Below are 57,671 nucleotides of genomic sequence, written 5' to 3' on the forward strand. Positions count from 1 at the left end.
GATTGAAGAACTGGTAATTGTTTTTCTTCGCTACATTGGCAAAATCATTAAATGTTTTACCCTGAATCTGCTGAATAAATCGTGTTGCTTTAGTGTAAACCTCGCTTTCAGTTTTGTCTGAAGGTTTTATTGCTTTTACGAGGTTGGCAACTTTATAAGTCATCGCACCGGATTTCTTGTCCTCGATATTGATGATATGATAACCAAACTGTGTTTCCACAACTCCAGTGGCTCCTTTTCCATTATTCGCAAGGAAACTTAAATATTCCGGAACGAATGGCGTTGCAGGAGTTGTCCAGCCTACGCTTCCACCCTGTCCCGCAGATCCCGGATCAGAAGAATATTTCAGGAATTCTGCAAATTTAGCAGGTGTTGCTTTCAAAACAGCACCGATGGAATCTGCTAATTTTTTCGCTTCTTCTTTTGTTCTAGTCTCATTTGCACCAGCCTGATTTCCTTTATAAGAAACAAGAATATGTCTGGACAGTGTAGAGTCTGAAGGTTTTTTATCTAAAAGTTTAGATACAACATAAAAGTTCTGCTCTTTGTAAGGACCAAAAGTTGTTCCTACTGCCGCACCTGCAACTTTATCTTTAATGGCAGCCGGCAGCTGTTCCGCTGAAAAGTAAGTTGGGTTATAAGGTAGGTCGGAATTAAGTGAAACAAACATTGAATCGTTTGTAGTGTTCTGGAAATTTTCTTTTCCGTCACTCATATCCGTTCCTTTCGAGAACAGTTTATTGATTTCGGCCTGGGTTACAGCTTCGTCCTGAGGGCTTGCTGCCGCTGGGAAATAAACCAATCCAATATTTCTGCTGGCATCTCTTTTAAACAGAATCGGATGTTTCTTGATATAATCTTCTAAATCTTTTGTTGTAACTTTCACAGGATTTTTCTGAGCGTATGTTGCATAATCAACTTTCACAAAATCGATGTCAGCAACCTGGTCTCTCTGCTTCATCATTTCCTCAGCCTCTTTTTTGCTTACGGTAATCCCTGTTGAAACGTTGGCGAAAAGCTGTCGGGCCATCATTCTGTATTCGATGGCTTTTTTTGTTTTCAACCAGTTGTTGTACATTTCTACGTTTCCGCTGTTACGAAGTTCTTCGATCTGTTTTTTAATTTCCTGCACTTTGAAATTTCCCTTTGCATCAAAATTTTCTGGATTCTGCGCAAACATAGGATCAAACTGCAATTGGTTATAGAACATGTCATCGGTTAAGGTAAGTCCCATTTTTTCGAATTGCTGCTTAATCAGTTTCGACTGTACTACCATTTGCCAAGCCTGTTCCTCCAGACCTTTTGTAGGCTGCCCTTGCTGCTGTGCCTGCTGCTGAAGTATGAAAAGCTGATCATCGAAATCTTCTTTTGTAATTTCATCACCATTTACTTTTCCGTAAACACCCGGTTTTGCACCGAATAATTGCTCCAAACTGTCAGGATTTACAACGAAAGCTAACATCGCAACTGCGATAATCCCCATTAAAAGCCAAGGTCTGTTTCTAATCTCTCCTAAAACTGCCATCTTTTTTGTATAATTTTATCAGTTTGCGAAAATACACATTTTTAAGAGATTAAGAAAAATTTTAAACATTTTAAACTTATTTTTTCATAAAGATGGAAATTCTGTCTAAATATAGCGTTGGCATAATGCTTGTGAAATTAAGGCTACCTATTTATTTAAGGCTGTTTTAAAGGAAAATCTTTAACAACAGTTCAATAACCCTACAATAAAATGACAATTTGTCACGCATAAATATTATGGCAGAATTTGATGATCTTAATTTTGATGAAATTATAAACGACGGCTTCAGTATCGTAGCAGAAGAAATTAATCTTTCCGATCTCATGAACGAACCTACAAATAACGAACAAACGGTTTTCCCGATTTTGCCGGTAAGAAATATGGTGATGTTTCCAAAAGTGGTAATTCCTATTACCGCCGGACGCGAAATGTCGATAAAATTGTTGGAAGAGGCACAGAAAAACAACGAATTTATCGGAATCATCAGCCAGAACAATTCCAGCATCGAAAATCCTACGGAAAATGATCTTTACAAAACCGGCACCCTTGCGAAAATCATTAAAATCATAAAACTTCCGGAAGGCAACATTACCGCCATCACCAGAGGTTTTCAAAGGTTTACGGTTAAAAATTTCACGCAAAGCCAGCCCTATTTCAAAGCAGAAATTATCAAACTGAAAGATGTTACTTCTAAGAAAACAGAAGAATACGCTGCGTTATTAGAAAACATTAAAGATTTGGCCCTGAAAATTGTTGAACTGGATCCAAACATTCCATCGGCTGCAAATTTCGCGATCAAAAACATGAATGATAACGAAGATTTACTCAATTTCATTTGCACGAACGCCAATTTCACGTCGGCGCAGAAACAGAAACTGCTGGAGGAAAAAAGTTTAATGATCCGTGCCCAGAAATGTTATGAACTGATGCATGATGAATTCAGAAAACTTGAACTTCGGAACCAAATCCATCTTAAAACAAACCGCGAACTCGATAAAAGCCAGCGCGAATACTTCCTGAACCAACAGATCCGTGCGATCCAGGAAGAATTGGGTGGCGGCCCCGAGTCGGATGTGGAAGAGCTTCTTCTGAAATCAAAAAAAATAAAATGGAATGACGAGGTTGAAAGTCATTTCCAGAAAGAAATCAACCGACTGCAGCGCCAAAATCCAAATTCACCGGATTATAACGTGCAGAGAAATTATCTCGATTTCTTCACAGATCTGCCTTGGGAAAACTATTCTAAAGACATTTTCGACATCACCAAAGCGCAAAAAGTTTTAGATAAAGCACATTTCGGGTTAGAAGATATCAAGAAAAGAATTCTGGAACACATGGCAGTTCTGAAACTAAAAAACAACATGAAATCTCCGATTTTGTGTCTGGTAGGCCCTCCGGGCGTGGGTAAAACATCGCTTGGCAAGTCGGTAGCCGATTCTCTTGGCAGAAAATATGTTCGCGTTTCCTTAGGCGGACTTCATGATGAATCTGAAATCCGTGGCCACCGAAAAACCTATATCGGAGCAATGGCAGGAAGAATTCTTCAGTCAATCAAAAAGGCAGGAACCTCTAATCCGGTTATTGTTTTAGATGAAATAGACAAAATCGGTCAGGGAATTCATGGCGATCCAAGTTCAGCGTTGCTGGAAGTTCTTGATCCGGAACAGAACAGTGCTTTTTACGATAACTTTTTGGAGATGGGTTATGATCTTTCGAAAGTAATGTTTATCGCAACCGCAAACTCTTTGTCTACCGTTCAGCGTCCGCTTTTGGACCGGATGGAAATCATCGAAATCGCCGGCTACACTTTGGAAGAAAAAGTAGAGATTGCAAAACGACACTTAATTAAAAAACAGCAGGACGAAAACGGACTGACCGCTAAATCATTCAAACTCGGAAATCCCGAACTCAAACACATCATCGATGCCCACACTTCTGAAAGCGGAGTTCGTAGTCTCGAGAAAAAAATTGCGGCCATTGCCAGATGGGTAGCGTTGCAGACCGCGATGGAGAAGGAATATGATCCCAAGATTTCAATTGAAAAAGTGGATGAAATTCTGGGAGTTCCAAGACCTAAAAGCCTTTCTGAAATTACTGGAGTTCCTGGTGTTGTAACAGGTTTAGCCTGGACGCAGGTTGGTGGCGACATTCTTTTTATCGAAAGTATTCTAAGCGAAGGGAAAGGAAACCTCAGCATGACCGGGAATCTCGGAACGGTGATGAAAGAATCTGCAACGATCGCTTTAGAATATATTAAGGCAAAACATGATGAAATGGGCATTTCTTCAGAAGATATTCAGAAGAACAACATTCACGTTCACGTTCCGGAAGGCGCAACGCCTAAAGATGGGCCTTCCGCCGGAATTGCAATGCTTACGTCCATTGTGTCGAGCTTCAAGAATAAAAAAGTGAAACCTCATCTCGCCATGACCGGCGAAATAACCTTGCGCGGAAAAGTGCTTCCTGTAGGCGGAATTAAAGAAAAACTTCTGGCCGCAGCTCGCGCAGGAATCACCCACATTATTCTTTGTGAAGCTAACAGAAAAGATGTGGAAGAAATCAAGAAGGATTATTTGAAGACATTAAAAATCAGTTATGTGAGCCGAATGAGCGAAGTAATCGACCTGGCAATTGAAAAATAATTTTCAGAATACATCGTTTCGATTTTTATAAAAACTTAAACCTCCGGAATTTTTCGGAGGTTTTATTTTTCTGTAAATTTGCAGCGTCTTAACCAATGGAGCATAACTCCTTACTTAAAACCTTCTGAAAATGTTACCAAAGATAAATCCCGAACACACACAGTCCTGGCAGGATCTCGAAATGCATTTTGCACAAAATGATTTTGATTTACGTTCACTCTTTAAAGAGAATCCCAACCGTTTCGCAGAATTTTCAGTAAAAAGAGACGGTTATCTTTTTGATTTTTCTAAAAACTTAATCGATCAAGAAACTTTTAATTTACTGATTAGATTAGCTGAAGAAACTCATTTGAAAGAAGCGATTTCAGCCATGTTTTCGGGCGAAAAAATAAATGAAACCGAAGGACGAGCTGTGCTTCATACCGCATTGCGGGACTTTTCAGAAGAGGAAATTTTAGTGGATGGCGAAAACATAAAGCCAGGAATTAAAAAAGTTCTCGACCAGATGAAATCCTTTTCCGCGAAAGTAATTTCCGGGGAACACAAAGGCTTTTCAGGCAAAGAAATTACAGATGTAGTAAATATAGGTATCGGAGGTTCAGATTTGGGTCCCGTAATGGTTTGCTCGGCATTGAAACATTTTAAAACGCGTTTAAATGTTCATTTTGTTTCCAATGTTGACGGAAATCACATTGCAGAAACCCTTAAAAATCTAAATCCCGAAACTACACTTTTTATTGTTGCGTCGAAAACATTCACCACCCAGGAAACCATGACTAATGCTGAATCAGCAAAAGACTGGTTCCTGAAAAAAGGTGCTAACGAAGATGTGGCAAAACATTTCGTGGCACTTTCTACAAACACCAAATCGGTAAAAGAATTCGGCATCGCAGAAGAAAATATTTTTGAATTCTGGGACTGGGTTGGTGGCCGTTATTCACTTTGGAGCGCTATCGGATTAAGTATTTGTCTTGCTGTAGGTTATGATAATTTCGAACAGTTACTGAAAGGCGCAAACGAAACCGACACACATTTTAAAACCGCAGATTTTAAGGCAAACATTCCTGTCCTCATGGCACTTTTAGGAATCTGGTATCGTAATTTTTACGGCGCCGGAACTTATGCCATTCTTCCGTATTCCCAGTATTTGGATCGTTTCCCGGCCTATCTTCAACAGGGAGATATGGAAAGTAACGGAAAATCGGTCGACAGAAACGGCGAATATGTAGAATACGAAACAGGCCCAATTATTTGGGGAGAACCGGGAACCAACGGTCAGCACGCGTTCTATCAGCTGATTCACCAAGGCACGGAATTGATTCCTGCTGATTTCCTGGCTTATGCGAAATCATGCAATGAAGTTTCCGACCATCAGGATAAATTATTGGCCAACTTTTTTGCACAAACAGAAGCTTTGGCTTTCGGAAAAAACGCAGAGGAGGTACACGCAGAATTAAAAGCATCAGGAAAATCTGACGAGGAGATTGAAAAACTATTAAATTACAAGGTGTTTGCCGGAGATTCGCCTACCAATTCATTCATTTTTAATGAACTTACCCCGTTCTCTCTCGGGCAGTTAATTGCACTTTACGAACATAAAATATTCGTTCAAGGGGTGATTTGGAACATCTTCAGTTTCGACCAGTTTGGTGTGGAACTCGGTAAAGTGCTGGCTGGAAAAATTTTGTCAGAACTCAAAAGTCAGGAGCCGGTAAACTCCCATGATTCCTCTACCAACGGTTTGATGAATTACTATAAAGCGAAGAAATAAATCATAATCTAAAGTAAAAGTAAAATGGCAAAAATTCTCGATGGACTGAAGGTTTCGAAAGAAATCAAGCAGGAAATTAGATCTGATGTTGAAAAAATTGTTGCAGGAAAAAGACGTGCACCACACTTGGTCGCAATTTTGGTAGGCAGCAATGGCGCAAGTATGACCTACGTAAACAACAAAATCAAAGACTGCAGGGAGGTAGGCTTTAAATCCTCTTTGGTTAAATTCCCGAGCACGGTTTCGGAAGCAGAACTTTTAGAAAAAATCGAGGAACTTAATAAGTCGAAAGATGTTGACGGATTTATTGTACAGTTGCCTTTGCCGAAACAGATTGACCAGGAAAAAATCATCATGGCTATTGATCCGAGAAAAGATGTTGATGGCTTCCATCCGGAAAATTTCGGAAAAATGGCTTTGGAAATGGACACTTTCCTGCCTGCAACGCCTTTCGGAATCCTTACCTTGCTGGAACGTTACGGAATTGAAACCGAAGGGAAGCACTGTGTAATTATCGGAAGAAGCCGCATTGTGGGCAAACCAATGAGTATTTTGATGGGAAGAAAACATTTCCCTGGGAATTCTACAGTGACTTTAACCCATTCCTACACCCCTCACATCGAGAAATTCACCCACCACGCGGATATTGTAATTACCGCCCTGGGAGATCCCAATTTCCTGAAAGCCGATATGATTAAAAAAGGAGCCGTAATTATTGATGTGGGAATTACAAGAATTACAAACGACTCTGAAAAAGGTTACGAACTGGTAGGTGACGTAGATTTCGAAAGTTGTAAAACAAAAGCAAGCTGGATTACGCCTGTACCTGGTGGTGTGGGACCTATGACCAGAGCGATGCTGATGAAAAATACCCTTTTAGCTTACAAAACTTCAGTATATAATGACTAAAGAAGAAGAAAATATTTTATTGAACCAAGGTAAAATGCTCCCGGTGATGGAGCATTTTTATACTTTGCAGGGCGAAGGTGCACACACCGGAAAAGCCGCATATTTCATCCGTCTTGGTGGCTGCGATGTAGGTTGCCATTGGTGCGATGTAAAAGAAAGTTGGGACCCCAACCTTCATCCCGTGATGGATGCTTTACAGATTGCCGAAATTGCTGCAAGCCATTGCAAAACGATTGTACTAACAGGTGGCGAACCGCTGATGTGGAATCTGGAGGTTTTAACCACCCGCCTGAAAGAACTGGGCTGCGAAATTCATATCGAAACTTCCGGCGCCTATGAAATGAGCGGAATACTTGACTGGATCACCCTTTCTCCTAAAAAAACCGGTCTGCCAAAAGAAGAAATCTACGCGAAAGCCAGCGAACTGAAAATGATTGTTTTTAACCACAGTGATTTTCAATTTGCTGAAGAACAGGCTGCAAAAGTTTCAGAAAACTGCAAACTTTATCTGCAGAGTGAGTGGAGCAAGAGAAATGAAATGTACCCAAAAATAACAGACTATATTCTTTTAAATCCAAAATGGCAGGCATCCGTGCAGACGCATAAATATTTGAATATTCCGTAAATTAAGTTAAATTTACTTTTTATATAATTCGGTTTCATGCAAAAAATTCGATATTCTCGATATTTTAAAATTACATTTATACTCCTAGACGTGTTGGTTATTACCGGTGTATTTTTGTTCTTTTTCATCAGGAATAACGATGCACGCTACGAAAAAGACATTTGGGAGCAGAATCTGCTGTCCATTATTCTTCTTACGCTATTTTGGATTTTGCTCAGCGGGAGAACCAAACTCTATTCTGTCGCCCGAAATCTTACCTACACCATTTATCTAGAACGGCTGGTTACGCATATTTTCCTTTTTATATTTGGGGTAATTTTATTGGCAAAAGTAAGCAATAATGATTTTCTGAAACAGGATCGGTTTCTCATCGCCATCAACCTCTTTTTCCTTCTCTTCTTCATTAAATCCATAGTTTTTTTCACGCTGAAGTATATTCGGACATTGGGAATCAATTACAGAAATATTATGTTTCTGAGCAATGATTCCTCATCAGAAATTCTGAAGAATATTTTAACAGATAGAAAGGATTACGGTTTTAAAATCTTCGATTATCCTGAAGAAGAGCAGTTTGATTTGGATAAACTCATTTCTTTTTGGAAAGAAAAAGGCATCCACACGATGTATATGCCTTCAAATGGTTTCGAAAAAAATGACGAACAGGAAATCTACAGACTGGCAGCACTGCACAAAGTAAAAATATCGCTCATTCCCAGCATTGTAAAGAACAATTTCTTCCAGTATGACCTTGGATACATTGAAATGCAGCCGGTGCTGGAGCGCTCTAAATTCCCCCTGGATTATCTTACCAATATCCTGCTCAAGAGGGTCTTCGATATTATATTTTCGGTTATTATCCTCATTTTTATCTGTAGCTGGCTCTTTCCTGTTATTGCAATCTTGATCAAAAGGGACAGCAAAGGACCTGTATTTTTTCTCCAAAAAAGATATGGCTTCCATGACCATGTTTTTCGGTGTATAAAATTCCGAACGATGTATATGAATGCAGATTCGCTCCCAACAGATAAAAGAGTAACCCGGATTGGCAGGTTTCTGCGCAAAACAAGTTTAGATGAGATGCCGCAGTTCATCAACGTGCTGAAAGGAGAAATGTCGGTAGTAGGGCCAAGACCCCACATGTTGTTGGTAGATGATTTTTACAAACTTAAAATCGGTCGCTATTCGGTACGGAGTTTGGTTAAGCCTGGTGTTACCGGTCTTGCGCAAGTGAATGGTTTGCGTGGTGACAGTGGAAATATGGATATAAAAATGCAGAAAAGAATTCTGGCCGACGCTTTTTATGTTAAAAACTGGAGTTTCAGCTTAGATCTTGTAATCATTTTAAAAACAGTTTTTCTGGTTATTTGCGGCGATAAAAATGCCAATTAAAAAATATAGAAAAAAATAAAACACTAATTTAGCCGAATGTTAAAGAAATTTTTGAGCCAGATCGGAGCCTACTTTCTCCTGCTGTCCAAAACAATAAAAAGACCACAGAAAACCTCGGTTTTCGGGAAATTGTTCATGAGGGAAATTCACGATCTAGGGGTTAATTCCTTTGGTTTGGTTCTTTTCACCTCTATTTTTGTGGGAGCTGTAGTCGCAATACAGATGTACAATAACTTTAGCGCTTCCACCTTCCCTATTCCCAATTCATTCATTGGATATGCAACAAAAGTAGTTTTGATCTTAGAATTTGCACCCACCATTATTTCTGTAATTCTTGCAGGAAAAGTAGGTTCTTACATTGCCTCAAGCATTGGTACCATGAGAGTTACAGAGCAAATTGACGCGTTAGACATTATGGGCGTAAATTCACCAAACTTTCTTATTTTACCTAAGATTCTGGCGAGCGTTATTTTCAATCCTTTGCTGATCGCAATCAGTATCGTATTTGGAGTTTGGGGAGGATATTTGGCAGGAATTGCCACCGGAAACTGGAGTAAAGCCGATTATATTACCGGAATACAAATGTACATGCCACAGCATTTTATTTGGTATGCACTCTTCAAAACTGCGGTATTTGCATTTTTAATTGCAACGATACCGGCATTTTTTGGGTATAATGTAAAAGGTGGTTCACTTGAGGTAGGCCGCGCAAGTACACAGGCTGTTGTATGGACCATTGTTTCCATCATTATTACCAATTTAATTTTAACCCAAATGTTCCTCAGCTGATGATTGAAGTAAAAGATTTAAAGAAGAAATTCGAGGAGGTTGAAGTTTTAAAAGGCATCACCACAACATTCGATACCGGGAAAGTAAACCTCATCATTGGGCAGAGTGGCTCTGGAAAAACTGTATTTCTCAAGAGTTTACTCAATGTTTTTCAGCCTACATCGGGAGAAATTCTATTTGATGGCAGAGACATCAATAAAATGTCCCGCGACGAAAAACAAATTCTCCGTTCAGAAATCGGAACGGTATTTCAGGGAAGCGCGCTGTTTGATTCGATGACGGTAGAAGAAAATATAACATTTCCGCTGGATATGTTCACCAATCTGTCATTCCGAGAAAAGAAAAGAAGAGTTTTTGAAGTAATAGGAAGAGTTCACCTCGAAAAGGCTAACAGAAAATATCCGTCTGAAATTTCAGGAGGTATGCAGAAAAGGGTTGCTATTGCACGTGCAATTGTAAACAACCCTAAATATCTGTTTTGCGATGAGCCGAATTCGGGACTCGATCCTTATACCTCCAATATTATCGATGATCTTCTGATGGAGATTACCAAGGAATACAATACCACAACCATCATCAACAGCCACGATATGAACTCGGTGATGACGATTGGCGAGAAAATTGTATACCTACGTTTGGGAATTAAAGAGTGGGAAGGAAACAAAGACATCCTGATTAATGCAGGCAATAAAAACCTGATCGACTTCGTTTATTCCTCAGAATTATTCAAGGAGCTGCGCGAGTACTTCCTTGAAACCAACAAAACATCAATCGATAATATTGTAACAAAATCTAATGAAAACGAATAAAATTCTTAGTATCGCTCTATTGGGAGCTACTGTATTCGCCTCTGCGCAGGTAAAATTATCGGGGCGCGCTAATTTACTTTTTAAGACTGATAAACCAACGTGGGAAAACATCAGCAACACTACAACCGGCGCTTATAATGAATCCGGTAAAAACAATGCAGGCTTTAACTTTGGTCTTTCAGCTAAAGTGAATTTGCCACTCTCACTTTTTTTAATGCCGGAAATCTATTACACAACTTTAAAATCTGAATTTACCGAACCTATATCTAAAACTACGCTTGAGGTTAAAAGCAACCGTGTTGATGTACCTGTACTTTTAGGGTATAATGTACTTGGGGATACGTTCGGTGTATTTGCTGGTCCTGTAGCATCTTACAATCTTTCTACAGACAATCAGTTTAATGATTTTAAAGAAAATGCAAAGAATGAATTTACGGTAGGTTACCAATTCGGAGCTCAGGTTCAGTTGCAGAAATTTATTATTAACGGAAGATACGAGGGTGCGTTTACAGATGACCAGAGAGATTTCATTAATAATAACACCAATCAGACCATCCGCTACGACAGCCGACCAAGCATGTTAATCCTCGGACTAGGATATCAGTTCTAAGCTTAAAATTTCAAAATTAAAAATCCTCAGAATCAATAATTCTGAGGATTTTCATTTGGTGGTATATTCTGTTTAGCCTGTTGTCTTGCCAGTTCTGCAGCCTGTTTCTCAAGATCTTCTTTTTCTCTCCGCAGCTGCTGAAGTTCTTTTCTTTTTTGTTCTTCCTTAAGCGCAGAACCTTTGCTTACATATCCAACAATCCCACCGATGATGAGACCGATTCCGATTCCTGCAAGAATTCCCATCAAACTGATCGGCTCAAACAGCTTCACGAATGAAAATTCGGGGAGCATATAATACAGCAGAAATGCCAGACCGAGGAGTAAAAACCCAATAAAGTGTAAATTTTTCATAGTCATAAAATTAACAAACCTTCCCAAAATTAATAATTTTTAGGGAAGGTTTCATTATAAATATTGGTAAGATTTTAAATTTTTCCTCCGGATGCTTTATAATATTCCAAAGCTTTTGGCATATGTTTTTGCAAATCTGCACGTCTGCTTTCCGGACTTGGGTGTGTTGAAAGAAATTCCGGCGGGCGGTTTCCGGTTGAAGAGGCTTCCATTCTTTCCCAGAACGGCTGTGCCTGTCTTGGATCATAACCTGCCATCGCCATTAAGTATAATCCCATTTCATCGGCTTCAAGCTCCTGCCCTCTTCCGTATTTCAAAAGCGCAACCTGTGCACCGATTGGGTAAACCTGCTGGAAGATTGCAGCCATCTGTCCACTTGTAGCACTACCTAAAATTGCACCGCCATATTGTGCAACCATCGCCTGTGATATTCTTTCGTTACCATGCCCGGCTAGTGCGTGAGAAATTTCGTGACCCAAAACCACAGCTAAACCTGTATCATTTTGAGTGATTGGAATAATTCCTGTATACACTGCCACTTTACCGCCCGGCATTGCCCAGGCATTCACTTGCTTATCATCAATCAGATTAAATTCCCATTGGTAATTTGTAATGTCAGCTTCTCTACCAATCCCTCTGTAATAGTTGTTCGCAGCATTTTTTATGCGTAAGCCCACATTCTGAACACTTTTTGCCGCAGTTGTACCTTTAACAACTTTCGCTTTAGAAATAACTTCTCGGTACTGCTGCACTGCCATCGCGCTAATTTCCTGATCGTTGGCTAACTGAAGGGATTTTCTCCCTGTAATCGGATTTGTTGTACACGCCATCATCATTAATGATAAAGCGCCAATTCCTAAAAACTTATTTACATTTTTCATAGCTTTAATATTTCGATATAAATTCCTATTAACAATTTTTATTCCACAATTTTTTTTCAACTTTACAGTTCGCATTATTTTTGCTATCAACTTAGAAAAATCAAAATGAAAAAATTAATTAATATTTTATGTGCAGCAGTTTTATTCATCCTGATGTACGCTTGCGCAGCAACACCAAATATGCCCTCCGAAAAAGTGGCAGCGTTATTAAGGAACGGTGAATTTACCTTTATGGCCGAACAGGCGCAACCCAGTAACTATGATGTAGTAAATGTAATGAATTCTTTGCCAAGATCCAGCTCTTCCCGAATGTTAGACTTGGATTACGGCTACACCATTGTTCTTAAAAAATCTGAACTCCGTGTTGAATTGCCTTATTTTGGCAGGATGTACAGCCCAAGCTACGACACTGCAAATAATTCGTACCGGTTCACTTCTAAAGATTTTACTGTAAGTCAGCAAACAGGTAAAAAAGGAAGTACAGTTTACACTTTTCTTACCAAAGATCAGCCGACGGTCCGAAGAATCATCATGGAAGTTTTCAGCAACGGAAAAACTTATGTGTCGATCGATTCGAATGACCGCACACCAATTTCGTACAACGGCTATCTTATGGAAAGCGAGTTGCCTAAAAAGTAATTATTTCTTCAGCAACTTCTCAACAAATCTTTTCGCTTCCGAACTTGGATTGGATTTCAGGTCGGAAGCAATTTTTTTATGCAGCTCGTAAGAATCTCCCGTCGATTGTTCTTCTTTTGCTTTCTGAAGAATATATTCCTGAACCCAATAATCAAAACGTTTTTCTGCCTGAAACTGCCGGGTTTTATCAAAACTTCCACTTTCCCGCTTCATCCGGATGAATTGATCAATCTTCTCATCCACTTCATTCAACCCAGTATTATGAAGTGCCGAACCGAGTAGAACGGGCACTTTCCAGTTTTTTTCTTTTGAAGGTAAAAAATGAAGCGCACGTAACAATTCCAGTTTGGTATTTTTGGCTTTCTGTTGGTTACCTTCTTCCACTTTATTAATGAAGATGATATCTACCATTTCCATAATTCCGCGTTTAATTCCCTGCAGCTCATCGCCACCGCCGATAATCTTTAAGAACAGAAAAACATCAGTAATATCCGAAACCAACACTTCACTTTGGCCTACGCCCACGGTTTCAATTAATATGGTATCGTATCCTGCAGCCTCACAAAGCATCATGGTTTCAAATGTTGTATTGGCTACTCCGCCTAGAAATCCAGAGCTGGGCGAAGGTCGTATAAAAGCATTTTCTTCTCTGGCCAGTTCTTCCATTCGGGTTTTGTCTCCTAAAATAGAGCCTTTATTGAGTGACGAACTTGGATCGATAGCCAGAACTGCAACTTTTTTCCCCTTTTTTAAAAGCAGCCTTCCAAAATTCTCAATAAAAGTCGATTTTCCTGCGCCCGGTACACCGGTAACACCAATTCTTACAGAATTTCCTGTGAAAGGCAAAATTTCTTTCAAAAGCTGTTCGGCCAATTCACGGTGTTCAGGCTTTTTACTTTCTATCAAAGTAATGGCTTTTCCGAGCAATCTTTTATCGCCCGATTTTATTCCCTCAATAAGTTGTTCTATAGAAAACGTTTTCATTTAACCAAAAATACAAATTCTTTCAGGATAATAACTTAAGTGGGGAATCCGAAGCGTCATTATTTTTGAATTTTTTGGTCTGAAGCCATTGTAAAGAGAATTTTGTTTATTTTTGAAAGAAACAAAGTATTTAAATATGAAAAGACCTCAAAACTTTACACGGATTACTACCATTTTTTCAGCAATTGCAATAATCGGTTTTTTAACTTCCTGTACGACAAAACCCGCCGTTACCGAAGGAACAAAAACCATGACTGCAGAAAATCTGGCTTTAGGAAAAACACTTTTCGACAATTCGTGCGGCAGATGCCATGATTTGCCGAGTCCTACTTCTCATTCCGCTCAGGATTGGGTTGGAATTATGAATGCTATGGCACCAAAGGCAAAACTGAATGATCAGCAACACCAGCTGGTTTACGATTACATTGTATCCGTGAAAAAATAAAATGGATTTAAAACCTGAAATAACCTGGCAGGATTTCGAAAAACTCGATATACGCTGCGGGACGGTAATTTCTGTTGCCGATTTTCCGGAAGCCAAAAAACCATCGTACAGACTAGAAATAGATTTTGGGACGCTTGGCATTAAGAAATCTTCTGCTCAAATTACTTCACTATACCAAAAAGAAGAACTTGTTGGCAAGCAGATTTTGGCTGTAGTGAATTTCCCAAAAAAACAAATTGCCAATTTTTTCAGCGAATGTCTGGTTTTGGGATTATATGGAGAAAACAATGATGTTACACTTATTACACCTTCGCTACCGGTTAAAAACGGTTCTATTCTAGGTTAAACCTATTGCACTATTCGTAAAGTTTAAAATCCTTAATTATGATTCAGCATATTCCTTTAGAAAAAATCCTGTTCCTGGATATTGAAACCGTTCCACAAGCCGGAAACTGGGAAGAATTGAATGAAACCGACCAGTATCTATGGGACAAAAAAACCAGAATGCAGCGGAAAGAAGATTTCACTGCGCAGGAATTTTATAGTGAAAGAGGCGGAATCATGGCTGAGTTTGGCAAAATCATCTGCATTTCTGTTGGTATTTTGGAAAAAAGTGAAAAACTGATGATTAAAAGTTTTTCAGGTGATGATGAGAGAAAACTGCTCGAAGAATTCGGCGAAATCTTGAATCATCCAAAACTTCACGATGTAATTCTCTGTGCGCACAACGGAAAGGAATTCGATTTTCCGTGGATTGCAAGACGATTCCTGATCAACGGAATGCAGCCACCGAAACCCTTCCAGATGTTTGGGAAAAAACCGTGGGAAATCCCGCACCTCGATACTATGGAGCTGTGGAAGTTCGGCGATTACAAATCTTTTATTTCACTGGAATTGTTGGCTCATGTATTCGGTATTCCAACTCCAAAAGATGATATCGACGGCTCTATGGTTTCGTCAATTTACTATATAGAAAAAGACTTATTTAGAATTGTTCAATATTGTGAAAAAGATGTCTTAACTTTGGCAAATATTTTCCGGCGCATGCGACAGGAAGAATTGCTGGAACGTAAAACAGACTAACTTTTAAAATAAAATGACCTTTGCTGCGGTTTGCAGCCGGGTTTGAACAATATTAAAATGGCTTTAACAGACGATCAGATTGCCGATATTGGCGAAAATATTATTAAAAATTTAAAAACCGTTTATGACCCCGAAATTCCCGTAGACATCTACGAACTCGGTCTTATTTACGATGTACAGATTTCGGACCAGGGTGCGGTGAAGGTAATTATGACATTGACAACACCCAACTGTCCAGTGGCTGAAAGTTTACCAGCGGAAGTACGCGAAAAGGTTACCGAAGTTGAAGGCGTAACAGAGGTAGATCTGGAACTTACCTTCGAACCTGCCTGGAACAAAGACATGATGAGTGAAGAAGCACGCTTCGAACTTGGAATGTTTTAAAAAATAAATGCCGGAGATTTCCGGCATTTTAATTCATTCTAGACTCCGTACTCAAAAAGTACCGTACGCTGCACATTTGGATGAATAGACAAAGAAACAGGACAGTTGAGAGCGGTATGTTCAATAAATTTCTTCTGTTCCTCAGTAAATGTTCCGGGAATTCTCACGATACAAAATATGGTTCCGATTCTTTTCGGTTCAGGATGGGTAGATTTTTTCAGTTCGCAGGTTGCACCGGTAATATCAATTCCTCTATTCTTTCCTAAAACGGCTACTGCCATTAACATCGACTGACCATAGGAAATACCGAAAATGTCTGAAGGTGAAAAATATTCTGAAGTTCCCCCTTCCCGTAATGGTGCACAGGTAGTAATTTCAGCACCGGATTTAGCATGTTGGGATACGATTGTAAAATCTCCCGAATAAGTAATTGTTGAAGTCATAGCATTGCGTTTTTTATTACAATAAAGATAGCAAAATCTTTTTGGTATTTTACGCAAAAATGATATAAGTCACTGTAAATTAAAAATATAAAACAAACATATCTACACTCAGTATCTTTTTATAACGGCTGATTCGGATAGTTAAAAGTGACAGATTTTTTCACTTCAGCGCTTAAAGTAAGTGCTACAGGGCAATTCATTGCAGTATTTTCAATAAAGACCTTTTCTTCGTCGGAAAAGCGACCAGAAAAATATAAATCACAAACAATTTCTGCGATCTTTCTTGGTTTCGGATTCATTATTTTCTGGAGTTCAGCATAAGATCCTTCAATATTAATTCCTTTATCTTTTCCTAAAATCGCTATGGTTGTGAGCATGCATTGTGCAAGGGAAGTTGCACACAAATCGGTTGGCGAAAACACTTCGCCCTTACCGTGATTATCTGTGGGAGCATCGGTAAAAACTCTGGTTCCGGACTGTAGATGTTCAGATTCGCACCGCAAATCGCCGAGGTATGTTATTTTTGAAGTCATGATCGTAATTTAAAAATGAAAAATATCTTTGGCTTTATTATAAGCACTTTCGAAATTAAGTAAGTTCAGTGAATGCTCAATTTTTTCGGAAGCCATAAAATTAATGACCTGCTCGGTAGGCATATTTCCGACCAGGTCGTCTTTGGCCATCGGACAACCGCCAATTCCTTTAATTGCCGAATCGAACCTTCTGCAGCCGTTATCATAAGCGGCTTTCAGTTTACTGTAAGAATCCTCATAGCGGTTATGGAAATGCGCACCGAAATCAATCCCAGGATATTTTGCCGGAATTTTATCAAACAGAAGTGCAATCTGTTCTACAGTTCCGGTTCCGGTGGTATCGGAAAGCAGAATGTTTTTAATCCCGATTTCATTAAAACGGTTTGCCCAGAAATCCACGTCTTCCCATTTCCACATCTCACCATAAGGATTTCCGAAAGCCATGGAAAAATACACATTCAGTGTACGGCCATCGGTTTTCAGAATTTCTGTGATTTTCAGAATATCATTAAAAGCTTCTTCCTGATTTTTATTCGTATTCCGATGCTGAAAAGTCTCAGAAATTGAAAAAGGAAACCCCAGAATATCAACCTGCTCGTGCGCCAGAGCTTTCTCTGCCCCGCGGTAATTAGCCACAATCACAGAAAGTTTTGTGTTTGAAATCGATTTATCAATCTCATCGAGCACCGTTCCGGAATCCGCCATTTGGGGAATCGATTTTGGTGAAACAAAACTACCGCAATCCAACACATCAAAACGAACATCCATTAAAGAATTGATGTAATCGATTTTCTTTTGAGTCGGGATAAATTCGCCCCAACCTTGCATGGCATCGCGAGGACATTCGGTTAAAAACATTGTTGATTTTTAATTTTCTCAAAGATAATATTTTTTTTGAATGACAGATTTGAGTTTTGCAGGCATAAAAAACAGGCAGTTTGCGGCCATTACCGTCATACAAATTCGCTATCTTTGTTTAAATCAAATTTTATTAAAGATGACTACCATAGATTTCAACCTCGACTGGAAACTGAAACTGCAGAACCGCTTCATTAATTACGTGAAAATATTTTCTACAAGCGATCCGGAAAGTGAAACCACACCTTCAACTGAACGACAGTGGAACATGGCCAACTATATTTTCGAAGAACTGAAAACCTTGGGCTTAAGCGATGTTTCTCTGGACGAGAACGGCTACATCTATGCTTACGTTCCTTCGAACCTTGAAAATGATGACGAACCGGTCGTAGGTTTTATTTCTCATTACGACACATCGCCCGATTTCAACGGTGAAAATGTAAAACCTCAGATTTGGGACGATTACGATGGCAAAGATTTGCTTCTGAATAAAGAAACCGGCTTCGTACTTTCTCCTTCAAAATTTGAAAGTCTGAAAGATTATGTCGGCAAAACTTTAATTACCACAGACGGTACAACCCTTCTCGGCGCAGATGACAAAGCGGGGGTTGCCGAAATTGTAACTGCTGCTGAATATTTGTTGGCTCATCCAGACATTAAACACGGGAAAATTGCGATCGGATTTACCCCTGATGAAGAAATCGGAAGAGGAGCACATAAATTCGATGTTAAAAAATTCGGTGCCGAGTGGGCTTATACCATGGATGGCGGTGAAGTTGGAGAATTGGAGTATGAAAACTTCAACGCAGCTGGCGCGGTGGTAAAAATTCACGGTTTGAGTGTGCACCCGGGTTATGCTTTCGGAAAAATGGTGAACGCCTCGCTTTTGGCCGCCGAATTCATTAAAATGCTCCCTGAAAACGAAACGCCATCTACTACAAAAGGTTTTGAAGGTTTTTATCATTTAACAGATTTGAAATCTGATGTTTCTGAAGCAAAAATTCACTACATCATCCGTGATCATGATGCCGATAAATTTGAAGCCAGAAAAGAATTTATGACACAAAAGGTAGAAGAATTCAACAAAAAATTCGGTGAAGGAACTGCTGAAATCGAAATTAAAGAACAGTACCGAAACATGAAGCAGCAGTTTGAAGGCAAAATGCATATTATCGACATTGCGGAACAGGCGATGAAAGACGCCAACATCGAGCCTAAAATCAAGGCCATCCGGGGTGGAACAGACGGGGCACAGCTTTCCTACATGGGTTTACCTTGTCCGAATATTTTTGCGGGCGGAATCAACTTCCACGGGCCTTATGAATACGTAGCTTTGGAATCGATGGAAAAAGCAGTAAAAGTGATTATTAATATCGCGAAGATGGTGAAGAAGATTTAAAAAAATATTGTAACTGAATAACCTTCAATAATATTGAGGGTTATTTTTTTATTCTTTACCCATTAAAAAACAAAAAAACCATCACATATCTGTGATGGTTTGCTCCTCTTGCTGGGCTCGAACCAGCGACCCTCTGATTAACAGTCGGTTTTATTGTGTTTTATTATAATTTGCTTAATCTTTATTATGCTTTATTTTCTTTGATTATCAATTGTTTACAAATATTTTTCTTGTACAGTATTTTATAATATTTTACTTTTGGAGGGCAAATGTTCGTGAAATGTTCGTGAAAAAATTTTTGTAAAACACGATAAACAGGAATATCTGAAAAAAATGTTCGTGAAAAACGATAAAAATTGACACAAAATGGTAAGTTACACCTTTACACTTGCTCCAAAAGCGAATAAAACAGGGGAGAGAAGTATCATAATTTCATTTATAAAAGACCGCAAAAACACAAGTCTTTCAATCGGGAAAACTTGCAAGGAGAAGGACTGGAGTTTTGACGCTTGTCGTCTGAAAACTTCGCATCCCAATCACGCTAACCTCAACAAATTTATTGAGCGCAGAATTAAGATCATTGACGAGATTATCGACGATTTCGATAAAAATGGAATCTACTTCACGCTTCCTGATCTCATCAATAAACTAAAGACGAGCAGCGGACAAAGGATTTCCTTAACCTATACGAGTTTCCACGAAGATTTGATTAGAAATCTCTTGGCATCGGATAAAACTGGAACAGCGAAAGTGGAAAAAGATACTCTGAATGCGCTGCAACGGTTCTTTGGCAAAAAAGACATTAGCTTTAATGAATTGGATTATTCTAACTTGAAAAAATTTGAAGCCTATTGCATTTCTCGCGGGAATAGGGAGTCAAGTATCGCGATTAGAATGCGGACTTTGCGTTCGGTTTTTAATCAAGCCATTAGAAGCCAAGTAATTACGGAAAAACAATATCCTTTAGGCATTATAAAATTTCAAAACTGAAGGAAAGTGGGAAAAAGGAGTATCTGAATGAAGAAGAAATAGAAAAACTCAAGAAATATGAGCCAAAAGACGAAAAACTTTCTTTTGCAAAAGATATGTTTTTGTTCAGTTATTATGCAAGAGGAATCAACTTTTTGGATTTGATTAAGTTGGAAAAAAAATTCTTGAATATTGATCGTATTGATTATATCCGCAGTAAAACAGGCGTTCCGGTGAGTTTTAAAATCAATGATTACGCTCGGAATATCATGGAAAAATACAAATCCGAAGACAGTTCAAAGTTCATTTTCAACATAATGAATACCGAAAAGCCAACGCAGATTTACCTAAAAAACAGATCCAAAAAAGTGCTGACCTATTATGTGAATATGCAGTTAAAAGAAATAATGAAAGAACTGCAAATCAAGAAGAATATCTCTTATTACTGCGCCCGTCACTCGTTTGCCACAGTTTTGAAGTTCAATAATATTTCAATTGAGACTATCCGCGAAGCACTTGGGCAAAAAGATATAAAATCTACAATGTCTTATTTAAACAGTCTTCCGGATAATAAATTGGATAAGATTATTGACGAGGTTTTGAAGTAAGAGTATTTGTTTAATATTTTAGCAAAACCTTTTCCCTTAAATCATTTCCCAATTGAGGCTGTTGATTTTATCTTTCAGTCTTTTAAGAGTTTCAATTATTTCAGAAAAAGTTGGTCTGTTTTCGCCATAAACCATTTCTTCTCGCATTTTGGCATAATCTTTTTCCCATAATTCAATGATATTTTCTGGTGGAATAGGGTTTATTGTGGCTGGCCTGTGCAGGCTATAGTCGATACCGGAGATTTTGGCAAACTCCATTCTGTGCTTTACAATGGTTTCATAGAGTTCCTTATTCTGTAGGCCACTTTCTGCATATTCTGTTTTTGAAAGAGCATATAGATCGTACAAATGGCGGCTGAGCCGATCTACCCTTATTTTTTCAGCGGTTTTCTGAAACTCTTCATGCAGAAGGAAAATTTTTTCTAAAAAAGTCCTTTCCGGATTAACGGATGGTATTTCTTCGTTTTTTTCCGAAAAACTCTGCTCTGGATATTCATCATCAACCATCGCGGAAATTTTTTTCATAGTAAATGGCTCAATTAATGAACGGCACCCGACTTCTATTTGAACTCTCGGCTTCAGATATTCCGTAACTTCAATTATATTTGGATAAAAAATATTGATAATACGAGGATCCTGATCGGAATTCTGGGTTTCGGCCAACGAGAAAGTGACATTTTCCAAGCCTTTCTCTTTAAATTTTTCCTTTAATTCTAAATAAAAAACCTCGCTGATATATTGGCCGGAAGCCTTCCTTAATTTGGTTTTCTTGTTTTTAGTCAAATTTCCTTCGAAGCCAAGAAACTCTCTTTCGATGGCCAAATCAATGTCTTCGGAAAACCTTTCTATGAGGTTCCACGCCTTGCTCAGCGAGGTGCCACCTTTGAATGTTTCATATTTATTATTAAAATCCAAAATCTATTAATCCAGTTTTTTTAAGTATTTGAATTTTACAAAACTTACAACTATATCGACTTCTGGAAATAAAGTAGCTTGGTTGAAACCAAAGCTTTCCAGTTGTTGTAATATTTGAGTTTTAGACTTTTTATCGATAATAATTCGTTGATCTGAATCACTTCCTCTTTCAATCCATTTTTTGTTAAATTTAGCCATTGGTTTATATAACCCGAAAACAGTAAATAATGATGGACTAATACCAAAAATTAAGAATGCCCCATGTTGCTTGGCAATCCTTGGGTTGTCAAGTTTAGGTTTAACGGCATAAACAGAAGAAACATCTTTCGGATCGAGATTTATCTTCACGAATGTTATGTAGTAATTTTCCAAAATATGTTTGACTGCATACTTCAATTGAGTCCTGAAGTTCTTTGCGGAAGTGACTTTGCAACTTTTCAACAAAAAAATATCTAAAAATGTTAACTTCTGAATTTGTTACAAGAGGAAACCTTACTTTAAATAAATTTAGAAAAGAATTAAAGACATGCTGAAATGGGTGCCCGTCATTTTCTTCGTAGCCCTCATTTATCTTCTCTTCATTGTCATTTAAAAAATTTAAAACTTTTGGGTGAATTTCATCAAAATGCTCATGTAGTTCCACAGTGAGTTTTTGTTTGAACCAATAAAGCAATGTAAGTCATCATTTTACTGACAGTAAGCAAGTTAGATAATTTTATAAAAGCAAAAGGCATCGTATAAACCATTAAACAATCCCCGATTTAGTCCCTGATTTTAGAAGTGGGGACTAAAAATTTATACTTTAATTTTCTTTCTTTATACGTTTTTTTTCCTTTCCTAAATATCTGGCTTCGTACGCACGGAATGCGGGGGAACGTTTTAGCGTCTGTCCTGTTTGTATAATTGTCATTATGTTACTTGCTGCGGCGGGCGGTGGTTTTATCTGGAAACTTTGCCAACGTCATCACCGCACAAAATAAAACGGACCGAAGCCCGCTTTGTTTAAAATTTCATTTTCTGAATCCTTACCGCATTTAGTATGGCAAGCAATGCTACGCCCACATCTGCAAAGACTGCTTCCCACATCGTGGCTAACCCCCCTGCTCCTAATACCAACACCACTGCTTTTACTCCAAAGGCCAACGCGATGTTCTGCCAAACAATTTTTTTGGTTTGCTTGCCAATATTAATGGCCATTGGGATTTTTGAAGGTTTGTCGTCCTGAATTACCACATCAGCGGTTTCAATGGTGGCATCACTCCCAAGGCCACCCATCGCTATGCCGATATCACTTAAAGCTACAACCGGAGCATCGTTGACACCGTCGCCAACAAATGCAACCGTTTCATTCCGTGCTTTTATTTCTTTGACTTTATTCACTTTATCTTCCGGCAATAAATCGCCAAAAGCATTAGGTATGCCCAGTTTTCCTGCCACAGCTTTGACCACCGTTGCTTTATCACCGCTCAACATGGTAACTTTTACTCCTAAACTTTGAAGTTTCTGTACAGTTTCGGCAGCGTCTTCTTTGATGCTATCCGCAATGGTAAGGTATCCCGCAAATTTGCCTTCATAAGCAATGGCAATCAATGTTTCTACAATATCGTTTGGATTTACATCATATTGGATATTGAATTTATCCATCAGTTTAAAGTTTCCTACGAGCAACTCTTTTCCCTGATACGATCCTTTCAGGCCATGTCCCGCTATTTCTTCTACATTGTCGAGAATTATAGTATGGTCGGGTTCACCGAGGTGTTCATGAATTGCAGTTGCCACCGGATGGGTTGATGAATTTTCGATTACATTGACTAATTTTAAAATTAAATCCCGCTCGAATTCCGGTTTCAGATTTACGGTCTGTACTTTGAATACACCTTCAGTCATGGTTCCGGTTTTATCCATTACCACATTTTTGACCTCTGCTAACGCATCCAAAAAGTTACTACCCTTAAATAAAATTCCATTTCTGCTTGCGGCACCAATTCCACCAAAGTATCCGAGTGGAATACTAATCACTAATGCACATGGACAGGATATTACCAGGAATATAAGGGCGCGATATAACCAGTCCCGGAAAATATATTCATCCACAAAAAAATACGGTACCAGACAAATTGCCACGGCGAGAAACACCACAATTGGGGTATAGATGCGCGCAAATTTCCTGATGAACAATTCAGTGGGTGCCTTCTGGGCAGTCGCATTCTGTACCAATTCCAGAATCTTTGAAAGTTTCGAATCATTGTAGAGGGTATTGACCTGCACTTTTGCTACCGTATTCAGGTTAATCATTCCTGCAAGGACGATATCGTTTTTCTGTTTTGTATCCGGTTTGCTTTCGCCAGTAAGTGCTGAAGTATTGAACGAAGCACTGTCTGAAATTAAAATTCCATCCAGGGCCAGTTTTTCTCCCGGTTTCAACTGAATAACCGAATCCAGTGCAACGTCCGCAGCTTTTACCGTTTGTGGGCGGTTATCAACCAAGATGGTCACTTCATCGGGACGCTGATCTAACAGTTTCGCAATATTACCTTTTGCGCGCTGAACCGCTAGAGTCTGGAATACTTCGCCCACGGAGTAAAACAGCATTACCGCAACCCCTTCCGGATATTCACCAATGGCGAAAGCCCCAATCGTGGCGATGGACATTAGGAAAAACTCCGAAAATACATCTCCCTTCCTGATACTTTCAAACGCTTCTTTCAGAACCGGTAAACCTACCGGCAGATAGGCTGCGGCGTACCAAATAATACGCACCCAATCTTTAAACCAAAATTGAGGAATCAGATGATCCATCGCTAATCCCACCATCAAAATCACGAAGGAAATAATTGCAGGCAGAAACAGCTGAAAAGTTGATTTCCCCGCTATGGAATGGTCGTGACCATCATCCTCCGTATGTTCATCATCCTCGGTCAGTTTCTTAGACCCTGACGGTGATTTTTTTGCGGAACTATATGCTTTGTCAGTGACACTGCAACAGCTGTCCTCGATCAGAACTTTAGCGCCTGCATCTTTGTATATCTTGCCTTCCTGCGGCGTGCAGCACAATTGATTGCCATTTTCGTCGTAGGTATGTATATGTAATTTATTATTTGACATAAGTTATATTTAATAATGTATTGTAGTTTTTATTTTGACGTACTATTTCTTAATGTCCATGACCTTCCTCTCCCTTATTATTCATTTTAGCTAAGATAAAGAAGGCATTTTTAACTACTACTTTAGCATTGCCGGGAATTATTTTTAAAGGTGTAATTTGAGTATAGCCCAAATCTGTAACTCCTTTAGCAACCGGAATTTTCTCAAAGCTTACTTCCTTTTCCTCAGTTGTTTTTTTGTTACTTTCCTTTTTTAAAGCTGATACTTTTTCGTTTTTTCCTTCTTCTTCGTGCTCGTTCTGTATAATAAAGATAAAATCCTGACCCTTATCATTCACTATAGCTTCGGTAGGAACGGATGCAGCAGTTTGATTATCAAGACTTATGACTGCGGCAACATTCATGCCATCAATAAGACCTGTCCGGTCTCCGACGACTTGCGCGTGAACAGGAACAGTTTTACTTTCTCCTTCAAAGGCTGTACCTATTGAAGTTATTTTTGCATCGTACTCCTTTCCTGGACTGTTTGTTAATGTAAAGTGAATGGTTTGTCCCGGTTGTACTTTACCCAGATCTTTTTCATATACATAGATATCCAAATGAAGCGCTGAGTTGCTTACAATTTCGGCAATTGGCGAAGCCATGTCCACATTACTCCCTATTTGCGCTATCACTTTACTTACCGTTCCGCTGATGGGCGCGCGAACAGAAAGGGACGAGCTGTAACCCTGAGCAGCCCCAATGCTGCCCAGCTGTTTCTGCAGTCCGGAGCGCTGGCTTCTTAATGTTGCAAGATCTGTCTGTGCCTGCTGAAATTTCTTTAGCGGCGCGGCATTACCTTTATAAAGCTGCTGGGCACGGGTAACTTCCAGTTCTGCCATTCTGATCTGACCATTAACCTGCTGAAGCTGCTGCTGCATCACAATTAAATCGGGGTTTGAAATGGTTGCTATAACTTTTCCCTTTGATACATAGCTTCCAGGCTGTACGTACAGGGAGCGTACTATACCGCTGTACGAGGGCGTAACAAATGCCTTATTCTGGTTAGGCACCGTCAGCATACCGCTTACTTTTATGGTATTAGAAAGTTCCTTACTTTCGATACTACCCATTTGAATTCCAACAGTCTTTATTTGTTCCTCCGTGAAATGTGCGACGTTCGGATCTTCATGTTCATCAACCTTCTCCACTTCAGGTGTATTTTTGGATTCAGTAACTTCTGATTCTTTTTTACATCCTGTCAACAAGACAGAGACTGCAAAAATAAGGGTGATATATTTTTTCATGTTATATTCTCTTTTTGAACTTAATTTTTAATGTAATAGTTATATTGAATTACGGCCATGTTGTACTCGTTTAATGCAATCAGATAATTTTTTCTGATGTCTATTGCCTGGGTAAAGAACTGGTGCATTTCAGAAAAACCTATTTCACCTGCTTTGTAACTTAACATTGCCGCATCAAAGATCTGGTCTGCCTGTTTCAAACCTATACTTTCATAATATTTAAGCATTTCAGAAGCTTTTAGAATTTCGGTGTAGCTGGTGCGCGTTTGTGCAGCGAATTGGCTTTCCTGATAGCGCAGCTGCGACTGCTGAATTTCAACTTCTGCTTCGGCAGCCTGCAATTTGGCTTTATAGGCAGTTTTTCCAAAAATGGGAAATTCTACCGCTACAGAAAAGCCGGTTATGGGATCTTTCATTCCGTATAATCTCTGGGAGAATACCCGGCCGGAAAAGTCAGGTTTATTCTGCATTTTCTGAACATCTATATTAGCTCGTGCAATTTCGATATTTTGCTGCTGCAGTGCCAATGAAGGATGCAAACTGTCTGAGGGAAAATCATCCACATCCAGTTTCCGCAAATTGGTGTCTTCCGGTAAGTACAGCACATGAGTATTGAGAAAAAGGCTCAACTGCTGCTGCTGTGCTGAAATATTCTGTTGGTTTTGCTGTCTCTGCGCCTGCAGCTCCTTCATCCGTGCTTCGGCAGCAATGTTTTCTAGTCCTGCAGCTTCGCCAGTTTTGAAACGAAGATTAGCTGCTTTGTACATACTGGTGTAATATTCATCAAGTTTCCCATAAAGTCTAGCTACATCCTGAAGGTACCAAAGCTGGTAAAAAGCGGTATTTACTTCCCTTTTTATCACCGCGTCCAGCATGTTTTTGTTCAGTTGGTGAAATTTCAGCTGCTCCTCAAAGTACTTCCTTTTCGCCTTATATAATCCCGGCCATTGTATGGATTGCTGGATTCCAATTTTAAAATCGCCATCCGGATCACTTGGTCTCATATCCTCGTTTTCTACGAAGAGGCCTGTCTTGGGAATTTCACGTGCCGTTCTGGTTTCCAGTAAAGCTTTATTTACCTGGGCTGTGTTTACAGAGTACTGTAGATTATTCTCCAACGCTATTTTCACTGCATCATTTGGTGAAATTCTTTCCTGCGCACTAAGAACGCTGACGGACGTGCAGAATAAAATTATTAGCGTCAAAAACGATGTGTTTTTGCTTTTCCTCATTTTGCTTTTGAATTGGTTTTTAGAATTAAAGATGATATAGAGTAGTGGCAGAACAAATAAGGTAAGGAAAGTTGCTGTTACTAAGCCGCCAATTACCACGGTTGCTAATGGTCTCTGTACTTCTGCACCGCTACCATTTGAAAAGGCCATGGGAAAGAATCCGAATGATGCGACTGCCGCCGTCATCAACACAGGACGAAGCCTGGTGGTTGTACCCTGAATGACTCTCCTGATAATATTGTTAACGCCGGATTTCTGTAGATCCTTGAAGGTGCTGACTAAAACAATTCCATTAAGTACTGCCACCCCGAATAGCGCAATGAAGCCGACTCCCGCTGAAATACTGAAAGGCATATCCCTAATGAGCAGAGCAAAGACCCCACCGATAGCACTCATTGGTATTGCGGTAAAAATAAGTATGCCGTCTTTGAAGTTACGGAAGGTGAAGTACAGTAAAAGAAAAATAAGAGCTAGGGCTACCGGGACTGCTATTTGCAATCGGGAAGAGGCCTGCTTCAAATTTTCGAATGTTCCACCATATGTAAAGTAATAGCCGGCGGGTAAGATGTTTGCATCATTAAGTTTACTCTGAATTTCAGTTACTACACTTTCTACATCTCTATCTTTTACATTAAAGCCTACAACAATCCGGCGCTTGCCATCTTCACGACTGATTTGCGCCGGTCCGTCTTTATATTCAACCTTTGCTACCTGAGAAAGAGGGATTTGCACGCCGTTTTCAGTTGGAATAAACAGGTTACTCACATCGTCGATAGAACTTCGGTTAACACTGTCGAGCCGTGCGACCAAATTAAACTTTCTTTCGTCCTCAAATACCACGCCGGCGGTTTCGCCCGCAAAAGCGGTGCTCACTGTATGGTTTATATCCTCAATATTCAATCCATAAGAGGCCAGCCTGGCCCTGTCGTAAGTAATGGTTATCTGGGGCAAACCCACCGTCTGCTCAATTTGTGGTTCGGTGGCACCTTCTACTGTTTGTACTATTTTGGCAACTTCCGGTGCCAGTTTCGCAAGGGTGTCAATGTTTTCACCAAATATTTTAACCGCTACGTCCTGGCGCACTCCCGTCATCAATTCGTTGAAGCGCATCTGTATTGGTTGGGATACTTCGAAGAATACTCCCGGAATCATTTCAAGCTTCTCCATCATCTCAGCGCTCAAATCCTCATAAGATTTACCACTATCCTTCCACTCCTTTTTGGGCTTTAAGGTAACGATCAGGTCAGTTGCTTCGGGTGGCATTGGATCTGTAGGGACTTCGGCACTACCAGTTTTACCCACCACTGTGCTCACTTCCGGAAAAGATCTCAGAATCCGGCTTGCCTGCATTGAAGTTTCAATGCTTTGAGAAAGAGAAGTACCCTGTGGTAATATACAGTGCACAGCAAAATCACCTTCCTGCAATTGGGGTATAAATTCACCACCCATCCGGGAAAACAGAAACAGCGAAACCGCAAGCAGCGCCACCGCACCGCCAACAACTGCATATTTAAATGCAATAGCTTTCTGCAAAAGGGGCAGATAAAAATTCCTGATCTTCGCCATTATTTTATCTGCGAAAGTTTTTTTGGCGCTTATATTTTTAGACAGAAATAAGGCGGACATCATTGGTATATAGGTCAGCGAGAGTATTAATGCCCCTATAATTGCAAAAGACACCGTCTCTGCCATTGGGCGGAACATTTTACCTTCAATCCCCTGAAGTGAAAGGATAGGGAGATATACAATGAGGATAATGATCTGGCCGAACACCGCCGAACTCATCATCTTTTTTGCACTTGACTGTACAGCCTGGTCCATCGTATGTTGAGACAGTTTCTGGGAACGGTGGTGGACAGCAAGAAAATGCAGGGTAGCTTCAACAATAATTACAGCACCATCTACAATAAGTCCAAAGTCAATTGCACCAAGACTCATCAAATTTGCACTAACGCCAAAGACGTTCATCATCCCGAGTGCAAAAAGAAGCGATAATGGTATTGCCGACGCAACAATAAGCCCTGCCCGAAAATTGCCAAGAAACAGAACCAGCACAAGAACGACTATAAGTGCTCCTTCTACCAAATTTGTTTCTACGGTGCGTATAGCACGGTCAACTAAACTCGTCCGATCCAGAAAAGGTTCCACGATAATATCCGGGGGCAGCGATTTTTGTATGGTGCTCATCTTTTCTTTAACCCGGCTCACCACTTCCGCCGAATTTTCACCTTTCAGCATCATAACAATACCACCTACCGCTTCTTTATCGCCATTATAAGTTAATGCACCATATCTGACAGCACTGCCAATTCGGGTTTCCGCAACATCTTTTATAAGTACCGGAATGCCATTAACAGTTTTAATAACGGTATTGGAAATATCATCTAAAGATGAAATAAGGCCGATTCCCCGAATAAAATATGCATTGGGTTTTTTATCGATGTAAGCACCACCTGTATTTTCGTTATTTTTCTGAAGGGTTGTGAAAATATCGGCAATGGTCACATTCATAGCTTTAAGTCTGTACGGATTGATTGCCACCTCGTACTGCTTAAGTTTACCGCCAAAACTGTTAATTTCAGCTACGCCCGGTGTACCGTAGAGTTGGCGGGCCACAATCCAATCCTGCATGGTTCGCAGATCGGTAGCGGAGTATTTGTCTTCTGACCCTTTTTTAGGGTGAATAACATATTGATAAATCTCTCCTAAGCCTGTGGATACCGGAGACATTTCTGGCGTACCGATACCTTGTGGAATGTTTTCCTCGGCCTCTTTCAGTTTTTCAGTAATCAGTTGACGGGCAAAGTAAATATCCACGCTTTCATCAAAGACTACAGTAACCACGGACAATCCAAATCGTGAAATAGACCTCATTTCGGTAATTCCCGGTATGTTGGCGAGGCTCTGTTCAATTGGATAGGTGACCAACTGTTCTGTTTCCTGTGCGGCTAATGTGGGTGTACTGGTAATGATCTGAACCTGATTATTGGTGATATCTGGCACAGCATCTAGGGGAAGCTTAGTAGCGCTATACACGCCCCAAATGATTAGTGCGAAAGTCATGAGCCCAATAATGAGCTTATTCTTTACACTAAACTGTATAATTTTATATAGCATTTGTAAAAATTAAGGTTAATTGAAGGTAAAGCACATTCCGTATTGTTCACGAAAATGCACGACTATTTAATAGCCGTATAATCCTACGAAATAAATCCGAAGGAAAAGTATTAACCTATTTTGGGGGGTTGCCAGATACCGGCTGGTTCTGGAATAGTGTAGTAATAACTATTTTGGGGAAGATTTTCTTTGATTAAAAGAGCAATTTTTTCAGGGAGTAGTTTAGGGATCTGAGAAACGGTCATTGAGATTCCACAACAGTTGCAGACGCAGAAGGGCGTACAAAGGTCCGTATGTTCATCCTGACTTTGCTCCAAATGAAGATCCTCTGCCACACACACCTTATCGCCGAAACCACTCGCTGCATCGCTGCAAGGTACTACGGTAAGTGCCATAAAGAATAAGGATAAAAGAAAGGCAAAAATTTTCACGGTGCTAATTTAGCAAAAATATATTTACTTCAATTTATGTCTTAGCTCATATTACTGCAATGATTCCTCAGGTTGTAGGCTGGTATTGTTTGCCTCATGAGAATCTGTGTTTCCGGCGGTCGTTATACGCTGTAAAAAAGAGTGCAACCGGTCTTTATTTGGCAGCTGCACTCTTTAAAATTGACACAATAAAAACTCCTTTAATAGTTCAGTGTAATCCCTGCACCCCAGCTCATATCGCTGTCGTAGTGGGTTGAGATTCCGATATTTTTTGTGACGATATATTTAAGACCTGCCATATATTCTTTGTCGGTATTGACCATGAATGCCCCGCGCAAACGCGCAGTCAACGGAATGTCTTCACGTTTCAGCTGGAACCTTACAATTCCGTCTGTAAATATTTCTGCCTGCAGGTCCACCAACATCGGGAGTTTATACATGATACCAGCGCTGAAAGTTTTTCTTTCATCTTTAGTAGATGCCTGTCCAAAAAGGTTTTTTTCAATATTATTCCTGTCAATCTTTCTATAATGATAGTTAAATCCGATAAATGGTTTCAGCCACTGCATACGGTCCACATACCTGCCGAGTTGGGTTTCCACCTCGTAGCCGTGATGGGGATTGTAACCTAAACGCCATTCTGTTCCCAATTCCCAGCGGGCATTTGAGATCCTCGCCATCCCGTCGTTACCATTAGTAGCAAAATCGTTTTCGGCCATAAGGTGCCACATGTTACTTTCGCGCTGGAGCTTTTTGTAAGCTGAAGCTTTATCGGGCAGCAAAGGATTCTGATAATCACCAACAGCAAAAACACGGTTCATCCCCGCCATCATGTGATAGAGGATGTGACAGTGGAAGAACCAGTCCCCGTCAGTTTTAGCTTCAAATTCGATGACATTAGTTTCCATCGGCATAATATCCAACACATTTTTGAGGGGTGCCTGAACACCATTTTTGTTGAGTACGCGGAAATCAAATCCGTGCAGGTGCATCGGGTGACGCATCATTGAGTTATTGAAAAGGGTAATGCGGAGAATTTCCCCTTTCTTCACCAATATTTTGTCCGATTCTGCCAGGACTCTATCGTCCATGCTCCAAACGTAGCGGTTCATGTTTCCCGTAAGGGTAAACTTGAGCTCGCGCACGGGACTGTCTTTCGGGAGTGAAGTGTCATAAGGCGATTTCATCATCCCATAATTCAATGTGGTAATCCCGGAAGCAGGCATCTGATGCTGTGAGTGATCCATTTGCGCATCGTTGTTGTCCATCTTGTCCATCGGCATTGCTGCATTATTTTCAGCACTAATTTCAGGGTACATCACCTGATTCATATCCATCGTCTGATAACTCATCTTCATGCCCATATCTTTCATGTCACCGTTCATCTTCATCATGTCGTTCATCATCTTCATCCCTTCAAAGTATTTGAGTTTGGGTAATGGATCATGGGATTTCGTAGCTCCTTCTCCAATAAACACTGACGCAGATTTTGTGCGGTCTTCGGGTGTAACAAGGAGTTCGTATGAAGTGTTTTTTTCAGGAATTTCCACTACGATATCCACTGTTTCGGAAACCGCCAGGATCAGGCGATCCACTTCGACCGGTTCAATATCCAATCCATCACTGGCCACTACTTTTATTTTTCCTCCGGCATAATTGAGCCAGAAATAGGAGGAAGCACCGCCGTTGGCGATTTGAAGCCGAACTTTATCACCGGCTTTATATCGGGAGAGTTGACTTTCGATTTTACCGTTAATCAGGAATGCATCATAATATACATCGCTCACGTCCATGGCCAGCATCCGCTTCCACTCGTTGGTTAGTTTTGTTTTAAAGTGGCCTTCTTTAATGGCTTCGGCATAACTTTGAGTACTGCCTTTTTTAATAGCAAACCAGTCGTTCGCATTGTGGAGCATCCGCTGGACGTTGTTGGGGTTCAGGTTTGTCCACTCGCTCAGGATAAGGTGCTCTGTGGGCAAATCATCAATCCCCGGCCGGAAAGTAGGATCTTCGGGACGTTTTTTCAGAATCATCATCCCATACATTCCAATCTGCTCCTGCAGGCCAGTATGTGAGTGATACCAGTGGGTTCCGTTTTGGATGATCGGAAACGAATACGTGTAGGTTGAATGTGGTGGAATGGGTTTCTGGGTAAGCCAGGGAACCCCATCTTCTTTATTTGGAAGATGAAGACCGTGCCAGTGCAGAGAAGTTTCTTCGTCCATTAAATTATGGACAATCACTTCCGCCGTATCGCCCTCATAAAACTCCAGCTTTGGCATCGGAATCTGCCCGTTTACGGCAATGGCGCGTTTTTGTTTGCCCGCGAAATTTACCAGGGTGTCTTTAACATAAAGATGGTAGGTCACTTTGCGTCCGCCTTTTAGGTGCTTTTCAGGCATCGGCATGACCATTTTGTGTTCACTATGCATCTGCATGTTTCCATGTGCAGAATGATCTTCCTTCTTTCCTTTTTGAGGGACCAGATTCATACCGCACTTGGGACACTTTCCGGGTTTGTCCGATGTCACCTCGGGATGCATCGGGCAGGTGTACATCTTTTGCGCTTCTTCATGCTGATGCGCATCTGAAGTTTGATGTTCCGGGGTTTTGCCGGTAGACTGATGCCGGCCGCTTTCCTTCTGAGGGACCAGATTCATACCGCACTTGGGACACTTTCCGGGTTTGTCCGAAACCACCTCGGGGTGCATCGGACAGGTGTACATCTTTTGCGCTGCTTCATGCTGATGCGGAGCAGTTGTTGAATGTTCCGGCATTTTGATGCTCGCTGGGTCTTTCGGTACTGCTTTAGTCTTTGGCATCACCGGTTTTTTAACTTCCGTTACCGTCTTTGTTTTTGCAGCGGTAATTTCAGGTTTCTGAATCGTAGTTTTTTTAACTACGGTGGCCTTTTTAGGAGCGGGCGCGGATTTGGCCGCCGTTTTTTTCTCAGTAACGGTTTTCTTTACCAAGGTCATACCGCAAATGGGGCAGTTACCGGGTGCTGATTTCACGACCTGCGGATGCATCGGGCAGGTGTACACGGTTTTGGTGCTCTGTGAATAACTGTTTATGGACATTGCCATAAATAGAAAGAGCGAAAATATATATTTCATCTTGTGATTATTTAATTTTTAACAAACTTGCATTAAGTGCGACCACGATGGTGCTTACACTCATCAGCACTGCGCCCATGGCGGGACTCAGGACATATGTGGGATACAGAACACCTGCAGCAAGTGGAATAGCCACGACGTTGTAGCCCACTGCCCATACGAGATTCTGGATCATCTTGTTGTAGGTTTTCTTTCCAAAATCTATCATTTTCACCACGTCTCGAGGGTCACTGTTGACCAGAATAATATCTGCGGTTTCGGCAGCAACATCAGTTCCGCTGCCAACTGCAATGCCTACATCTGCTGCTGCCAAAGCCGGTGCATCATTTACGCCGTCTCCTGTCATGGCAACGATTTCTCCTTTATCCTGAAATTCTTTTACTTTTTCCTGTTTGTGGTGCGGAAGTACATTTGCCAAATATCCGTCCATTCCTAACTGCTTTGACACCGCCGCCGCTACCTTTTCGTTATCACCTGTAAGCAGGAATGATTTAATGTTCATGCTTCGAAGTTGGTCAATAGCTTCTTTTGCGCCTTCGCGAATGGTATCTGCTAAAGAAACAATACCCACGGGCACGTCATCAATCAAAATAAAGTTCACTGTTTCTGCATCCTGGTTGATTTCTTCCGGAATGGCAGGTACCTGTTTATTGTTTTGAACAAAATAATTAGGACCAGCCGCGACAACCGATTTACCGTTTACGATTCCTGTCACTCCAATTCCCTGCATGTAGCGGAAACTGTCTGACTTCCATAGCTCAAGTTTTCTCTCAGAAAGGGTCTGCATGATTCCTTTTGCAATGTGATGTTCGGAGTTCTGCTGCACTGCTGCTGCATACTGGAGTAAATCGTTTTCCGAATAGTGTTCCGTTAGAGGAATGATTTTCTGCACAGTGTGGGAGCCTTTCGTAAGGGTGCCGGTTTTATCGAAAATAATGGTCGATAATTTTCTGGTGGTTTCAAAAGCCGTGCGGTTTCTGATGAGTAAACCATTTGTCGCTGAAAGTGTAGTGGAAATGGCCACCACCAGAGGTATTGCCACTCCTAAAGCATGAGGGCAGGACGTTACCATTACCGTTACCATCCGTTCCAGAGCAAAAGCCAAATCTCCCATGGTGATGTACCAGTAAGCGAAAGTTCCTACTCCCACCACAATTGCTACTATAGTAAGCCATTTGGCTACTTTATCCGCCAGATTCTGAGTGTTCGATTTTGCTGCCTGCGCATCCTGAACCAAATTAATGACCTTATTGAGGTACGAATCCTTTCCAACCCCTGTTGCTTTTATCTTTAAAGCCCCGTCTCCATTGATAGACCCTGCGATAACCTTTCCACCGGACTCTTTTCTTACAGGAACACTTTCTCCGGTCAGCATGCTTTCATTTAAATAGGAACTGCCCTCGACAATCAGACCGTCAGCGGCGACTTTTTCGCCCGGTCTTATGATTACGGTATCTCCGTTTTTCAGCTGTTCCAGTTTTATTTTAACCGGACTTCCGTTATGCTCGACGGTTACGTCATTTGGTAGCAATTCCACTAAGGATTGTAACGCTTTTGAAGCTGCCATCTGTGAACGCATTTCGAGCCAATGACCCAGAAGCATGATGACAATTAGGGTGGCGAGCTCCCAAAAGAAATCCATGCCCGGCAGCCCGAATACGACGGCAACGGAATAGACATAAGCTACGGTAATCGCCAAAGCAACGAGCGTCATCATCCCAATAGCTCCGGCTTTCACTTCGCCCAAAAACCCTTTGAAAAAAGGCATTCCACCGTAGAAATAAATAATACTTCCCAAAACCAACAGCACGTATTTATCGCCTTGAAAAGCTATGGTGAAACCAAGCCACTGCTGAATCATGTGGGAAAGCAGCAGCACCGGGACAGAAAGTACCAGTGTAATCCAGAATCTTTTTAGAAAATCCGAAGTATGATGACCTGCATGTTTGTCAAATCCCGCCGCTGAACTATCAGATTCTGAGTGATGATCATGATTCTGATGATGATGGCTGCGTTCGTCTTTTTCAGGTCGGGCGGTTCCTCCCAAGGGAATTAAGTTCATTCCGCAAAGTGGACATTTCCCCGGTTCGTCCTTCAATATCTGGGGATGCATGGGACAGGTGTATTTTGTCATAATTTAATTTTTTGCGTTAAATTCTGCTATTTGAGATTACTTCCGGGTTTGAAGTTCCTTAATTTTCGCCCTCATGACGGCAATTTCCTCCTCCTGTGCTTTGATAATTTCCTCGCCCAACTTTCTCACTTCCGGATCGACCAGATTACTTTCTTCGACCATAAGAATAGCCCCTGCATGGTGTGGAATCATGGACTTTAGGAACTGGACATCTCCCACGGCTGTCTGCTGCCGAATGCCAGACCAAAGCAGCACCATCGCCAACACACCGACACCCATCAGTACCTTGTTGAGTTTTTTATTGGGATACATCTTTGCCATTAACAGCAGTTCGATGATCAACATAGGAGAAGCCATTAGTCCGGCCATATAAAACTGATTGATATTGGGAATCACATTGGATAACCGATCAACCATCGCATACATTAATATAAACATGGATACGAAGGAAATGAGAAGCATCCAAAACAACTTTTTGTATGCCCCGCTGTGATCCATTTGTTCACTTTCTTTTTTTGAATCCATATTCTGTGTAGAATGAGTTTTCCCCGAGGCACTATGGTCCGGAGAAACTTTGTGGCTGTGCGTTGATTTGTCCATTAAAATGGTTTTTGTTATTTAGTTAAACGTAAGGACTTTTAGCAACATTTCTTGTCCTGCTGAACTGGGGGACAAGGCACTGTTCCGTAACTGCAATACACACAGCAGTCGCCCTGTTTTGGTTTTAAAACGATCCTGCATTTTTCGCATTCGTAGAAATACTGGCAAGAATCTGTAGGCATTGTTTCCTCCTTCCTGTGTCCGCAATTGGGGCAGGTGATTATTGACTGTAATTTGACTGTATTCATCTGTTTAATAATTTATTATGGTTTTTCAGGACCAAGGGTTTCCAATTGATATTCTTTTTTGTCAGTTACTACATATCCGGTAGCGTTTATGGCGTTTTCGATTTCATCAATGTTTGTTTTTGAATCATCAAATTTCACAACTGCATTTTTGTTTTCGTACGAAGCGTCTGAACTTATAATTCCCGTCAGTTTATTTACTTCGCTATTGACATGTTCACCACAGCTTGCGCAGGTCATACCACTAATTGTAAATTCTATTTTACGGATATTAGATTGATCTACTATTATAATTTGCTTTTCTGTTTTTGGATAGAAAACAGCTGAATAGTAGGGGAAGGCAAGCATAACGACTGCAAATAGGGTAACAATCCCTAAAAACATTTTCGACTGCGTGAATGGTATTTTTTCATCTTTCTCGCAGCTACAGTCTAATTGTTTTTTGGGTTTTAGTTTAAGATACCAGGCAAAACCAAGAACGAAAACTGTTAACGCGATTAAATAAGGCCGTAAAGGTTCGAGCCAGGAAAAAGTCGCAGCAATTCCGCTTGTTCCTGCTATTAAAACCAATACTGGTGTAATACAACACAATGAAGCGGTAACTGCTGTCAAAAGTCCTGCTCCGATTAATTTTCTGTCTGTTTTCATATTGTTTTAAGTTTCTACTTGATATTTAAAGATCTAAATTAATGCTAATTTCAAAAATAGATTTATTTTGTTTGACAATGGTTTTTCTTATAAATTATTTAAAATATATTGAACTCTTTCTGCAGGAGGCAAAACCGGAACAAAAACGATAGGGAAACCGAGATTGGTATAAGTTTCTATTATTAACATATGAATTACTTTTTGATCGTCTTCATTTTCCGTTCTCGCGTAGTCTTTGGTAAAAGGCAATCGGTCTAAAATAAAGATTTTTTTGTAGGAAACCCGGTTGACGGCATTAAGTAACTTTTCATCATAATCCAAGTTTAAAAATTGATAATAAGCCATTGCGTCCGGGATAGCCCTGTCCAAAAAAACCATATCCTCCTTATTGAGCGATCCTTCTTGGGCAATCTGCATATCTAACACGCCCAATTGAAATTTCTTCTTATTGCTTCTAATTTCTTTAACGGAATTTCCTTCATTATGCATGGTATCAATGTAATGCCTTGCGTGTTCTATTGTCGTATGGTAACCTTGCTTCTGAAGCAAATCAATGGTCGTTGTTTTTCCGGTACTGGGTCCGCCGGTAATCACATACCAGTTGGTCTCTTCTGAATGCTTGATTTTACTGTCCCTTATATGATTCATATCTCCAAATTATAATTCTTCAATATCATAAAGTTGCGGTATTTGGGAATCCCAGCCGTAGGTTTCTTTTATGCCCAGCTGCAGCGCTTCTGCGCCTTCCTTCTCCCCATGTACGATGAAAATTCTTTCCGGAATATTTGTTATTCCATTCATCCAGCCAAGGAGTTCATTGTGGTCTGCATGTGAAGACAGTCCTTCAATTTCCGCTACTTCCATATTGAACGGCACCCATTTTCCGTACACTTTTAATTCTTTCTCACCCTCCAATAATTTTCTTCCACGGGTTCCTTCGGCCTGATAGCCCACAAAAAGCAGGGTATTATCATAGTTTTATGCCTGGGTTTCAAGGTAGTTGATTTTAATTTGGTCGTTAGGATGTAGATAAAAAGAGTGGCAATCATTAAAATCACCACCCGTTCTAAATTACGCTGCCATTTTCCGGCATTCTTCGGCGCATTTTCTACAAGCTTCTGCACATTCACGGCAATGATCCATTCCATGTTGTGCATGTTTTTCACATTCTGCAGCACATGCTTCACAGATGTCGGCACAAATGCGGCAAATTTCTTTTGCTTTGTCGCTGCCGAGGCTCATTAACTGTGCTGAGGCATAGCAGATCGCTGCGCATTCCATGTCTAACTGAATGCATCTCGCCATCATTTTTACATCTTCTTCCTCAGTGCATGATGAAGCACAGTGATTACATATTGCAGCACATTTTAAACATGCTTCAATACAACTTTGGTACGTGTGATAACCTGTCATAATTGTTGGTTTTTATGTTAATAAATAGGTTGGTTTTTTCAATAAAAATGCAATTCCTGCGCCAATACTGTCGCAATCATAAGTGCGTTCGATCAGGCAAGCTATTGCTGGCTACTTTGATTTTTTTAAAAAAAAATTTAGTTGCTTCTTTCACTTAGTTTTTAGCGGAGCATTTCTACCGTTATCGTTCCCATCGTACTAACATTATACTTGCCCGCGCAGTTTATACTTTTCAACAGCAACAGGAGCCGCCAGACTTTTTTAAATTCTCATCTACGGAAGCGCCGGCAATACTATAACCTACTTTCGCCAAGGCTTGCGTTAACTGCGCTGTATTAATCGATTTCTCTGCTTCAATAACTGCGCGCGGTGGATGCAGACTCGCTTTTACATTCTGTACGCCATCAATTTCTTTCAACGCTTTTTCGACATTTTTAACGCAGCCTTCGCAGGACATTCCTGTTATTTCAATTTGTTGTTTCATTTTGGTTGATTTTATTATTTTATACATTGTAAATTTCCGACTATCCGTATAAAATACGTTCTGTGAGCCGTATTTTGACCAAACTCTTGTTGCAATAAAGTAGTTTTTGAAAGCGAGCTGGTTGTAATTACTACTGTAAAAGTACAAGTTTCTTAAACGGATGTTCTGCATAATTTTCGTTGGTTTCTGTATAATTTCGCTTTGAAAAAAAGGCCAAGTAACATCAAAACTATACCTGAAGTTTATTGAGAGTTGCGCAAACGTCTCTACGATTGCCGTTTCTATTTCGCAACTATTTCCTATTTATAATTTCATACGCCTAAGTTCTAAGGTTAACTCATTTCATCATAGGGTCTCCGATTGGATAGTTCAGCATTTTTGTACTCCGTCATGCTCTCTCCGGTAACTTCTTTAAACTGTCTCGAAAGATGGTTTACGCTGCTGTAATCCAGGAGATGCCCTATCTCTGAAAAGGTGTACTGCCTGAGCTGAATAAGTTGTTTTACTTTCTCTATTTTTAAATTAATAAAATACTTTTCCACTGTTGTATTTTCAAGGTGCGAGAACAGCTTGCTCAATGATTTATATTCATGGTTGAACTCTGCGCTTAAAGTTTGAGATAGGTTTACTGTGGAATCAAGAGGGAGCTCTTCTATTTTACGAAGTAAAAAATGTTTAATTTTTTCGACGAGGACTTCCTCTGAACTATGGATTATTTCAAATTTGTTGGTGTGGAGGACGCTTTCAATTTTCTCCATAATTTCATTATGATTACCGGCCGTCTCGTCGATTACCAATACCCCGAGTTCAATTGATGAAACCTTAATTCCCAGTTGTTCAAGCTCTTGCCTAAGCACTTTGAGACATCGGCTGCAAACCATATTTTTAATATTTAATTTCATCACGTTGTTTTTAATTTTTGTTGATTCTACAGCACAGTCTTTTCCGATCCTTTTTTATTCTAAACGACCATTTCTGATACTCTAAAGACCACAGGCGAGCGTCATTTCTTATGTTCTGCGTTACTTACTATATTCGTTGTCACGAAAAAAATCTAACAGTTCTTTTTTTTCATCCGCTGATAATCTGGCGTTTCCGTGCATCATGCGGTATGATTTTAAAGGCATTTCGTCTTTCTCAATCTGGCTGATGATGCTTTTTATTTTTGCTTTTTTACGTCTTTTTGAATAGTTATTGAACTCATCAAAATTGAGTTCTTCTTTGCCTTTTTTAATATGCCGGGCCATGAACCACGCGCCCGGCTGTAATACCGAATACCAGGGATAACGGGTATTATTTGAATGACAGTCATAGCAGGAAACTTTAAGGATTGCAGCCACGTTGGCGGGTACCTTTTCGGTTTTTTCAAAACTTTGACCTGGCGGAACGGTGGAGACATTACGCTCCACCGGTATGACCTGAATGACTAAAACAATAGCCACCACTAGCACCGCCAGCCAGCCTATCATATTCAATTTTCTCATATTACATTGTGCTCATATCGTGACCCGCCATGGGATCAACCCCTTTCTTGAAAATGTATTCACTGTTCAGTAGGTATGCTCCGGACACCACTACTTCGTCTCCCGCCTTAATTCCTGATGTGATTTCTATTCTGTCTTCATATTCGAGACCCGTTTCCACCATTCTGTTGACGAAGGTGTTCTTCGCGGTTTTCACCCACACCGTGGAAGATTTGCCATCCCTGATTACCGCATCCACAGGCATTGAAAGACCATCACGGGATTTGTTTTCCACCAGAACATATACCGGCATACCGGGTTTCAGCAGATTTCCTTTGTTGGGCACGGAAATGCGAACCAGATTTATCCTGCTGGAGGCGCTTATTTCAGGGTTTGTAAAATCAATCTTCCCATCAATCTTCAAATTATCCAGATCGGGAATATATACGGTGACCTTGCTGTCTTTCTGAAGGAGAGCCATTTGAGAGGAATAAACCTGCGCCTCCGCCCACAGCGATGAAAGGTCTGCCAGATTCACGATGGTGCCGCCTTCCGTAAGATAATCACCTTCAGCAATGCTCAGATCGGTGATGTAGCCGGCTGCATTGCTGAACACGGTAGTGGTTGGCGTGGCTTTTCCTGATCTTTCCAGCTGTTTGATCTGGCCTTCGGACATTCCCCATAAATAAAGCTTGTTGCGGGAACTTTGGAGCAACTGATCAAAATCAATGGACGTATTGCCGACGAACAGCCTGCGTCTTTCCAATGCCAGCAAATATTCCTGCTTTGCATTATTGAGTTCTTCACTGTAAATATCGACCAACGGCGCCCCCTTCGGAACAAAATCGCCAATGTTTTTATAATACAACCGTTCAACTCTGCCCATGACTCTGGAACTTACTGCCTGCATCTGGTACTGATTAAAATTGAGTGTTCCGGTCAGCGTAAGTTTATCAGCCATCGACCCATCAGATAGCGCGACTGTTTTGATATTCCCAAGTTTAACCTGCTCGTCATTCAAAATAATTTCGTTAGGATCAGCATTCTTTTTCTTCTCGACAGGCACCAAATCCATGTGACAAATGGGGCATTTTCCGGGTTTATCGGAGACTACCTGCGGGTGCATGGAACAGGTGTAGTAGATATCGTGGCCGGCATGCGGATCTTCCTCCTTTTTACAGGAGTAAAGAAAAACCAGCAAGGCCAGCATTAAAATATTGAATTTCATCTTATCAATTTTTATCTGTTAATTTTTATGAAACTTTCGCTGTCCATCAGGTACTGTGCATTTTCGGCAACTCCATCTTCAGGAAGCAAACCACTGACGATCTGAATTTTATCGCCTACCACCGCGCCGGTAACAACCTTGTGGGCAATAAAACCGCCTTCAACTTTTTTGAACGCAATTTTATCAATCCCCAAAGAAACCACCGCTGATTTCGGCAGCCAATCTGCCATTCTGTTGTGGCTCATAATCTCCGCTTTAACCTGACTTCCGACAGGAATTTTTGCGGTGGAATTATCAAAATAGACGCGCGCCGTTACGGTTTTGCTGCCCTGCCTGAAAAAGGGTTCAATAAAACCGATGATTCCTTTGAAGCGATTTTCAGGATTGGCTTCCGGGATGATCATGACTGACTGTCCTTTGCTGACCAGTGCAATGTCTTCAGAGAAAATATTGATCAGGGCCCAGGTTCTGTTGGGATTGTAGACACTGAAAATATTCTGTCCTTTCTGGAGATACATTCCCTCTTTTAGGGGCAATTCTGCTGTGACTGCTGTATTTGAGGCCATTGCGGGAGTGGGTTGCTGTGCTGAACCCATAGATCCTGCCACTCCTACCTGCTGAATGTGTCCGCTGTAATTGCTGAAAACCGGAACTGTGAGATCAGGTTTCCCTCGCTGGATGACTTTCTGAATCTGTGAAGCCGGCATTCCCAAAAGAAGGAGTTTCTGGCGTGAAGCATCGATCATTGTTTTGTTTGAGCGGTCATTTTTAATAACGAAGAGCAGGTTTTGCTGTGCGGTTAAAAGTTCCGGGCTGTATATATCTAAAATACGCTGCCCTTTCGACACTTTCTGGTATTTATACCGCACATAGAGTTTCTCGATACGGCCCGCAACGCGTGAGGAAATACTGCCAATCTGTCGAGTATCGTATTCTACCGTCCCTAAAGCATCAACCGTGGTGGGTATGTTTTCTCTTTTTACTTTTATTACGGGCTGTTCCGACACTACAAATTCATTGGTTGGTTTCAGCAGATCGTCGAGTTTAATTCCCTCTTCCTTTTTTTCAGGGGCATCTTTCAGGACCAAATCCATCCCGCATTTCGGACACTGGCCAGGTTTGTCTGAGATCACTTCCGGATGCATCGGACAGGTATAAGTATGCATTGCAGCTTCTGCCGAGTGCTTATCTTCCCAGAACTTTAATTTATCACACGCCGTCAAACCCAACAAAAGCATGGTGAATATTATAATTTTTCTCATCTTCTTTCAATTAAGCGGTCAATTTCAGTTTGCGTCTGCAGTGCTTTGGTAAGGATCTCAAAATATTCCAACTGGGTCATATTCAGCTGTTCCCAAGCATCATATAACATGAAGAGTTCTTCCGTATTCTGCTCGTAGCCCAACTGCATGGATTTGTAGTTGTTTTTTAAGGCCGGAATAATGGTGTCTTCATAGAGTTTCAGCTGATTTTTATTCAGATCCAGTTCATTGCGCATTCCGTAGGCCATTCCGCTGTATTCGTTCACCATCATTTCTTTCTGTGCCTGCAAGGCTTCTTCTTTCAGTTTCAGGCTTTCAATATTGGCTTTATTCATGCCTGAAGCCCAGGATACGAAAGGCAGTTTTGCCATCAGCATCAGAGAAAACTGCATGGGCTGGCCACCAAAACCGAACATATTTTCGAACTTCACGCCAAATTCCGGTTTCAGATTCTGTTTTTCCAGATCCTGTTTGAGTTTGGCAATATTGATTTCCCGGTCGATGCCGCGGAGATCACTTCTGTTCTGATAAAAGAGATCCTGACCAAAGGTCTCCAGGGAATAATCGTTCAAGTTGTACTCAGGCAGGATTTCCAGCGGTGACAGGGCGTCTCTTCCCATGAGGGCATTCAACCGGATGCGGTTGACGCGCAGGTCATTCTCATACATGAGCTGCATGTTTTTTGAACTTCCGAGGGCCGCTTTGGCTTTGTAATAGGCGGATATTTTGGAAAGTCCGTTTTTGTACCGGATCTCGGCGTTTCTGATCATGAAATCCAGCATCTTTTCGTTTTCCTTAACGACCTTCAGCTTTTTATCCAGGACAATGGAACTGTAATACAGTTTTTTTGCATCCTGAAAGTTTTCATTGAGGGCGGCATAAAGTTTTTCCTTTTCTACAGCAGACATTGCCTTCATCAGATTTTCGTTGGCGTTGAGTTTCTTTCTGTTGGGCAACATCTGTTCTACCGAAACTGCTACTGAGCCCATGCCGAGCATATCGCCGTCGCGCTGCCAGAGTTTTGCATTATAGGGCGTCATGAAGAAACCTGCTCCTACGGTTGGAGGCATCCAGCTTCTTGCTCCTTTTGCGGCAGCATCCATTGACCGGATTTCGGCATTGTACATTTTAACCACCGGATGGTTGGCTGCGATACTGTCCATTACTGCGGGCAGGGACATTTGCTGAGCATCAATGGTAGTGTAAAGGAAGGCCAGTACTGCTGTTATTATTAATTTTTTCATTTTGTAATCATTTAAGGATTAATGGGCAGCGTCGAGGACGTCAATTTTCCCTAGTTTGTTCAGTTCCCATTCCTTCTGCATATAAAAGATAATTGGTGTTACCAAAAGGATGTGAATGGCCGAAGTGAAAACACCACCAACCATCGGCAATACGATTGGTTTCATCATATCACTTCCCACGCCGTGGCTCCACAGGATGGGTACAAGCCCGAAGAGGGTCACGCAAACCGTCATAATCTTTGGTCTTAATCTTTTGGCTGCACCATGAATGACATATTCACGAAGTTCTTCATTGGTGATGGTCTCCCTTGAGTTGCCATTTTTTGCAATAAGCTGAACCATGGCGTCGTTCAGGTAGATGACCATCACGATTCCGGTTTCCACCGCAAGTCCGAATAGGGCAATAAATCCTACTGCTACTGCTACGGAAAGGTTCACCCCCCAAATCGAAATCATAAAAACGCCCCCGATTAATGCAAAAGGAATACTGATGAGATTAAAAAAAGCTTCGCGGTAAGAATTGAATGCAAAATACATGGAGAGGAAAATCACGACCAATACCAGTGGCATAATCATTTTTAAGGTCTGCTCACCCCGAATCAGGTTTTCATACTGGCCGCTCCATTCCACGAAATAGCCTTTAGGCATTTTGGTGACCATGCTGTTGAGTTTTTTCTGTGCTTCTGCTACGGTACTGCCTAAATCCCGATCACGGACGTTGAACAGAACAGTTCCGCGTAACATGGCATTTTCAGAATTAATCATTGGTGGACCTTCTGTAAGGCGGATGTCCGCCACTGCACTCAGTGGGATGGATCCAAATTCCATGGTCTGCATAGGCAGTCTTCTCAGTGACTCCAGATTATTTCTGAAATCCTGGCCGTACCTGGCGTTTACCGAGAATCGCTGTCGGCCTTCGACGGTGGTGGTGAGTTTCATTCCGCCAAGGGCACTTTCTACGACTGCATTTACATCATCCACGCTTAGCCCGTATCTTCCTACTTCTTCGCGTTTCACTTGAATGTCCACATATTTTCCGCCGGTAATCGGTTCGACATACATGTCCTTGATCCCTTCAATTCCTGTGAGTTCCTTTTTAATCTTTTCTGAAAGGACGGCAATACTGTCCAGGTTCTGTCCGTATACTTTTACGCCCACATCCGTTCTGATCCCGGTTGAAAGCATATTGATTCGGTTGGAAATCGGCATGGTCCAGCCATTGGTAACGCCTGGAATCTGCAGTTTGGCATTCAGCTCATTGATGAGATCATCTTTTGTTTTGCCCTCGCGCCATTCGCTTTGCGGTTTCAACAAAATAATGGTTTCAATCATGGAGATGGGTGAATTATCTGTCGCCGTGTTGGCTCTTCCGGCTTTTCCGAGGACATGATCCACTTCCGGAATTCCCTTAATGATTTTATCCTGTACCTGCAGTAATCTTTTGGCTTCAGAGTTTGAAATATCGGGAAGGGTAACCGGCATAAAGAGCAGGGATCCTTCATCCAAAGGCGGCATAAACTCACGTCCAAGGTTCATTATCATTGGAATACTGATGAGCAGTGCCAAAATATTAATTCCCAGCGTGGTTTTTTTCCATTTCATGCACCATCTTATCAGCGGTTCGTAAATCCGTTCCAAGCCTCTGTTTATTGGGTTTTTATTATCGTCCTTAAATTTCCCCTTCATAAAAAAGGAGATGAGCACCGGGGCAAGGGTAAGCACCAGGATTGCATCAACAATCAGGATGAATGTTTTAGTGTACGCCAGCGGATGAAAAAGTTTACCTTCCTGACCGGTCAACATAAATACCGGGAGAAAAGAAACCACGATGATTACCGTAGAAAAAAATACGCCTCTGGATACCTGTAAGGATGATTTTTCGATAATCTTCAACCGAATGTCTTCGGGAATTTTAACGTAACTGTCTTTCTCCTTCTCTTTTTTTCTGAATATATTTTTAAACCAGTTGGTCTTCATTCTTAGGGGGTTTTATTTTGTTGATGGTTCTGCCAATCGGAGAGATTTTTATATGCATTTTCAGACATGATAATTCCGTTATCCACGATCACCCCAATTGCCAGCGCAATTCCTGTAAGGGACATGATATTGGAGGAAAGTCCAAACGCATTGAGCAGAATAAAACTGATGGCAATGGTGACCGGAATCTGAATGATGATGCTCAATGCACTTCGCCAGTGGAAGAGGAACAGAATAACAATGATGGCTACCACAATGATTTCTTCGATCAGCTTGGTTTTGATATTGTCGATTGCCCCTTCAATCAGGGTACTACGGTCGTACGATGTTTTGAAGGTGACGCCTTCCGGTAGACCTTTTTCAACATCCTTCATTTTCTCTTTCACATCGTTGATGACCTTATCTGCATTTTCGCCATACCGTGCCACTACGATACCGCCCACGACTTCGCCTTCACCGTCTGCATCAAAAATACCCAGACGCAGATCGCCACCCATCTGTACCGAGCCAATATCTTTCACCCGCACGGGAATTCCGTTGTAATTTCCCAACGAAATTTCTTCGATATCGGCTACGTTCTTGATATAGCCCAGCCCGCGGATGATGTAGGCCATATCGGCCATCTCAAACTTTCGACCACCCACATCATTATTGTTGGCTTTCACTTTGTTCATGACATCCATCAGAGAGACGTTATAGTACTGCAGTTTTACTGGATCTACGATGAGTTGGTATTGTTTTTCGAAACCGCCAAAGGAGGCAACTTCGGCCACACCGGGAACCGTCTGCAGGGCAAATTTCACGTACCAATCCTGTAAGGCTCGCTGGTCTCCTAGATCCATTTTAGGCGCATCGAAATGGTACCAGAAAACGTGACCTACGCCGGTACCATCCGGTCCGAGTGTAGGCGTTACGTCTTGCGGGAGTAATCGCTGCGCATAATTGAGGCGTTCCATTACCCGGGTTCTGGCCCAATAAATATCCACATTATCATCGAAAATAACATACACGAAACTCATCCCAAACATGGATGATGCCCGGATGTTCTTAATTTTCGGAATTCCCTGAAGGTTGCTGACCAGCGGGAAAGTCACCTGATCTTCAATAATCTGGGGACTTCTGCCCATCCACTCCGTAAAAACAATGACCTGGTTCTCACTCAGATCCGGAATGGCATCGATGGGATTGTCCCTTACCGCAAAAATACCCCAGATAAAAAGGCCGGTTGCAATGAGCAAAACGAAGTATCTGTTGCGGAGGGACAGTTTGATTAAATTTTGAATCATGGTTCAGTATGTTTTTACTTAATCTCTTCCTGAACCTCGCCACATGAAATCATTTCTTTGCCATAATAAGGATTCTTCACCTCACGTGCATCGCTAAGCCAAAAAGTCCCTTTGTTATCATTGAACATTGGACAGAAGATTTTGTACACCGGTTTTGGAGTTCCGAAATCCTTCAACAGGTCGTAAAAATCTGCACTCATTATATCCAGATGTTCGCGCTGATGATCAATATTTCCGGCATTATCTGCAATGTGCTCGGCGTGTTCACTGATGCTTGCTTCGAGTTCAGCAAATTCTTTTTTCTGTTCAGCAGAAAAACCGTTTTTGTCTATTTTGGGAAAAGAAGCGAGGATCCCTTTGGCCGCACTCACCGCTTCTTTATCATCATCACCCGACAACGCAAATGTAAGATGGGTGTAATGGGAATAGAGTTCTGTAAGATTTGCGGAAGATTTTTTTGCGTCGATCACGGTTACCTTTCCATCCATAGGCATATCGCCCATCGCTGAACTGTCAGACATCATGTTCATATCATGCTGCATGGATGTTTCAGTGGTTTTTTTCTGTTCTTTATTCTCTTTGCAGGAAGTGAGTGCAAGTGTGCCGATTGCCAAAAGGCTGAATACTAGTGTTTTCATTATTTTATAAGTTTAAAGATTATTTTTATTTATTAAAAAAGGCTTCGTAGTTCGCCTTGTTTTCAAAGTACACGACATTGTCATTTTTATCGGAAATCGCAATAATTGCGGTTGCTTTATCGATGAGTTGATGAGATATCGGATCGTACGCCATGCGCGCATTTTCTTCCTGCGGGATTCTCAGTTTGCAGTTTTCACAGCAACCATAGTAGGTTTTGCCGTCATGTTTGACTTCGAGTTGTTTTTTGCCCATATAGGCGTTGTTTACCATACATACCTGATCGTTTGGAACAATGTCGCCGGTGGTGAACTTTGCGACCGCGATTTGTGTGTTTTCAGCTTTTGAATTGTTGCAGGAAACAAGGAACACCGCTATAAAAGCGAGTATTCCCAAAAGAATATTCTTCATTAAATTTTAGATTATAGGTTAATTTTGAGTCTCAGTGTTTAGAAACTGATTACGGGTATCCTGATCTTCAAATTGTCCTTGCTCCAAAAGGAAAATCTTTTATGAAAGATTTACTTTTAAAGGAAAAGTTGATGTTCAAAGGAATATACAGCGCTGATAAGTCATCAGGGATAAAGCGTCAACAACACTTCACGACAAGACATAATTCAGGCTGTAAAAAAGAGGTATTAACCTATTTTTGGCGGTTGCCAAATGGTATGGAATCCACCGGAGTAATGAGGATTCTGATAATAGAAATTGGAATTGTTGCTATAATAGCCGGAGTCTTCATTTTTAAAATCCTCTAAAAATTTACTATCCGCTAAAACAGTGTATTGAGCAGAACTGCAAAGGTTTCCGCTACAGTTTCCTGAGCATCCTTCCGTTTGACAATTGTGTGATTTGGGGTGACAGCACTCATCTTTGCAATCGCCGCTGTCGCAAGACGGGTGAAATTTCGCGAATGACTGTTTGATGAAAATCTCAGCATGCGCCTCTGCTTTAAAAACCTGCTTATCCTTTTTGCTGCAAGCTAAGGAAATCCCCGGCGCCAGAAATAACGCGAGTGTAAGGGAAAGCAACAGTATTTTAAAATGTCCGTGCATTATAAAGTAAAACAGTACAAATTTAGGAAATTATTTTTGAAGCTAAACTACTTCCTTAAAAAAGCCCAAAAGCTCAAATTTACGAAATTTATTTTTCCTAAATTATTCACAATGTTACTCTTAGCAAACTGTAATAAATACGTCAATAAATGTCCAGTTTTTTATTAAAAAACTGGACAAATAATTTTTAGTCTACCTACTCTCATACCCCTCTTTAAACTTCAAAAACTGTTCTGCATCCTTTGGGTTTTTCTGCATCCATTTGTTCATCAGCGTGGTGTTATGTTCCAGCTGCTTTACTTGCTCTGTTTCATAAATCGCCTTGTTTTCATCCTTGATCTCCTCCAGGATTTCCTCTCGAACCTCGGTCTTGGTGCGGATGCTCTCTCGGTACCAGTTTTTTCCTAGATAAACAGTTGCTGTTAAAATAAAAAATGCAACCAGCAGCACAGCTAAGATTCCGAAAAACCAATATTTAACTGTATGTGATCTATGATGGAATTTTTCCAGATGCTTTACACCGTCCGGAGATAATTCCGCGATAATATTGTTGGGGATGGATTTAAGCAATTCCTGCCGCTTTAGATTTTCTTCATTTGCCAGTGCTTGGATTTTCTTAACATCCTCCTTGATGTCGCAGTACATGTGGAAAATCGCCTTCCCCGAAATTTCTACCGCCTTATTGCTTTCTATGACGCGGTGCAAAAGTTCGATGCCTGCATCTTGTGAAGAATAATTTTCTGTATTCATGTCATGGTTGTTAAATTCGTTGTTCATTTTATTTTTTTATTATGTTGTTTTAACTTATCTCCTTCTTTTTCTCTTCCTCAGCAATTCATCGTCAGCCGCCGGTGCGTAGCTCGGTTTGAGCAGTTCCTTCATGACACTCTCAATCTCCCTGAGGGCAGATTTTTCCGGATGTTTTATTTCGTTCGTTTGCGGATTACTCTGACTGAAAATTGCCAAATGATGGTTTTCCGCATTCCGGTTTAGGATTTCTTTGATGTCCTTAATCTTCAGTTTGCTGGTGATCTCCGAAAGTTTGTAACCTGGATGGTACTGCCTCTGGGTTTGATCGTTGATGTCCTTTAATCTAACAATCCGCATCCCCGAAATACCGTCCTTCACATTCTGCGAGAGCGTCACTCTGTAACCACATCTCCGCATATAATCCACCAAGTCGTCAAAATTTCTTGAGACTTTCAGACAGTTTTGCAGAACTTTCAGCATCTGCTGCTTTTTCTCTTTCCCTATTTCCACATCTGTTTTCAGGTTCATCTCTTTGCAAACATTTCTCACTGATTCACCGAAGCGCTTTCCGATATTGGCAGATTTTACCGTGCATTTACCATAAACATCTATGCGGTTCACGATGAAGTGGATATGTTTCTGCTTCGTGGAATTGTGGACATCCAAGACGATTTGGTTATTTTCTGTAAGTCCCACATCTTTCAATGATTTTATAGCCAGTTCCTTCAACTCTTCATTTGTCAGCCTGTCGCCGATTTCCTTTGGTGGAGAGATGTAGCCGGTGAGCGCCCATTTCTTTACATTCGGATTTCTCTCGGCGACAATCTTCATCTCTTCAAATCTTTCCTCCGGCATTGTTGAAAGCAGGTTGTTGGAATAAATACATTCCGCCGTGCCTTTGTCATTGCCATTGTATTCAATCGCGATCTTACTGATCCTCCTCGTCGTTGCCGAATTGTTCATGCTTGATGATTTGTTGGTAGAGGTATTCCCGGATCAACCTCGTTGTGGTTTGAATTTCCTCAAGGATCTCTTTCTTGTTTTCAAACTCATTCCATTCTCTGTTCCGGAGCAGATTGGATATCCTTATAAAATTGTTGCCGTAATTCAACAGAACCGCGTCGGTTTGAAACTCGTTTATTTTGAGTTCTTTTTCGGTTGAAACCAGTCTTAAATATTTTGATATTTTGAGTTTGTAGAAGTCAGCCTCCTTTTGAATTTTCTCAAACTCCTTTTCGGTAAAACGAACTGAGACTACCTTCGAAAATTGGTTCGCCGTCTTCTTTTTCAAACCTCCCTTTCGACCAATTTCTCGGAACCGGTTCCTTCTTTTTTCTTCTGCAACCTTTGCAATTTGCTGCTCGGAAACCTGTCTTACAAACTGTTTTAAAAAGTCATTTTTCATCTTGTGTTTATGTGGTTTTTAAATTTTTTATGATTTTAAATTATGGGCTTGAATCATATTTCCAAACAAGTGTTTCCGACGACAGGAGGAAACCAAAAAGCCCGATTTTTACGACAAGCCCCACGCTTGTTGTAAACATTGGGTACTTTTTGCACTAGACACATGGCAAGTTTTTACCCAGCCTTTTTAGAGCATTCCACCTGTGCTTATTTTGCGCAGGCCGGCTTGTATGAATCTTCATCTTTTTCTCCTGTAAATATTCCTGTTTCCCTCGGGCTCGTGTATGGCTGTTTGATTTTTTTCAAGCTTATTTTCAAGTGTCTTTTCTTCTTGTGATATCAGGAAATCATTCAGATCTTGATGGGGGAAATATTCGCTCGATCGGTCATCTGCCTTCGGGAAAATTTTCAAAATCGAATCCCTGCACTGTTCGCCGGCGCGGTCGTTATTCAGGTACATTTCGACAGATTTATAATTTCCAAAAATCCCTGATGCCTTGTGAACCATGGCGACTGAGTTCAGAATTAGATAGTCGGAAGGTGTCTTTTCCGGTTCTAAAATTTTAAGGGAGAGGTAGTCGGTAAATCCCTCGAAAACCTTGAGGTTTTCAGAATTATTTTTTATCGTGGTGATATCCTTTTTTCCAAGACAGATTTTGGAAAAACTGCTGCGGATTTCGTAACCTCCCGAATCGTTTTTGAATCCTAATCCGAAATAGTTCTTCCCATTCATTTCGTAATGAATTTCCTGAAGTTCAGATTTTTGAGATTCGAGTTTTCTATATTTTAAATATTCAATCAACGCTGGATGTGACACTTCTTTTACTTCTAATATTTGATAAGATTTAGTTTCTTCTTTTGGATTGTTTAAATTTCCCTTTTGCTTTTGAAAAGAAAAATCAAACTTTTCAAGATATTCAAGAGCATCGGATACAGTGCATTGTTTGAGCTCCTGAACTATCGACACGACATCGTATTGTTTTCCAGTGCCAAAATCAAAGGCAATATTTTTCACATAATTCATTAATAAACTTGGCGTTCGTTCTTGTCGATTGATAGCATAATAATAGGCTGTTTTCGGATGTTCTTTGCTTGGGAATAGAGAAAAACTTTCCATTACTTCTTTGATGCTGATATTCTCGTTCGCTTGTTTGCAGTTCATTTTTTGTGTTTTTTAAAGTTTATTTTTTTTATATCCAGTTATGTTTTTACCGTTTTTCCATACCTGCCTACCTAAATATTGAATATCAGTTAGTTATATTAATTAATGACTTACCTTGTTGTTACCTGTTAATTGGATCCCTACTTCAACTTTGGTAGTTTAGGTAAAGTCTTATATATTTTAAATACCTTGATAAATATTTGTAAATGAGTTCTGTAAGTCCAATTAGGTAAGTAGGTAGGATAAATTGAATGTCAATGATTTAAACTTTCTTTCAGTCAATCTTTCTTCGGATCAGGTAGCCGTACACCTGGAGTTTCGGATGCTTGATTCTTTCATACTTGAGCCTGGTGAGCGCCTTTCCGACCTTGATGTTGTTCAATCTTAAATTCAGGGCGTTGTTCATTGCCACAACGATGTCCGTCGCCGTAAGAAAGTCCTTGATGTCCTTCGATTTCTCGAAGTGAGCGGAAACGATTTCCTGCTCCAGTGAAAGCTGGGAAAACTGCTCGTTCCTCAGCTCGTTGGCCTCTATGTCCGAGAGAGTCATTTCCGGTTGGTAATTTTTTCTTTCAAAAGCATTGTGGTACGCCTGCGCCCATACCTTGTCTATTTCTATTTCCTCCACATAGGCGAAATCAATGTTTAAAACTTCGAAAACCAGCCACCTTACGCTTCCTGTCTCGTCGGTAAGGAAATCTGTTCTGTTGGTGGAGGCAACAAAGGAACATATCCTATCCATGTTCTCCGGCTTTCTCCCATACGGAACCCTTACTTTCGCGCCGCCCATCGAGATGAAGGATTTCAGCGTGTTGACATCCGATTTGGACAGGACGGCCAGCTCGTCGGCATTGAGGATAAAGTTTTTGCAGATGGCGATGATGCCGTCCTTGTCCACTGTGAAATTTTCGGAATAATAATCCCTGAGCCCGTCCGGGATGAGGAACCGCAGGAAGGTGGTTTTGCCCGTGTTCTGTTTGGAGCTTGCCAGCACGAGGCACTGCTTGTTGACATAGTCTTTCTTCAGGGCGCAAAGCACGGCGCGGGTCAGCCACTTCTCGAGATGGTAGCGGAACGCTTCGCTGTCGTTGGTCCGAACAAATCCCGCCAGCTTCCGGATATGGTCTTCGCCGTCCCAGCCCGCGAGTTTTTTAAAGTATTCCGCTATCGGGTTGTATCTCTTTATCAGGTGGCTCCGAACGAGGATCTCCAGCTTCTGCATGGTGATCTGCATCCCGGCCTGTACGAGTTCTATCAGCAGGGAGTTGATGTTTAGCTCTGTCCAGTCGTCCTTTCCCTTGAGCGATATTTCTATTTCCAGGGCGATGGCGTTAAAGCGAAGGTCATACTTGCTTTCAAGATACTTCATCACCATATCGAAAATGGTAGTGGTCTCGGAAGCGGTTTGGTACAGAACAGGGATTTTTTGCTCCTCAGCCGGCTTGTTGGTTATTTCTTCCATCGCTCCAGAATTTCCTGCTCGAATGCGTCATAGTCATCATTTTGTATTTCCTCCACATTATCCCCCAGAAGATAAGCTTCGAGGTCCTCTTTGCGAAAGTAGATTTTCTTTTGCCCCTTCTTTTTGTAGGCCTTCAGTTTGCCGTGGTGTTTGAGTTGGTAGAGATAGTCCGGATCCAGGTTGAGGAACAGCGCGGCCTCTTCCTTGGAATAGATGTTCTTGGTTCCGAGGGCGAGCATCTGTAGCGCCTTGGAGGTAAACTCTTTTTGCGAGTTTACCTCCAAGGTGGACATTTGGCTTTCTAGCGCAGCTAGTCTTTCTTGGTCTTTCATTTCGTTGAATTTTGTTGAGGCCAAGATATTTCCCAAAGAAATAGCCGCCTAAAAGCGACTTAAAAAGTTTTTTGTAAAATAAAACAACCTAAAGAAATGTGCATTTCGCAGGAGGTTTTGTTTTATAATGGTTTAGTCAATAAACCATTAAAAGCGACTAACTGTCGCCTTTATAATTCTGGTTATCAGACAAATATGATTTTTAAAGAGAAAATGTTTTTTTGGATTTTAGACTATATATCATCCTGAACATCGCTGTTGGAAAGATATTTTGAGAGGTTCCTGCTGTTTATTGGCTCTTCTGCGATATTTCCGAGCCTGTCTTTTGCCGAGGTGACGGCGTTGATAATTTTGCAGGTTTCGGCTTGGGTTATTGTGCCGGATTTACAACTTTCCATAACATTAGTAAAGGTCGAGAAAAAGTCCAAAATAGGCTGTACGCTCACACCATTCCTTGCAGGCTTTGTAAACAGAATCTTTCCAGAGTTTTTCTTCCGCAGTAAAAAGTCCGATAAATCCCTATCGGAATCTTTAGAAATAAAATAATCCCGCAAAATGTCATCAATGACCATATTCGGATTCTTTTTTATTTCAAAAGCAAAATCGGATTCCTGTAGGATATTATTGTTGTGTTTTGCGAGTTCGTTGGTTTCAGATAAAATGATTTGTTGATTATTTAATTCGTTTGAAATCTTAGTGCCAACTTTCAAAAATTCTCTTTTTAACTCATTGGAATGGTGTTCTATTTTATCTGCCGCGTCTTGCTTTTCTCGGAACTCAAACCTTTTGCTATAACTGTTTTTCTTGAATTTTTTGAATGCCTGAATTGGCTTAAATGGGTGTTCCATTTTTACCTCGAACAGTATTACGGCAAGAATTTGAAGAATGATATAGAATAGGATTTGGGTAAAGTCGATCTTCTCGGCATGGATATCTTCCAGTATTTTCCCGCCCCAGAAAAAGGAAAGCGACAATGAAACCAAAAATAAGTTCAAAACGATTAAAAACCGCTGGGTGTTCCAGTCGTTATACCAGTTTGCCCTTTCCTTGGAGTAATAGTTTATCGCAAACGGACTGAACGCAAACCAAAGCCGCCCTGCAAGATAGAAGGGGACAAGGATTGTAAAGGTTACCATTAGAATATATGTTGCGATATAGAAGTCAGTCATAGATAACGTACTAAAATATTCTTACACAAAAGTAGCATTAAAATAAAATACTTTTGTTCGTGAAATGTTCGTGACAAATATAAAAAAAGACACTCACATTTCTGTAAGTGTCTCATTTTCAGCGCTCCTCTTGCTGGGCTCGAACCAGCGACCCTCTGATTAACAGTCAGATGCTCTAACCAACTGAGCTAAAGAGGAGTGTATCCTTTTGCGTTAAGCGTGTGCAAATATAAAAACTTTTTTAATTCTTGCAAAATATTTTTGCAAAGTTTTTACTAAAATTTTCCTGTAATCCACTTAACTATGTCGTTTCCAAAGATTAAGACCATTAGCCCAAGTAAGAAAATTACACCGATCATTTGAGCATTTTCTAAAACTTTCTGCGGAACAGGCTTTCCGGTGATCATTTCCCACAGGGTAAACACCACATGACCTCCGTCTAACCCAGGAATTGGAATTAAATTAAGGAAGGCAAGCCACACGGAGAACATTGCTGTAAAACTCCAGAAAAACTCCCAGTTAATCGTTTCCGGCATTTGTTTGATGATTCCGATAGGTCCCGAAACTTTCTTATAACCTTCTGTAGTGGTATTGAAAACAATTTTAAACTGCTTAATCTGCATCGTCAAAACGTCGATGGTTCTTGTAAAACCTCTTGGGATAGCTTCTAAGAAAGAATATTTTTTGGTGATTTTGGCTTTTTCAAGTTCGGCCTGTGCTACATTGATGTCTGTGGAAAATCCTAATTTTCCTTGCGGATCAACTTTAATATCGATTTGCTGTAGCGCAGAATTTCTTTCAACATCCAACTTTACATTGGTGTTTTTGTATTTTGCAAGTTCAGTTGCCAACTCATCGAAATATTTTACAGGATTTCCGTTTACTGCTACAATTTTATCACCTTTCTGCAAGCCGGAAGCTTTCGCAGGACCATTGGGCAGAAGACTGTCGATAACCACAGGAAAACGTGGGCTGAAGTAAGCTTTAGCCTCATTTTGTTTCAACACATCAGCTACACCTTGCTCGTTGACAGGGAATGTAACTTCTTTACCGTTTCTTTCCACCGTTACCTCATCTGCGAAAAGCATGTTTACGGTTGAAGTTTCCATACGCTCGGCATGCTTTCCGTCGATCTTTAGAATTTTATCTCCAGTTTCCAGACCCATTTTTTTACCGGCATCAGATACCGCAATTCCGTTTTCGAATTTTGAATTGTCGTGATAGGTTTCGCCTTTAAAGTAACTAAGGCTCGAATAAATGAGCCAGGCTAAAAAGAAGTTAACCGTTACACCGCCCATCATAATAATCAAACGCTGCCAAGCCGGTTTGCTTCGGAATTCCCAAGGTTCAGCCGGTTTTTTCAGCTGTTCTGTATCCATACTTTCATCCACCATTCCGGCAATTTTCACATAACCGCCAAATGGAAGCCATCCGATTCCGTATTCGGTACCTCGGAAATTTATTTTTGCCAGCGAAAACCAAGGATCAAAAAAGAGATAAAATTTTTCAACTTTTGTTTTAAAATATTTTGCGGGGATAAAATGTCCTAATTCGTGCAATATCACTAAAATAGAAATACTGAGTATGAACTGAAATAACTGTATTAATGTCATTGATTTTAATTAAATTTTTTAAGATTTGCGAAGATACGAATTATCAAAAGCATGCCAAATAAAAAAGGCTCCCAAATGGGAACCTTTAGTTTTATTTTTAAGAGGTTATCTTAGAAAGTAAATCTGAAACCAGCGTTAAATCTTCCCGCTTCAGCATCAGAGTTGTCACCAATGATGAATCTAGGTCTCCAGTCCATTGAAAAATCGAGTGGAGCTCCAGGAATTTTAAAATCCAAACCTAACATTGCAGATGGA

General features: G+C 40.7%; 57 protein-coding genes and 1 tRNA gene (2 of these 58 cut by a window edge). 17 read left to right on the forward strand and 41 right to left on the reverse strand.

Annotation, left to right across the window (positions count from 1 at the left end):
* Nucleotides 1–1,525, reverse strand: the 5' portion of a protein-coding gene (locus OK344_RS04460) for a peptidylprolyl isomerase (RefSeq protein WP_265143658.1). The gene continues 626 nt to the left of window position 1, outside the view; the window shows 1,525 of its 2,151 coding nt (coding positions 1–1,525); it begins with the start codon at nucleotides 1,523–1,525; its stop codon lies off the left edge, out of view.
* A gap of 236 nt (nucleotides 1,526–1,761) precedes the next feature.
* Here OK344_RS04460 and lon point away from each other — a divergent pair, with 236 nt between their 5' ends.
* The 8 genes from lon to OK344_RS04500 all read left to right on the forward strand — a co-directional run bounded on the left by lon (nucleotide 1,762) and on the right by OK344_RS04500 (nucleotide 11,069).
* Nucleotides 1,762–4,167 carry an endopeptidase La gene (gene lon, locus OK344_RS04465; RefSeq protein WP_265144102.1) on the forward strand — a complete coding sequence of 802 codons (2,406 nt, stop codon included), beginning with the start codon at nucleotides 1,762–1,764 and terminating at the stop codon, nucleotides 4,165–4,167.
* A gap of 130 nt (nucleotides 4,168–4,297) precedes the next feature.
* A complete protein-coding gene (gene pgi, locus OK344_RS04470) occupies nucleotides 4,298–5,938 on the forward strand; it encodes a glucose-6-phosphate isomerase (protein ID WP_265143659.1) in 1,641 nt (546 codons plus the stop codon).
* Between the two features lie 24 nt (nucleotides 5,939–5,962).
* Nucleotides 5,963–6,847 carry a bifunctional 5,10-methylenetetrahydrofolate dehydrogenase/5,10-methenyltetrahydrofolate cyclohydrolase gene (locus OK344_RS04475; protein ID WP_265143660.1) on the forward strand — a complete coding sequence of 295 codons (885 nt, stop codon included), beginning with the start codon at nucleotides 5,963–5,965 and terminating at the stop codon, nucleotides 6,845–6,847.
* Nucleotides 6,840–7,472 (forward strand): 7-carboxy-7-deazaguanine synthase QueE, encoded by a 633-nt coding sequence (locus OK344_RS04480; RefSeq protein WP_265143661.1) that lies wholly within the window; start codon nucleotides 6,840–6,842, stop codon nucleotides 7,470–7,472. Before OK344_RS04475 ends, OK344_RS04480 begins: the two co-directional genes overlap by 8 nt.
* Before the next feature lie 36 nt (nucleotides 7,473–7,508).
* Entirely contained in the window at nucleotides 7,509–8,861 is a 1,353-nt protein-coding gene (locus OK344_RS04485; protein ID WP_265143662.1) for an exopolysaccharide biosynthesis polyprenyl glycosylphosphotransferase, read from the forward strand.
* A 36-nt stretch (nucleotides 8,862–8,897) separates the two neighbouring features.
* Nucleotides 8,898–9,650: an MlaE family ABC transporter permease gene (locus OK344_RS04490; protein WP_265143663.1), complete on the forward strand. Its 753-nt coding sequence runs from the start codon at nucleotides 8,898–8,900 to the stop codon at nucleotides 9,648–9,650.
* Nucleotides 9,650–10,459: an ABC transporter ATP-binding protein gene (locus OK344_RS04495; protein WP_088468246.1), complete on the forward strand. Its 810-nt coding sequence runs from the start codon at nucleotides 9,650–9,652 to the stop codon at nucleotides 10,457–10,459. The genes OK344_RS04490 and OK344_RS04495 overlap by 1 nt, the downstream gene beginning before the upstream one ends.
* On the forward strand, nucleotides 10,446–11,069 hold the full coding sequence (locus OK344_RS04500) for an outer membrane beta-barrel protein (protein ID WP_265143664.1): 624 nt from the start codon (nucleotides 10,446–10,448) through the stop codon (nucleotides 11,067–11,069). The genes OK344_RS04495 and OK344_RS04500 overlap by 14 nt, the downstream gene beginning before the upstream one ends.
* 32 nt (nucleotides 11,070–11,101) lie before the next feature.
* Here OK344_RS04500 and OK344_RS04505 read toward each other — a convergent pair whose 3' ends face one another.
* Together OK344_RS04505 and OK344_RS04510 are read right to left on the reverse strand one after the other, a co-directional pair.
* Nucleotides 11,102–11,422: a hypothetical protein gene (locus tag OK344_RS04505; RefSeq protein WP_265143665.1), complete on the reverse strand. Its 321-nt coding sequence runs from the start codon at nucleotides 11,420–11,422 to the stop codon at nucleotides 11,102–11,104.
* A 74-nt stretch (nucleotides 11,423–11,496) separates the two neighbouring features.
* A complete protein-coding gene (locus tag OK344_RS04510) occupies nucleotides 11,497–12,303 on the reverse strand; it encodes a M48 family metallopeptidase (RefSeq protein WP_265143666.1) in 807 nt (268 codons plus the stop codon).
* A gap of 105 nt (nucleotides 12,304–12,408) precedes the next feature.
* On the opposite strand from OK344_RS04510, the gene OK344_RS04515 reads away from it, so the two are divergent.
* Nucleotides 12,409–12,942: a DUF4251 domain-containing protein gene (locus tag OK344_RS04515; RefSeq protein WP_088468250.1), complete on the forward strand. Its 534-nt coding sequence runs from the start codon at nucleotides 12,409–12,411 to the stop codon at nucleotides 12,940–12,942.
* Here OK344_RS04515 and meaB read toward each other — a convergent pair whose 3' ends face one another.
* Entirely contained in the window at nucleotides 12,943–13,926 is a 984-nt protein-coding gene (gene meaB / locus OK344_RS04520) for a methylmalonyl Co-A mutase-associated GTPase MeaB (protein WP_265143667.1), read from the reverse strand. It abuts the gene before it with no gap.
* 136 nt (nucleotides 13,927–14,062) lie between these two features.
* Here meaB and OK344_RS04525 point away from each other — a divergent pair, with 136 nt between their 5' ends.
* Genes OK344_RS04525 through OK344_RS04540 form a run of 4 tightly spaced genes read left to right on the forward strand, consistent with a single transcriptional unit; the run spans nucleotide 14,063 to nucleotide 15,838 of the window.
* Entirely contained in the window at nucleotides 14,063–14,371 is a 309-nt protein-coding gene (locus OK344_RS04525; RefSeq protein WP_088468252.1) for a cytochrome C, read from the forward strand.
* A gap of 1 nt (nucleotide 14,372) precedes the next feature.
* Entirely contained in the window at nucleotides 14,373–14,717 is a 345-nt protein-coding gene (locus OK344_RS04530; RefSeq protein WP_265143668.1) for a tRNA-binding protein, read from the forward strand.
* Between the two features lie 38 nt (nucleotides 14,718–14,755).
* Complete coding sequence (locus tag OK344_RS04535) at nucleotides 14,756–15,454, forward strand: 3'-5' exonuclease (protein WP_265143669.1); 699 nt, start codon at nucleotides 14,756–14,758, stop codon at nucleotides 15,452–15,454.
* Nucleotides 15,455–15,511: 57 nt separating this feature from the next.
* Nucleotides 15,512–15,838, forward strand: coding sequence for an SUF system Fe-S cluster assembly protein (locus tag OK344_RS04540; protein ID WP_088468254.1), 327 nt, complete (start codon nucleotides 15,512–15,514; stop codon nucleotides 15,836–15,838).
* Between the two features lie 38 nt (nucleotides 15,839–15,876).
* Here the strand turns inward: OK344_RS04540 and OK344_RS04545 are convergent, their stop codons facing one another.
* The 3 genes from OK344_RS04545 to OK344_RS04555 all read right to left on the reverse strand — a co-directional run bounded on the left by OK344_RS04545 (nucleotide 15,877) and on the right by OK344_RS04555 (nucleotide 17,672).
* On the reverse strand, nucleotides 15,877–16,281 hold the full coding sequence (locus OK344_RS04545) for an OsmC family protein (protein WP_088468255.1): 405 nt from the start codon (nucleotides 16,279–16,281) through the stop codon (nucleotides 15,877–15,879).
* A 119-nt stretch (nucleotides 16,282–16,400) separates the two neighbouring features.
* Nucleotides 16,401–16,814, reverse strand: coding sequence for an OsmC family protein (locus tag OK344_RS04550; RefSeq protein ID WP_265143670.1), 414 nt, complete (start codon nucleotides 16,812–16,814; stop codon nucleotides 16,401–16,403).
* Nucleotides 16,815–16,823: 9 nt separating this feature from the next.
* On the reverse strand, nucleotides 16,824–17,672 hold the full coding sequence (locus OK344_RS04555) for a hydroxymethylglutaryl-CoA lyase (RefSeq protein ID WP_265143671.1): 849 nt from the start codon (nucleotides 17,670–17,672) through the stop codon (nucleotides 16,824–16,826).
* Nucleotides 17,673–17,811: 139 nt separating this feature from the next.
* Here OK344_RS04555 and pepT point away from each other — a divergent pair, with 139 nt between their 5' ends.
* The 3 genes from pepT to OK344_RS04570 all read left to right on the forward strand — a co-directional run bounded on the left by pepT (nucleotide 17,812) and on the right by OK344_RS04570 (nucleotide 20,648).
* Entirely contained in the window at nucleotides 17,812–19,071 is a 1,260-nt protein-coding gene (pepT, locus tag OK344_RS04560) for a peptidase T (protein WP_265143672.1), read from the forward strand.
* A gap of 366 nt (nucleotides 19,072–19,437) precedes the next feature.
* Nucleotides 19,438–20,061, forward strand: a complete 624-nt coding sequence (locus OK344_RS04565; protein WP_265143673.1) for a phage integrase SAM-like domain and Arm DNA-binding domain-containing protein — start codon at nucleotides 19,438–19,440, stop codon at nucleotides 20,059–20,061.
* 23 nt (nucleotides 20,062–20,084) lie between these two features.
* Nucleotides 20,085–20,648 carry a site-specific integrase gene (locus OK344_RS04570; RefSeq protein ID WP_265144103.1) on the forward strand — a complete coding sequence of 188 codons (564 nt, stop codon included), beginning with the start codon at nucleotides 20,085–20,087 and terminating at the stop codon, nucleotides 20,646–20,648.
* A gap of 36 nt (nucleotides 20,649–20,684) precedes the next feature.
* On the opposite strand, the gene OK344_RS04575 is transcribed toward OK344_RS04570, so the two are convergent.
* The 24 genes from OK344_RS04575 to OK344_RS04695 all read right to left on the reverse strand — a co-directional run bounded on the left by OK344_RS04575 (nucleotide 20,685) and on the right by OK344_RS04695 (nucleotide 48,880).
* Nucleotides 20,685–21,563 (reverse strand): nucleotidyl transferase AbiEii/AbiGii toxin family protein, encoded by an 879-nt coding sequence (locus OK344_RS04575; RefSeq protein WP_265143674.1) that lies wholly within the window; start codon nucleotides 21,561–21,563, stop codon nucleotides 20,685–20,687.
* Between the two features lie 6 nt (nucleotides 21,564–21,569).
* Nucleotides 21,570–21,911 (reverse strand): hypothetical protein, encoded by a 342-nt coding sequence (locus OK344_RS04580; protein ID WP_265143675.1) that lies wholly within the window; start codon nucleotides 21,909–21,911, stop codon nucleotides 21,570–21,572.
* A 654-nt stretch (nucleotides 21,912–22,565) separates the two neighbouring features.
* The gene (locus tag OK344_RS04585; protein ID WP_265143676.1) at nucleotides 22,566–24,668 is read right to left on the reverse strand and encodes a heavy metal translocating P-type ATPase; all 2,103 of its coding nucleotides are present in this window, start codon (nucleotides 24,666–24,668) and stop codon (nucleotides 22,566–22,568) included.
* Between the two features lie 49 nt (nucleotides 24,669–24,717).
* Entirely contained in the window at nucleotides 24,718–25,953 is a 1,236-nt protein-coding gene (locus tag OK344_RS04590; protein ID WP_164466939.1) for an efflux RND transporter periplasmic adaptor subunit, read from the reverse strand.
* Between the two features lie 20 nt (nucleotides 25,954–25,973).
* Nucleotides 25,974–30,302 carry a CusA/CzcA family heavy metal efflux RND transporter gene (locus OK344_RS04595; RefSeq protein ID WP_265143677.1) on the reverse strand — a complete coding sequence of 1,443 codons (4,329 nt, stop codon included), beginning with the start codon at nucleotides 30,300–30,302 and terminating at the stop codon, nucleotides 25,974–25,976.
* Between the two features lie 110 nt (nucleotides 30,303–30,412).
* Nucleotides 30,413–30,733, reverse strand: a complete 321-nt coding sequence (locus OK344_RS04600) for a DUF6660 family protein (protein WP_265143678.1) — start codon at nucleotides 30,731–30,733, stop codon at nucleotides 30,413–30,415.
* Nucleotides 30,734–30,933: 200 nt separating this feature from the next.
* On the reverse strand, nucleotides 30,934–33,849 hold the full coding sequence (locus tag OK344_RS04605) for a multicopper oxidase domain-containing protein (RefSeq protein WP_444875027.1): 2,916 nt from the start codon (nucleotides 33,847–33,849) through the stop codon (nucleotides 30,934–30,936).
* Nucleotides 33,850–33,856: 7 nt separating this feature from the next.
* The gene (locus OK344_RS04615) at nucleotides 33,857–35,983 is read right to left on the reverse strand and encodes a heavy metal translocating P-type ATPase (RefSeq protein WP_265143679.1); all 2,127 of its coding nucleotides are present in this window, start codon (nucleotides 35,981–35,983) and stop codon (nucleotides 33,857–33,859) included.
* Between the two features lie 36 nt (nucleotides 35,984–36,019).
* Entirely contained in the window at nucleotides 36,020–36,583 is a 564-nt protein-coding gene (locus OK344_RS04620; protein ID WP_265143680.1) for a DUF305 domain-containing protein, read from the reverse strand.
* 38 nt (nucleotides 36,584–36,621) lie between these two features.
* On the reverse strand, nucleotides 36,622–36,831 hold the full coding sequence (locus OK344_RS04625; protein ID WP_082423508.1) for a GDCCVxC domain-containing (seleno)protein: 210 nt from the start codon (nucleotides 36,829–36,831) through the stop codon (nucleotides 36,622–36,624).
* A gap of 15 nt (nucleotides 36,832–36,846) precedes the next feature.
* On the reverse strand, nucleotides 36,847–37,476 hold the full coding sequence (merTP, locus tag OK344_RS04630) for a mercuric transport protein MerTP (RefSeq protein ID WP_055042177.1): 630 nt from the start codon (nucleotides 37,474–37,476) through the stop codon (nucleotides 36,847–36,849).
* Nucleotides 37,477–37,563: 87 nt separating this feature from the next.
* The gene (locus OK344_RS04635) at nucleotides 37,564–38,124 is read right to left on the reverse strand and encodes an AAA family ATPase (RefSeq protein WP_265143681.1); all 561 of its coding nucleotides are present in this window, start codon (nucleotides 38,122–38,124) and stop codon (nucleotides 37,564–37,566) included.
* Nucleotides 38,125–38,133: 9 nt separating this feature from the next.
* Entirely contained in the window at nucleotides 38,134–38,430 is a 297-nt protein-coding gene (locus tag OK344_RS04640) for an MBL fold metallo-hydrolase RNA specificity domain-containing protein (RefSeq protein WP_228399656.1), read from the reverse strand.
* Between the two features lie 117 nt (nucleotides 38,431–38,547).
* Nucleotides 38,548–38,889 carry a four-helix bundle copper-binding protein gene (locus OK344_RS04645; RefSeq protein ID WP_059333872.1) on the reverse strand — a complete coding sequence of 114 codons (342 nt, stop codon included), beginning with the start codon at nucleotides 38,887–38,889 and terminating at the stop codon, nucleotides 38,548–38,550.
* 232 nt (nucleotides 38,890–39,121) lie between these two features.
* Nucleotides 39,122–39,373 (reverse strand): heavy-metal-associated domain-containing protein, encoded by a 252-nt coding sequence (locus OK344_RS04650; RefSeq protein ID WP_059344219.1) that lies wholly within the window; start codon nucleotides 39,371–39,373, stop codon nucleotides 39,122–39,124.
* A gap of 332 nt (nucleotides 39,374–39,705) precedes the next feature.
* Nucleotides 39,706–40,275: a helix-turn-helix domain-containing protein gene (locus OK344_RS04655; RefSeq protein ID WP_265143685.1), complete on the reverse strand. Its 570-nt coding sequence runs from the start codon at nucleotides 40,273–40,275 to the stop codon at nucleotides 39,706–39,708.
* A 120-nt stretch (nucleotides 40,276–40,395) separates the two neighbouring features.
* The gene (locus OK344_RS04660; RefSeq protein ID WP_031502512.1) at nucleotides 40,396–40,857 is read right to left on the reverse strand and encodes a heme-binding domain-containing protein; all 462 of its coding nucleotides are present in this window, start codon (nucleotides 40,855–40,857) and stop codon (nucleotides 40,396–40,398) included.
* A gap of 1 nt (nucleotide 40,858) precedes the next feature.
* Nucleotides 40,859–42,064, reverse strand: a complete 1,206-nt coding sequence (locus OK344_RS04665) for an efflux RND transporter periplasmic adaptor subunit (protein WP_265143686.1) — start codon at nucleotides 42,062–42,064, stop codon at nucleotides 40,859–40,861.
* 11 nt (nucleotides 42,065–42,075) lie between these two features.
* A complete protein-coding gene (locus tag OK344_RS04670) occupies nucleotides 42,076–43,326 on the reverse strand; it encodes a heavy metal-binding domain-containing protein (protein WP_265143687.1) in 1,251 nt (416 codons plus the stop codon).
* The gene (locus OK344_RS04675; RefSeq protein WP_265143689.1) at nucleotides 43,323–44,570 is read right to left on the reverse strand and encodes a TolC family protein; all 1,248 of its coding nucleotides are present in this window, start codon (nucleotides 44,568–44,570) and stop codon (nucleotides 43,323–43,325) included. Before OK344_RS04675 ends, OK344_RS04670 begins: the two co-directional genes overlap by 4 nt.
* Before the next feature lie 18 nt (nucleotides 44,571–44,588).
* Nucleotides 44,589–46,547, reverse strand: a complete 1,959-nt coding sequence (locus OK344_RS04680; RefSeq protein WP_069797739.1) for an efflux RND transporter permease subunit — start codon at nucleotides 46,545–46,547, stop codon at nucleotides 44,589–44,591.
* A gap of 2 nt (nucleotides 46,548–46,549) precedes the next feature.
* The gene (locus OK344_RS04685) at nucleotides 46,550–47,833 is read right to left on the reverse strand and encodes an efflux RND transporter permease subunit (protein ID WP_265143690.1); all 1,284 of its coding nucleotides are present in this window, start codon (nucleotides 47,831–47,833) and stop codon (nucleotides 46,550–46,552) included.
* 14 nt (nucleotides 47,834–47,847) lie between these two features.
* The gene (locus tag OK344_RS04690) at nucleotides 47,848–48,471 is read right to left on the reverse strand and encodes a DUF3347 domain-containing protein (RefSeq protein WP_088470045.1); all 624 of its coding nucleotides are present in this window, start codon (nucleotides 48,469–48,471) and stop codon (nucleotides 47,848–47,850) included.
* A 25-nt stretch (nucleotides 48,472–48,496) separates the two neighbouring features.
* On the reverse strand, nucleotides 48,497–48,880 hold the full coding sequence (locus OK344_RS04695; RefSeq protein WP_265143691.1) for a hypothetical protein: 384 nt from the start codon (nucleotides 48,878–48,880) through the stop codon (nucleotides 48,497–48,499).
* 101 nt (nucleotides 48,881–48,981) lie between these two features.
* Between OK344_RS04695 and OK344_RS04700 the strand changes: the two genes are divergently transcribed.
* On the forward strand, nucleotides 48,982–49,227 hold the full coding sequence (locus OK344_RS04700; protein WP_265143692.1) for a hypothetical protein: 246 nt from the start codon (nucleotides 48,982–48,984) through the stop codon (nucleotides 49,225–49,227).
* 489 nt (nucleotides 49,228–49,716) lie between these two features.
* On the opposite strand, the gene OK344_RS04705 is transcribed toward OK344_RS04700, so the two are convergent.
* From OK344_RS04705 to OK344_RS04750, 10 genes are all read right to left on the reverse strand, one after another.
* Nucleotides 49,717–50,301: a hypothetical protein gene (locus OK344_RS04705; RefSeq protein WP_265143693.1), complete on the reverse strand. Its 585-nt coding sequence runs from the start codon at nucleotides 50,299–50,301 to the stop codon at nucleotides 49,717–49,719.
* Nucleotides 50,302–50,328: 27 nt separating this feature from the next.
* Nucleotides 50,329–51,237 carry a relaxase/mobilization nuclease domain-containing protein gene (locus OK344_RS04710; RefSeq protein WP_265143694.1) on the reverse strand — a complete coding sequence of 303 codons (909 nt, stop codon included), beginning with the start codon at nucleotides 51,235–51,237 and terminating at the stop codon, nucleotides 50,329–50,331.
* Entirely contained in the window at nucleotides 51,203–51,679 is a 477-nt protein-coding gene (locus OK344_RS04715) for a plasmid mobilization protein (RefSeq protein WP_265143695.1), read from the reverse strand. The genes OK344_RS04710 and OK344_RS04715 overlap by 35 nt, the downstream gene beginning before the upstream one ends.
* Before the next feature lie 237 nt (nucleotides 51,680–51,916).
* Nucleotides 51,917–52,840 carry a DUF8464 domain-containing protein gene (locus OK344_RS04720; RefSeq protein ID WP_265143696.1) on the reverse strand — a complete coding sequence of 308 codons (924 nt, stop codon included), beginning with the start codon at nucleotides 52,838–52,840 and terminating at the stop codon, nucleotides 51,917–51,919.
* A 274-nt stretch (nucleotides 52,841–53,114) separates the two neighbouring features.
* Entirely contained in the window at nucleotides 53,115–54,302 is a 1,188-nt protein-coding gene (locus OK344_RS04725; RefSeq protein ID WP_265143697.1) for a VapE domain-containing protein, read from the reverse strand.
* Nucleotides 54,290–54,634 carry a helix-turn-helix domain-containing protein gene (locus tag OK344_RS04730; RefSeq protein ID WP_265143698.1) on the reverse strand — a complete coding sequence of 115 codons (345 nt, stop codon included), beginning with the start codon at nucleotides 54,632–54,634 and terminating at the stop codon, nucleotides 54,290–54,292. Before OK344_RS04730 ends, OK344_RS04725 begins: the two co-directional genes overlap by 13 nt.
* Before the next feature lie 233 nt (nucleotides 54,635–54,867).
* A complete protein-coding gene (locus tag OK344_RS04735; protein ID WP_265143699.1) occupies nucleotides 54,868–55,803 on the reverse strand; it encodes a hypothetical protein in 936 nt (311 codons plus the stop codon).
* Between the two features lie 124 nt (nucleotides 55,804–55,927).
* A tRNA-Asn gene (locus tag OK344_RS04740) sits at nucleotides 55,928–56,001 on the reverse strand.
* A 77-nt stretch (nucleotides 56,002–56,078) separates the two neighbouring features.
* The gene (rseP, locus tag OK344_RS04745; protein ID WP_265143700.1) at nucleotides 56,079–57,416 is read right to left on the reverse strand and encodes an RIP metalloprotease RseP; all 1,338 of its coding nucleotides are present in this window, start codon (nucleotides 57,414–57,416) and stop codon (nucleotides 56,079–56,081) included.
* 110 nt (nucleotides 57,417–57,526) lie between these two features.
* A protein-coding gene (locus OK344_RS04750; protein ID WP_055041803.1) for a hypothetical protein crosses the window boundary here: on the reverse strand, nucleotides 57,527–57,671 show its final stretch. It continues 317 nt past the right edge of the window; only the last 145 of its 462 coding nucleotides appear in the window; its start codon lies off the right edge, out of view — the gene reads right to left on this strand; it ends in the stop codon at nucleotides 57,527–57,529.

Origin of the sequence: Kaistella yananensis, from assembly GCF_026107505.2 — a bacterium.
Taxonomy (GTDB): Bacteria; Bacteroidota; Bacteroidia; order Flavobacteriales; family Weeksellaceae; genus Kaistella; species Kaistella yananensis.

Coding starts and splice junctions, on each gene's coding strand:
- meaB (WP_265143667.1), bottom strand. CDS start 13,926: ATGAAAACGTTTTCTATAGAACAACTTATTGAGGGAATAAAATCGGGC.
- OK344_RS04605 (WP_444875027.1), bottom strand. CDS start 33,849: ATGAAATATATATTTTCGCTCTTTCTATTTATGGCAATGTCCATAAAC.
- OK344_RS04525 (WP_088468252.1), top strand. CDS start 14,063: ATGAAAAGACCTCAAAACTTTACACGGATTACTACCATTTTTTCAGCA.
- OK344_RS04625 (WP_082423508.1), bottom strand. CDS start 36,831: ATGAATACAGTCAAATTACAGTCAATAATCACCTGCCCCAATTGCGGA.
- OK344_RS04585 (WP_265143676.1), bottom strand. CDS start 24,668: ATGTCAAATAATAAATTACATATACATACCTACGACGAAAATGGCAAT.
- OK344_RS04510 (WP_265143666.1), bottom strand. CDS start 12,303: ATGAAAAATGTAAATAAGTTTTTAGGAATTGGCGCTTTATCATTAATG.
- OK344_RS04515 (WP_088468250.1), top strand. CDS start 12,409: ATGAAAAAATTAATTAATATTTTATGTGCAGCAGTTTTATTCATCCTG.
- OK344_RS04620 (WP_265143680.1), bottom strand. CDS start 36,583: ATGGACAAATCAACGCACAGCCACAAAGTTTCTCCGGACCATAGTGCC.
- OK344_RS04595 (WP_265143677.1), bottom strand. CDS start 30,302: ATGCTATATAAAATTATACAGTTTAGTGTAAAGAATAAGCTCATTATT.
- OK344_RS04535 (WP_265143669.1), top strand. CDS start 14,756: ATGATTCAGCATATTCCTTTAGAAAAAATCCTGTTCCTGGATATTGAA.
- OK344_RS04480 (WP_265143661.1), top strand. CDS start 6,840: ATGACTAAAGAAGAAGAAAATATTTTATTGAACCAAGGTAAAATGCTC.
- OK344_RS04680 (WP_069797739.1), bottom strand. CDS start 46,547: ATGAAGACCAACTGGTTTAAAAATATATTCAGAAAAAAAGAGAAGGAG.
- OK344_RS04505 (WP_265143665.1), bottom strand. CDS start 11,422: ATGAAAAATTTACACTTTATTGGGTTTTTACTCCTCGGTCTGGCATTT.
- OK344_RS04475 (WP_265143660.1), top strand. CDS start 5,963: ATGGCAAAAATTCTCGATGGACTGAAGGTTTCGAAAGAAATCAAGCAG.
- OK344_RS04590 (WP_164466939.1), bottom strand. CDS start 25,953: ATGAAAAAATATATCACCCTTATTTTTGCAGTCTCTGTCTTGTTGACA.
- OK344_RS04650 (WP_059344219.1), bottom strand. CDS start 39,373: ATGAAACAACAAATTGAAATAACAGGAATGTCCTGCGAAGGCTGCGTT.
- OK344_RS04495 (WP_088468246.1), top strand. CDS start 9,650: ATGATTGAAGTAAAAGATTTAAAGAAGAAATTCGAGGAGGTTGAAGTT.
- merTP (WP_055042177.1), bottom strand. CDS start 37,476: ATGAAAACAGACAGAAAATTAATCGGAGCAGGACTTTTGACAGCAGTT.
- OK344_RS04690 (WP_088470045.1), bottom strand. CDS start 48,471: ATGAAAACACTAGTATTCAGCCTTTTGGCAATCGGCACACTTGCACTC.
- OK344_RS04695 (WP_265143691.1), bottom strand. CDS start 48,880: ATGAAGAATATTCTTTTGGGAATACTCGCTTTTATAGCGGTGTTCCTT.
- pgi (WP_265143659.1), top strand. CDS start 4,298: ATGTTACCAAAGATAAATCCCGAACACACACAGTCCTGGCAGGATCTC.
- OK344_RS04490 (WP_265143663.1), top strand. CDS start 8,898: ATGTTAAAGAAATTTTTGAGCCAGATCGGAGCCTACTTTCTCCTGCTG.
- OK344_RS04735 (WP_265143699.1), bottom strand. CDS start 55,803: ATGACTGACTTCTATATCGCAACATATATTCTAATGGTAACCTTTACA.
- OK344_RS04720 (WP_265143696.1), bottom strand. CDS start 52,840: ATGAACTGCAAACAAGCGAACGAGAATATCAGCATCAAAGAAGTAATG.
- OK344_RS04655 (WP_265143685.1), bottom strand. CDS start 40,275: ATGAAATTAAATATTAAAAATATGGTTTGCAGCCGATGTCTCAAAGTG.
- OK344_RS04725 (WP_265143697.1), bottom strand. CDS start 54,302: ATGGAAGAAATAACCAACAAGCCGGCTGAGGAGCAAAAAATCCCTGTT.
- pepT (WP_265143672.1), top strand. CDS start 17,812: ATGACTACCATAGATTTCAACCTCGACTGGAAACTGAAACTGCAGAAC.
- OK344_RS04645 (WP_059333872.1), bottom strand. CDS start 38,889: ATGACAGGTTATCACACGTACCAAAGTTGTATTGAAGCATGTTTAAAA.
- OK344_RS04715 (WP_265143695.1), bottom strand. CDS start 51,679: ATGAAAAATGACTTTTTAAAACAGTTTGTAAGACAGGTTTCCGAGCAG.
- OK344_RS04555 (WP_265143671.1), bottom strand. CDS start 17,672: ATGTTTTTAACCGAATGTCCTCGCGATGCCATGCAAGGTTGGGGCGAA.
- OK344_RS04685 (WP_265143690.1), bottom strand. CDS start 47,833: ATGATTCAAAATTTAATCAAACTGTCCCTCCGCAACAGATACTTCGTT.
- OK344_RS04660 (WP_031502512.1), bottom strand. CDS start 40,857: ATGAGAAAATTGAATATGATAGGCTGGCTGGCGGTGCTAGTGGTGGCT.
- lon (WP_265144102.1), top strand. CDS start 1,762: ATGGCAGAATTTGATGATCTTAATTTTGATGAAATTATAAACGACGGC.
- OK344_RS04545 (WP_088468255.1), bottom strand. CDS start 16,281: ATGACTTCAACAATTACTTATTCGGGAGATTTTACAATCGTATCCCAA.
- OK344_RS04530 (WP_265143668.1), top strand. CDS start 14,373: ATGGATTTAAAACCTGAAATAACCTGGCAGGATTTCGAAAAACTCGAT.
- OK344_RS04500 (WP_265143664.1), top strand. CDS start 10,446: ATGAAAACGAATAAAATTCTTAGTATCGCTCTATTGGGAGCTACTGTA.
- OK344_RS04615 (WP_265143679.1), bottom strand. CDS start 35,983: ATGACAAAATACACCTGTCCCATGCATCCCCAGATATTGAAGGACGAA.
- OK344_RS04540 (WP_088468254.1), top strand. CDS start 15,512: ATGGCTTTAACAGACGATCAGATTGCCGATATTGGCGAAAATATTATT.
- OK344_RS04635 (WP_265143681.1), bottom strand. CDS start 38,124: ATGAATCATATAAGGGACAGTAAAATCAAGCATTCAGAAGAGACCAAC.
- OK344_RS04665 (WP_265143686.1), bottom strand. CDS start 42,064: ATGAAATTCAATATTTTAATGCTGGCCTTGCTGGTTTTTCTTTACTCC.
- OK344_RS04565 (WP_265143673.1), top strand. CDS start 19,438: ATGGTAAGTTACACCTTTACACTTGCTCCAAAAGCGAATAAAACAGGG.
- OK344_RS04550 (WP_265143670.1), bottom strand. CDS start 16,814: ATGACTTCAAAAATAACATACCTCGGCGATTTGCGGTGCGAATCTGAA.
- OK344_RS04730 (WP_265143698.1), bottom strand. CDS start 54,634: ATGAAAGACCAAGAAAGACTAGCTGCGCTAGAAAGCCAAATGTCCACC.
- OK344_RS04675 (WP_265143689.1), bottom strand. CDS start 44,570: ATGAAAAAATTAATAATAACAGCAGTACTGGCCTTCCTTTACACTACC.
- OK344_RS04485 (WP_265143662.1), top strand. CDS start 7,509: ATGCAAAAAATTCGATATTCTCGATATTTTAAAATTACATTTATACTC.
- OK344_RS04700 (WP_265143692.1), top strand. CDS start 48,982: ATGAAAGATTTACTTTTAAAGGAAAAGTTGATGTTCAAAGGAATATAC.
- OK344_RS04670 (WP_265143687.1), bottom strand. CDS start 43,326: ATGAGAAAAATTATAATATTCACCATGCTTTTGTTGGGTTTGACGGCG.
- OK344_RS04710 (WP_265143694.1), bottom strand. CDS start 51,237: ATGAACAATTCGGCAACGACGAGGAGGATCAGTAAGATCGCGATTGAA.
- OK344_RS04705 (WP_265143693.1), bottom strand. CDS start 50,301: ATGAACAACGAATTTAACAACCATGACATGAATACAGAAAATTATTCT.
- rseP (WP_265143700.1), bottom strand. CDS start 57,416: ATGACATTAATACAGTTATTTCAGTTCATACTCAGTATTTCTATTTTA.